Raw genomic sequence first — 54,499 nt, forward strand, 5'->3', positions numbered from 1 at the left:
GTTAAGCACTTGAACGCCGAAAGTAGTTGGGGGCTTCCCCCTGTGAGGATAGGACGTTGCCAGGCACTTGACCGATCTGCAGATTGCAGATCGGTCTTTTTGTGTTTTCTAAAAAGTCTTATCAGTTGCATTTCTTTTTTTAGATGATTACTATTAAATCAAACAATAGTCAAAGATGGTCAGAGAGGTGGTGCCAATGCAAAACATCACAGATATCATCGAAGCCTATTTAAAGCAAATTTTACACGACGAAAAGACGATTGAAATCAAACGTCAAGAAATTGCACAACGTTTTGACTGTGTTCCATCACAAATCAACTACGTCATTAATACTCGTTTTACGGTCGAAAAGGGTTATTTCGTTGAAAGTAAACGGGGTGGCGGCGGATACATTCGGATTCAAAAAATCGTTGTGCTCGATAGTCACGATCTATTAGACGAAGTCAGTTCATGGATCGGTGATCATTTGACGGAACAAGCTGCAGAAGATTATTTGATTCGTTTGATGAACGAACAATTACTGACGCGGCGGGAAGCTATTTTGATTCAATCGCTGTTGCAAAAAGAGAGTTTGCCAATGGCGGTCGAAGATCAACACCGGATGCGTGCCCACTTGATGCGGACGCTTCTTCAAACCATGAAGCGACTCTAGTCGTCGGACATTGGAGGAATGCACGATGCGTTGTCAACGATGTGGCGAACGAGAAGCAATCGTCCGTGTCAAACTTCCACAAGAATCGGAAACCGATGAAAAATTCTTATGCTCGGTTTGTGTGCGGGAGTTAGCACGTGAATATCAAGGGACGGCGTGTCCGTCTTGCGGTATGACCCGTCAACAATTGCTTCATCTTCGTAAAGTCGGTTGCCCGACTTGTTATTCATTTTTTAAAGACGAAGTCGACGGTATGGTTCGTCAGTTCCAACACGGTCATACGCAACATTATGGCTCACGACCTGATGAGGAATCCGTTGAAAAACGATTGAACCAGCAGCTCAGTCGACTCAAAGAACAGCTCAACCGCAAAATCTTAGCAGAAGATTATGAAGAAGCAGAAGTCATAAAACAACAGATTGAGAGTGTCGAGGAGGATTTGCGTCATGTTTGAAGAGTTGCTCCAACACCCTTTAAGCGAATCGATGAATCAATCTTCTCCTTTTGACGACATCGTCGTTTCGACACGGATCCGATTGGCGCGTAATACGACACGTTACCCGTTCTCAACGATGTTGTCAGAAGCACAAGCCAATGCACTCATTGAAGAGACAGAACGCCAACTAAACGGGATGAAAGGGTTCCGGTTTGGTCGCGTCGATCAAGCAGATGTCCTGACGCGAACCGCTTTAGTAGAAAAGCATCTAATCAGTCCAGCGTTAGCGAGTCATCCGCGGACAGGACTCTTCATTAGTGAGGATGAGCAGATCAGTGTCATGGTAAACGAAGAGGATCATTTCCGAATCCAGACGTTATTACCGGGACTTCAACTTGAAGAAGCGTTTCGGATCGCAAAACAAGTCGATCGCTTGATCAGTGAACGATTTAAAATTGCTTTTGATGACACGCTCGGTTATTTAACGACGTGTCCGAGTAACGTCGGAACAGGTCTTCGTGCTTCCGTGATGTTGCACTTACCGGGACTGGTCCTGACGAATCAGATTCAAGGCTATATCAAACACTTACGACAGCTCGGATTCGCGATTCGTGGGCGTTACGGCGAGGGAAGCGATGCCTCTGGTCGCATGTTCCAACTTTCGAACCAACGGACGCTTGGGGCAAGTGAGGATATGCTGATCACGGACTATCAATTTGCCGTCGAAGCATTAATTGAAGCAGAACAGGCAGCACGAAAAGGATTATTGGAGATGTATCAAGAAGAACTAGAGGACAGACTATATCGTTCCTACGGTATCCTGACATCAGCTCGACTGATTACAGCGCGGGAAGCAACGGAACGACTATCGGATGTTCGCTTAGCAGACAGTCTGGGACTAGAGGTCAATCTTCCTCCAAATCTTTTTCATCAACTGCTCGTTTCATTACAAACAGGTTTTCTACAAAAGCATTTCGGGAAACAATTAACATCTAGAGAACGGGACATCGAACGGGCGAAACGAATCCGGACGATGTTAACCGAACAGACAAACAGGGATCACACACAAGGAGGTTTTGCATAATGATGTTTGGACGATTCACAGAACGTGCACAACGTGTATTGGCACTTGCTCAAGAAGAGGCAGTACGGTTGGGGCACCACAATATCGGAACAGAACACATTTTACTCGGACTTGTACGTGAAGGAGACGGAATCGCTGCGAAAGCCTTAACAGCACTCGGTCTCAGTTCAGATAAAATTCAGATGGAAGTCGAAGCATTAATCGGTCGCGGACAAGATGGTGCAACGACGATTCACTATACACCACGTGCGAAAAAAGTCATCGAGTTATCAATGGATGAGGCACGTAAACTAGGTCACTCTTACGTTGGAACAGAACACCTCTTGCTCGGATTGATTAGAGAAGGAGAGGGCGTTGCTGCTCGTGTCTTGAATAACTTGGGTATCAGTCTTTCAAAAGCCCGTCAGCAAGTACTCCAGTTGCTCGGGAACAGCGAAACGACAGCAAACGCGTCGCAAGCAGGTTCAGGTGTCGCAACACCAACACTTGATGGTCTTGCTCGTGATTTGACACAACAAGCGCGCGAAACACGTCTTGATCCAGTTATCGGTCGTGCGAAAGAAATTCAACGTGTCATCGAAGTCTTAAGCCGCCGGACGAAAAATAACCCGGTCTTGATCGGGGAACCAGGGGTCGGTAAAACGGCTGTCGTCGAAGGTCTCGCTCAACAAATCATCAACAATGAAGTACCGGAGACGTTACGCAATAAACGTGTTATGGTACTCGACATGGGGACACTTGTCGCTGGTACGAAATACCGTGGTGAATTCGAAGATCGTTTGAAAAAGGTCATGGATGAGATTCGTCAAGCGGGGAACATCATTCTCTTCATTGATGAGTTGCATACATTGATCGGAGCGGGTGGAGCAGAAGGTGCGATCGATGCATCGAACATCCTTAAACCATCGCTCGCACGAGGCGAACTCCAGTGTATCGGAGCAACGACTCTTGATGAGTACCGGAAATACATCGAAAAAGATGCGGCACTCGAACGTCGTTTCCAACCGATCCAAGTCGCAGAGCCAACAACGGATGAAGCAACACAAATCCTATTTGGTCTTCGCGATCGTTATGAAGCACACCACCGTGTGACGATCACAGACGAAGCGATTCAAGAAGCCGTCACCTTGTCGGATCGATACATTTCGGATCGTTTCCTTCCGGATAAAGCGATCGATTTGATTGATGAAGCAGCATCGAAAGTTCGGTTGCGTTCATACACAGCACCACCGAACTTAAAAGAAGTCGAAGCAAAACTCGAAGGCATCCGCAAGGACAAGGACGAAGCGGTCCAAAGCCAAGAGTTCGAAAAAGCAGCAAGCCTCCGCGATACGGAACAAAAATTACGCGATGAGCTTGAGCGTTTGAAAGAGGAATGGCAGAATAAACAAGGCAACGAAAAACTTGAAGTCACAAAAGATGACATCGCACAAGTCGTTGCCAACTGGACAGGTGTACCGGTCACGAAGATCGCGGAAGAAGAGACGGATCGTCTCCTTCGCCTCGAAGAAATCCTTCACGATCGTGTCATCGGACAAAATGAAGCCGTTAAATCAATTTCAAAAGCCATCCGTCGGGCACGTGCTGGACTGAAAGATCCAAAACGTCCGATTGGTTCGTTCATCTTCCTCGGTCCTACTGGGGTTGGTAAAACAGAACTCGCCCGTGCGGTTGCCGAAGCGATGTTCGGAGATGAGGATGCGATCATCCGGATCGACATGTCAGAGTACATGGAGAAACATGCAACGAGCCGTCTCGTCGGTTCACCTCCAGGATATGTCGGTTACGAAGAAGGCGGTCAATTAACGGAAAAAGTTCGCCGGAAACCATACTCAGTCATCTTACTTGATGAAATCGAGAAGGCGCACCCGGAAGTCTTCAACATTCTCTTGCAAGTACTTGATGATGGACGCTTAACAGACTCGAAAGGTCGGACGGTTGATTTCCGTAACACGATCATCGTCATGACATCGAACGTCGGTGCAAGTGCCCTTAAACGTAATAAATATGTCGGATTCGCTGTTTCTGAAGATACGGATCGCGAATACAAAGACATGAAAGATAAAGTCATGGAAGAACTCAAACGGGCGTTCCGTCCAGAGTTCTTGAACCGAATTGATGAAACGATCGTCTTCCACTCACTCGAGAAACAACACATCGAAGAGATTGTGAAGTTGATGGCGAAAACCCTTGAAAAACGTTTGGCTGAACAGGAAATTCATTTCGAATTGACACCAGCTGCCCTCTCGAAGATTGCCGATATCGGATACGATCCAGAGTACGGTGCACGTCCAATCCGTCGTGCCCTTCAACGGGAAGCGGAAGACCGGTTGTCAGAAGCATTGCTCGCAGGCGATATCCAAAAAGGAGAACGTGTTGCGCTTGATGTCGAAGAGAACGAATTCATCGTTCGCCGGAATCACGTGAGTTCTGTCGCAACGGAATAAGCACTGAGCACAGGGCCAGCTTTCGCACTTTCTGAGCGAAGCTGGTTCTTTTTTTGAAACAGAAAGGATGAATCGATTGGCTAAGTTAAAAACAAAATTCGTTTGTCAAAGCTGTGGGACCGAATCACCGAAATGGATGGGACGTTGTTCTGGATGCGGAGAATGGAACACGATGGTCGAAGAAGTCGTCGAAGAGAAAAAAGGGCGGCGCGGTGCCGCTTTCGTTCATACGACAACAAAACAATTGAAGCCAGAGCGCCTCGCGAACATCGTCTCGCAAGAAGAGAGTCGCGTCTTTACCGGAAGTGGTGAATTCGACCGTGTCCTCGGAGGCGGTATCGTTCCAGGTTCGATGGTGCTTGTTGGAGGAGATCCGGGGATCGGGAAGTCGACGATCTTACTGCAGACGAGCGCACGTCTTGCACAACGTGGCGAAAAAGTGCTCTACATCTCAGGAGAAGAATCGCTCAAACAAACGAAATTACGCGCGGAACGGCTTGGCTTACCGACACAGGATTTGTTCGTCCTGAGTGAGACGGATATGAACATGATTGAACGTGTCGTCGATGAAGAACAGCCACGTTTTTTAATCATCGACTCGATTCAAACCGTCTACATCGATGAAATCCAGTCTGCACCCGGGAGCGTGACACAGGTACGTGAATGTACGGCGATGCTGATGAAAATTGCGAAGAGTCGCGGTATTGCGATCTTCATCGTCGGTCACGTCACGAAACAGGGTTCGATTGCTGGACCACGTTTACTGGAGCACATGGTGGATGCTGTCTTGTATTTCGAAGGCGAACGTCACCATACGTTCCGGATTCTGCGTGCCGTCAAAAACCGATTTGGTTCAACGAATGAGATCGGAATTTTTGAGATGCGGGAGTCTGGTCTTGAAGAGGTCTTGAATCCGTCAGAAATTTTCCTCGAGGAGCGGACGTCCGGTGTATCCGGTTCAACGATTGTTGCTTCGATGGAAGGGACACGGACGGTCCTCGTCGAACTGCAAGCACTGATTTCACCGACGTCATTCGGGAATCCTAGACGGATGGCGACCGGAATCGATCAGAACAAGGTTGCCTTATTGATGGCGGTCCTTGAGAAACGATCGGGTCTTCTCCTTCAGACACAAGATGCGTACCTTAAGGCAGCCGGGGGTGTGAAGCTGGATGAACCCGCGATTGACTTGGCGGTTTGTGTTGCGATTGCTTCCAGTTTCCGTGACAAGCCGACGCGTCCGACGGATGTCGTGATTGGTGAAGTCGGATTGACAGGTGAGGTTCGTCGTGTATCGCGGATTGAACAACGTGTAGCAGAAGCAGCCAAACTCGGTTTCACACGGGCAATCATTCCGAAAAACAACTTAGGGGGTTGGACGTATCCGGACGGGATTACGGTCGTCGGTGTCGAGAGTGTGGACGAAGCATTACGTGAAACCATTCCGTTTTAAGCTGGAATGACGCAAAAAATGGGGGAACTGTAATGGATATGTAAACAGTTTCCCCTCCTTCCGGCGTAGGTAGTTCAAATCAGTACATGTTACAATGAACTTAAAATAAGCAAAGGAGGTGAGAAGATTGAAAATCGTCATTCGGGTATTTTTTGCATTACTCGGACTTGCCCTCGGGATCTTGTTGCTTCCTCAGTTCTTCCAATTAATTGAGACGGCAACGAATACGACATTCCCTGCATGGTTGATGAGCGAATACGTAACTGGAACGATTGGTGCACTCATATTCTTATTAATTGGATTATTCATTACGGATTCGGTAATTCGACTTCTCCGATTTTTAGAAGAACGACTCGTCAAAGCCCCAGTAGCAGATCTCTTTTTTGGAACATTTGGTTTGTTGATTGGGTTGGTACTTGCCTTCCTCGTCAGTACATTGATTGATTTGGTAGGTATTCCTGTCCTCAGTAACGTCTTAACGATCTTCGTGACCGCGTTATTCGGATATCTTGGCTTTACGGTCGGGTATCGTAAACGTCATGAATTGACGAAAATCTTCTTACGTAGTAACCAAAGTGAGAAAAAGGCGACGCCAGAAGTCGTCGTCCCAGTTAAATCAAACAGCAAGGTACTCGATACGAGCGTCATCATCGACGGACGAATTACGGATATCACGAAGACCGGTTTCGTCGAAGGAAAACTGATCGTCCCGCAATTCGTCATCGGTGAGTTGCAGTACATCGCCGATTCTTCCGATACGTTGAAACGAAACCGTGGACGTCGTGGACTCGATGTCTTAAAAGAGTTACAAGAGATTCCTGGAGTCGAAGTCGAAATTTATGATGGCGATTTCGAGGATGTACCGGAAGTCGATATTAAGCTGATCAAACTCGCGGAACTCGTCAAAGGGATCGTCGTCACGAACGACTATAACTTGAATAAAGTCTGTGAAGTCCGACATGTTCCTGTTCTTAACATCAATGACCTGGCGAATGCCGTCAAACAAGTCGTCATTCCAGGAGAAGAGATGACCGTTCTTGTCATCAAGGAAGGAAAAGAACAAAAACAGGGCATTGCCTATCTCGAAGATGGGACGATGGTCGTCGTCGAAGGCGGAAAACATCTGATTTCGAAAACGATTGGCGTTGTCGTCACAAGTGTCTTGCAGACATCAGCTGGACGAATGATTTTTGCGAAACCACAAGAAAAATGAGACACTATGCCTAGAGAGACATCGAGAGGCATTCGGATAGACCCCGTAACGGATTCGATTTCATGATCGAGTCCGTTTTCGGTGTGATGGAATGGATCACGATGATCAGTGAGAGAGAAAAGAGGGAATGGGATGTCTACAGCCACATATCGCGTCGTCATCCCCGCTGCCGGTGCCGGTAAGCGGATGGGCGCAGATCGTAATAAATTGATGCTTGAACTAAGAGACCGTCCAATCATCGCTTGGACACTGGATGTCTTCGAGGCAGATCCGGCATGTACGGAAATTGTCCTTGCGATCAATCCACTAGAACAAGAATGGTTTACAAGTATTATCGCGTCTTATAAGACATCGATTAGACTTGTCGCGGGTGGTGCCGAACGTCAGGAAAGTGTTCTCCGTGGTCTTGAGGCGTTAGAAGGCGAAGGGATCGTTCTGATCCATGATGGTGCCCGACCGTTCATTTCACAAGCAGCGATTCATGCGGTCGTCCAAGCGGCAGTCCTAGACAAAGCGGCGATTCTTGCCGTGCCGATTAAAGACACGGTCAAACGGATTGAAGCGAATCACATCAGCGAGACCGTCCCGCGGGAACACCTGATGGCAGCCCAGACACCACAAGCGTTTGATCTTGCGACGATTCGTACGGTTCACGAAAAAGCGGCAACGAAATACCTAGGAACCGATGATGCAAGTTTGATAGAATGGGACGGAGGAAAAGTAACGATCGTCCACGGTCACTACGAAAATATCAAGATGACGACACCGGACGATTTGTGGTTCGGTGAAGCGATTCTAATGAAACGAGGGAAATGACGATGATTCGAATTGGACAAGGTTTTGATGTACATGCCTTTGCAGAAGATCGGAAATTGATTTTAGGCGGCATCGAGATTCCGCACACGAAAGGATTGCTCGGTCACTCGGATGCAGACGTCTTGTTACATACGATTGCCGACGCGGCACTTGGTGCAATCGCAGCAGGGGATATCGGAAAACATTTTCCGGATACGGATCCGGAATTCAAGGATGCCGATTCAGCAAAATTGCTGCAGCATGTCTACGCGCTCGTTAAACAACAAGGGTATGAGCTTGGCAACCTAGATGCGACAGTCATCGCACAGGCGCCAAAGCTTCGTCCGTACATCGACACGATGCGTGCGCGGATCGCGGAATTACTTGAAGCAGACATTGAACAGATCAATGTCAAGGCAACGACGACGGAATGGTTAGGTTTTACGGGACGAGAAGAGGGAATCGCTTGTCAAGCAGTGATTCTACTGAAACGAATCGAAGAATAAGGTATACTAGATAAGCGAATTTTAGTCGAAGGAGTGATTGGCAATGGCAGAAGTACGAGTACGTTACGCCCCAAGTCCAACAGGACACTTGCATATCGGGAATGCCCGGACTGCATTATTTAACTATCTGTTTGCGCGCCACTTAGGCGGTAAGATGGTATTACGAATCGAGGATACGGACCAAAAGCGGAACATCGCAGGCGGTGTCGAGAGTCAAATGAAGAACCTCGAGTGGCTCGGTGTCGATTGGGACGAAGGTCCGGGTCGCGGTGGCGATTACGGTCCTTATTCACAAATGGAGCGTCTCGATATCTACCAAAAGTACACGGACGAGTTACTTGAAAAAGGACTTGCTTACCGTTGCTACATGACATCGGAAGAGCTCGAAGCAGAACGCGAAGCACAAATCGCACGCGGAGAAGCACCACGTTATTCAGGAGCGCACCGTAACCTGACAGCAGAACAAGAAGAAGCGTTCCGCGCAGAAGGTCGCACGCCGTCGATTCGGATTCGTGTACCGGAAGATGTCACGTATACATGGAATGATATCGTTAAAGACGACGTCTCATTCGAATCAAAAGACTTCGGTGACTGGGTCATCGTCAAAAAAGATGGCATTCCGACGTACAACTTTGCCGTCGTCATCGACGATCATTTAATGGCGATCAGCCATGTTCTTCGTGGGGATGATCATATTTCGAACACACCGAAACAGATGATGATCTATGATGCGTTCGGTTGGGAATACCCGACGTTCGGTCACATGACATTGATCGTCAACGAATCACACAAGAAACTTTCGAAGCGTGATCACTCGATCATTCAGTATATCGAGCAGTATAAAGAGCTCGGTTATCTCCCGGAAGCATTGCTCAACTTCATCACGCTTCTCGGTTGGTCACCAGTCGGTGAACAAGAAATCTTCACGAAAGAAGAGTTCATCGAAATCTTTGACGCGGATCGTCTGTCGAAGAGTCCAGCTGTCTTCGACCAAAACAAATTGGCTTGGATCAACAGCCAGTACATGAAACATCAATCGTTCGAAGAAGTATTCGAAGCCAGTCTTCCGTTCTTACAAGAAGCAGGTCGCGTCGAAGCGTCACCTTCAGAAGAAGAGCTCGCTTGGGCACGTGATCTCGTTGCGTTATACCGCGAACAGATGACGCATGGCGCGGAAATCGTCAAGCTTTCAGAGATGTTCTTTGAGGACGAAGTGGTGTATGATGAAGAGGCAAACACTGTCTTGAGTGGCGAGACGGTTCCGACTGTACTTGCAGAATTCGCGAACCAGTTACGCGCTCTCGAAGAGTGGACACCAGAAGCAATTAAAGCATCGATCAAAGCGACGCAAAAAGCGACTGGTCAAAAAGGAAAGAATTTATTCATGCCAATTCGTGTCGCGACGACAGGACAGACGCATGGTCCAGAACTCCCGAACACGATTCAATTACTAGGAAAAGACCGTGTGCTTGCACGGCTTGAAGCAGAATAACGAAAGCGTAGACGAGGAAAGTAACGATGCGTCTTCTTCTCCAGAGACAAGCTCGAATGGTGCGAGGGCTTGAAGAAGCGAATCATGAAATGCCCCTCTGAGTGCTGCCCGAAATCCGTGAGAGTAGGCGCAGACGTATCTCCGGCGTTAACGGACGTCGAGAGGGACGAGTCAATCGTCCAAACAGAGTGGGACCGCGCTTCGTTAGCGTCTCTGTGCAGCAATGCATAGAGGCGCTTTTTCTTATGGAGAGGAGAACGTATATGACACGGATACGAGAAGATATCCGCAATGTGTTTGAGCAAGATCCAGCTGCCCGCAGCACGTTAGAAGTCATTTTGACATACCCGGGCTTACATGCGATTTGGATGCATCGCCTGGCCCATCGACTCTGGAACGCAAAGTTTCGCTTACTCGGTCGATTAATTTCGCAGTTCAGTCGCTTTTTGACAGGCATTGAGATTCATCCAGGAGCGACGATTGGACGCCGATTCTTTATTGACCACGGGATGGGTGTCGTCATTGGTGAGACGACGATCATTGGGGATGACGTCACGTTGTTTCAAGGCGTGACACTCGGCGGAACGGGGAAAGAAACAGGAAAGCGTCATCCTACGATTGAAGACGGCGTACTTGTCTCTGCCGGTGCCCGTGTCCTTGGTGATATCACGATTGGGGCATACTCAAAAATCGGTGCTAGTTCCGTCGTCTTAAAACACGTTCCTCCCAATGCGACTGTCGTCGGCATTCCGGGACGTGTCGTCATTCAAGACGGCATGAAGGTCGAAGCACCACTTGATCATCGTTTCCCGGATCCGGTCAGCGAATGCCAAGAGCGGATTGAAATGGAACTAGAAGTATTAAAACAAGAAATTGAACGGATTAAAGGAGGGCGACGTCATGATTCAACTGTACAACAGCATGACCGGAAAAAAGGAACCATTTAAACCATTAGAAGAAGGAAAGGTCAAGATGTATGTCTGTGGCCCGACGGTTTACAACTACATTCATATCGGGAACGCGCGTCCAGCCATCGTTTTCGATACGGTCCGTCGCTACTTCACATACCGCGGATACGAAGTTAAATATGTCTCGAACTTCACGGACGTCGATGATAAGATCATCCGGACAGCGAACGAACTCGGAGAAGACTATCATGCGTTGACGAAACGTTTCATCGAGGCGTATCACGCGGATACGGGCGCCTTGAATGTCCAAAAAGCGGATATCCATCCACTCGTCACGGAAACGATGGACGATATCATCGCCTTCATCGAAGTCCTCGTCGAAAAAGGCAATGCCTACGCATCAAGCGGGGATGTCTACTTCCGGACGCGTAGTTTCAAGGATTATGGTCAATTGAGCCAACAGTCGATCGATGAATTGCGCGCAGGCGCACGAATCGAAGTCGGAGAGAAAAAAGAAGATCCGCTTGATTTCGTGCTCTGGAAAGCAGCAAAACCAGGAGAGCCGGCATGGACAAGTCCATGGGGCGAAGGGCGACCAGGCTGGCACATCGAGTGCTCGGCGATGGCGAAGAAATATCTCGGGGAGACGATCGACATTCATGCTGGTGGACAAGACTTGAAATTCCCGCATCATGAGAATGAGATCGCCCAGTCTGAAGCATGCAACTCACAGAAATTCGCGAACTACTGGATGCATAACGGGTTCTTGAACATCGAAAACGAGAAGATGTCGAAGTCGCTCGGTAACTTCTTGACGGTCCATGAAGCGATCCAAGCGGTTGATCCGATGGTGTTACGTTTCTTCATGTTATCGGTTCAGTATCGTCACCCGATCAACTACAGTCGTGAACTGATCGATCAAGCAGCGAATGGTCTCGCACGGATTCGGGAATCGGTCGCAAACATCGAACACCGCCTTGACATGACGGCTGATCTCGGAACAGGTGACGAGAAGTGGTTGAATCGTCTAGCGGCGATCAAGGAACATTTCATCACATCGATGGATGATGATTTTAATACAGCGAACGCTGTGACGGATTTATTCGATCTCTCGAAAGAAGCCAACTTGTACCTCGGAGAAGCACATGTGTCGAAACAGGTGCTCGAACAGTTCCTCGCACTCTTCTCGGAATTATCAGATGTCCTCGGTGTCACGTTGACAGTCGACAAAGGCTTACTCGATGAAGAAGTCGAACAGTTGATCGAAGAGCGGAACACAGCCCGTCAAAATCGTGACTTCGCACGAGCGGACGCAATCCGCGATCAGCTGCGTGATCAAGGCATCTTGCTGGAAGACACAGCGCAAGGGATGCGGTGGAAGCGCGGATGAAGAACTACAAACAACTGAATGCACTCGCGTTAGCGTACATGGGCGATGTCGTCTATGAGATTCGTGTGCGGGAGCGATTGCTCGAACAAGGTTATGTGAAGCCGGGCGAGTTGCATAAAGCAGCTGTCCGGTACGTTCGGGCTCAAGCACAAGCGACGGTCGTGACGCACTGGTTGAACACGGATGCGTTGACGGAAGAAGAGGCAGCGGTCGTCCGGCGCGGAAAGAACGCGAAATCCGGTTCTGTCCCGAAGAGCACGGACGTCCACACGTATCGCTACGCGACAGCATTTGAAGCATTGCTCGGTTATATTTATCTTTCAGAAGGAGGGGATCGCCTTGAAGAACTCATCGGACAAGCGTTCGAACTACTCGAAGCCGAAAAAACAGACGAATCCTAAGGCTACCGGTGCGAAGCCGAAAACGAAGGCACAGCGCCCAGCACAAGAGAAACGAAAAGCCGCTCCAGTCAAGGAACAGCCCGTCGTGATCGAACCGCTTGAAGAAGGACAAGATTTCTTGTCAGGTCGTAATCCGGTCCTAGAGGCATTGCGGAGTGGACGAGAGATGAACAAGCTGTTCTTGCAGGAAGGACAACAAAAAGGACCGCTTGCCGTCATCCATGCGATGGCGCAGGAAGCGGGCATCCAAATCCAGCTCGTACCACGCTCACGGTTAACCGGTTTAGCTGGAACGGAAAATCACCAAGGTGTCGTCGCAGCGGTTGCTGCGTATGAGTACGCCGAGATGGAAGATATCTTCGAGCTTGCACGTCAAAAGGATGAAACACCGCTCTTGATCATGCTTGATGAACTCGAAGATCCACACAATCTCGGATCAATCTTGCGGACGGCAGATGCTGTCGGGGCACACGGGATCATTATTCCGAAGCGTCGCTCAGTCGGATTGACACAAGTCGTTGCGAAAGCATCAACAGGCGCGATTGAACATATCCCGGTCGTTCGCGTGACGAACCTCGCTCGGACGATGGAGGATTTAAAGAAACAAGGCATCTGGTTCGTGGGAACGGATGCACGTGAAAGTGACGACTACCGGACACTCGATGGGACGATGCCGCTCGGAATCGTCATTGGAAGTGAAGGAAAAGGAATGAGCCGGCTCGTCCGTGAGAAATGTGACTTCCTCGTCCACCTCCCGATGGCAGGACATGTCACGTCGCTCAACGCATCGGTGGCGGCTTCGCTATTATTATATGAAGTCTACCGGACTAGAAAGCCGTATGCGCGATGAAATATGATCGTCTCATCGTAGATGGCTACAATATCATTGGCGCATGGCCAGAATTTAGGACGTTGCGGGAGCAAGACTTTGAATTAGCACGGGAACGGTTGATTCATGCGATGGCGGAGTACCAAGCCGTCACAGGGATCAGCGTTACGATCGTCTTTGATGCCTATCTGCAACCGGGCCGTGAGTCTCGGATGCAAAAAAGTGGAATCGAGATCGTCTATACACGGGAGAACGAAACGGCAGATGAATGGATTGAAAAGACAGCTGCTGATTGGTTACAGGATATTCGGGTCAAGCTAACAGTAGCGACGAATGATTACACGGAGCAGTGGGTCATCTTCACGCTTGGCGCACTCCGTATATCGGCGCAGGAACTCCGGCGTGAATGGAAAGCGGCAGTTGCCGTCATCAAACAACAGACGACGTCCGCGAAGACAGCGGCTCAACCGCGCTCGAAGATTGATTTACCGGAAGACGTCCTCGCACGTCTCGAAGCGATTCGTCGCCGAAAGAATTCAGATACATGATATGAACCATTCGCATGAGCGATCCACCGTTCTCCTTTATTCGGAAGAACGGTGGTTTTTTATAGAAAAGATACATTTTGGATACAACAAAAGAGGTCATGCCAATTTTCATTGTCGTGCGACAGGTAATTATTGTATAATTAAAAACAATTGAACTATTCGTCAATGATGCTTGGAGGGATACAGGATGAGTTTGGTTTCGTTCGACCAGTTTGAGTGCATGACCGATGAAGCGCTTGTAGAACAAGCGAAAGAGTTCGATAACAGCGATGCGCTCGAATTTTTGATCGAGCGGTATCGAAATTTCGTACGCGCCAAAGCCCGTTCTTATTTTTTGATTGGGGCAGACCGAGAAGATATCATTCAAGAAGGAATGATTGGTCTCTATAAAGCGGTACGAGATTACCGAACGGATAAGCTCGCCTCGTTTAAAGGATTTGCCGAATTATGCATCACGCGACAGATGATCACTGCGATTAAGACAGCAACACGTCAGAAACATATCCCGTTAAACTCGTACATCTCGCTCGATAAACCGATCTATGACGATGAATCAGAGCGGACGTTACTGGATATCATCACGTCGACAGCACCTTCTGATCCACAAATCTTGATCGTCAACCGGGAAGAATACGCAGACATCGAATCAAAGATGGAGGAGATTCTGAGTGATCTCGAACGAAAAGTCCTCGCGCTCTATCTTGACGGACGGACGTATCAGGAAATCTCCGACGACCTCGATCGTCATGTCAAATCGATCGATAATGCCTTGCAACGCGTCAAGCGGAAGCTTGAACGTTACCTCGAAGCACGAAAGATGACGGTCTAACAGAGAGGTAGATTGACCGTAATCCCTTCCTATGCTACTGTATAACTAGCGCCTTACTAGCGAGACGCCGCTCATAGGCGTTTTTTTTTACGCTCTTTTTTGGGAAGGAAAGTAACACAACAGAAGAGAAGAGTGGCAAAGAAGGAGGGCTTTGAGATGGCGAAGAAAGTAGGCCTTGCTTGTGATAATTGCGGTGCCCGCGACTATACGACGATGAAAAAAGAGGACGTCACTGTCCGCTTGGAATTGAAGAAATTCTGCCGTCGTTGTAACGCGCATACGATTCATAAAGAAGCGAAATAAGGCTTCATCTGTCCCGATTTATTACATCCTGGAGGGAAAGTACGATGAAATTTTTGCGTGACGTATGGAATGAATTGAAAAAGACGAGCTGGCCAAAACGGAAAGAGCTGACGAAATACACATTGACGGTCATCGGTATGGTGATCTTCATGGGTGTCTTCATCTTCGGCGTCGATTCAGGGCTTAGCGCATTGATGAGCTGGTTGATTAAGTAAAAAGAAGAGGTGGCCTACCATGGAGAAACAATGGTTTGTCGTCCAAACGTATTCCGGATTCGAAAACAACGTCAAGGCGAACCTTGAACGTCGGATTGAATCCATGAACATGGACGAAAAAATCTTCCGTGTACTCGTTCCGATTGAAACAGTACAAGAAGAAGTAACGAACAAAAAGGGAGAAACGAAAATCAAGGAACGTGAAGTCAAGATCTTCCCGGGGTATGTCCTCGTCGAGATGGTCATGACGGATGATTCTTGGTATGTCGTCCGGAATACTCCGAACGTCACAGGCTTCCTCGGATCAGTCGGCGGCGGTTCAAAACCGACACCACTCCTTCCGGAAGAAGCAGAAAACATCCTTGGATCAATGGGTCTCGTCGATCTGAAGAGCCGTTACGACTTCTCACTCGGACAAATCGTCCGAATCAAAGAAGGAGCTTTCGAAAATCTCGAAGGTACGATCGAGGAGCTTGATACAGACGCTGAGAAAATGAAAGTCTCTGTTGATATGTTCGGTCGCGAAACGAAGGTCGAGCTTGATTTCGCACAGGTCGATAAAATCGATTAAGTTTCCTATTGCGAATGTTTTGTTTTAATGATACAATTTTTCGTGTTTGATGTTGTGCTTATTTCGATAAATAACTCGTCGAATAGAATGAGTGGGAGGACGCGCAACGTCCAATTAAACCACATTAAAGAATTAAGGAGGTGTGTCTCGTGGCGAAGAAGGTTATGAAACTCGTAAAACTTCAAATTCCTGCGGGCAAAGCAAACCCAGCTCCACCAGTTGGACCGGCACTCGGTCAAGCAGGTGTGAACATCATGGGCTTCTGTAAAGAGTTCAACGCTCGTACACAAGACCAAGCCGGCTTGATTATCCCTGTAGTCATCACGGTTTTTGAAGATCGTTCATTCACATTCATCACTAAAACTCCTCCAGCAGCAGTTCTCTTGAAGAAAGCAGCTGGAATCGAGAGTGGTTCAGGTGAACCGAACCGTAAGAAAGTAGCGACTGTCAAACGTGACAAAGTTCGTGAAATCGCTGAAACAAAAATGCCAGACCTTAACGCATCATCTGTTGAAACAGCAATGTTGATGGTTGAAGGTACTGCACGTTCTATGGGTATCGTAATCGAAGACTAATGTCTTTTTGATTACCATGAACAACGATGAGGGTCGCAGGCGGATAGTTTCTTGAAGCCTGCTACCCTTTCATTATGTGGGAGGATTTTCCGCACAACCACAAAGGAGGAACCTAAAATGGGTAAGAAGTACAAAGAAGCTGCTAAGCTTATCGATCGTACGGTTTCATACGAACTCGCAGAAGCTGTAGATTTGACTAAAAAATCTGCAACTGCGAAATTCGATGAGACTATCGAATTGGCTGTTCGTCTCGGAGTAGATCCGAAGAAAGCAGACCAACAAATCCGTGGAGCAGTCGTATTGCCACACGGTACTGGTAAAACACAAAAAGTTCTCGTCTTCGCGAAAGGTGAGAAATTAAAAGAAGCGGAAGCTGCTGGAGCAGATTACGCTGGTGATGCTGAGTACATCAACAAAATCCAACAAGGATGGTTCGACTTCGACGTTATCGTCGCGACACCAGACATGATGGGTGAAGTTGGTAAACTTGGTCGCGTTCTTGGACCAAAAGGCCTCATGCCAAACCCGAAAACAGGTACAGTTACATTTGACGTCACAAAAGCAATCAACGATATCAAAGCTGGTAAAGTTGAGTACCGTGTCGACAAATCAGGTAACATCCACGTTCCTGTCGGTAAAAAATCATTCGATAACGAGAAACTCGTTGAGAACATCAACACAGTTATCGAAACTCTCGTAAAAGTTAAGCCTGCTACTGCTAAAGGTGTATACCTTAAGAACATCGCGATCGCTTCTACAATGGGTCCTGGTGTAAAAGTATCTTCAGCTGACTTCGCGAAATAATTTCGTCTAAAACGAACTTGACAACGTTCTAAGAACGCTGTTACAGTATAAAACGTTGATATATTTCGACATACCGTAGACAGAAGGTGCTCACATGGGCATAAATCCTTCCGAGGTGTTCTTGCTCAGAGAGCCTGTTTGTTCAGGTATCCTTTTTGACGATTACGCCTCCTCTGCTCTGCAGACGGAGGCTTTTTATTTGAAATCGAGCAGCCCCTCGCACCGGTACATTTCATCTACCAGGAGGTGCAACAGAAATGGCAAACGAAAAAGTTATCGCTGTCAAAGCGGATCTCGTATCTGAGATCGCTGAGAAACTCCAAGCGAGCGCAGGAACAGTTGTCGTCGACTACCGTGGTCTCACAGTAGAAGAAGTCACTGAACTTCGTAAACAACTCCGCGAAGCGGGCGTTGAATTCAAAGTTTACAAAAACGGTCTCCTCCGCCGCGCGGCAGTTCAAAGCAACCTCGAAGGTCTTGATGAAGTCTTCACAGGTCCTAGTGCGATCGCCTTCAGCAATGAAGACGTTATCGCGCCAGCTAAGATCTTGAACGACTTCGCTAAAACGCACAAGGCTCTCGAACTTAAAGGTGGTATCATCGAAGGCAAAGTCACTTCAGTAGAAGATGTCAAAGCCCTTGCGGAACTTCCATCACGCGAAGGTCTCCTTTCGATGCTCCTCAGCGTGCTTCAAGCGCCAATCCGTGGACTCGCGGTGGCAACGAACGCAATCGCAGAGCAAAAAGAAGAACAATCTGCTTAATTTCTGCTTAGCGGGATAGGCAACCAACACAATTTTCACACCCCAACGTGGGCTAAATCAAAGGAGGAAAACCATAATGGCTTTCAACAAAGAGCAATTTATCGAAGACCTCAAGGGCATGACTGTTCTTGAACTTAACGAACTCGTAAAAACAATCGAAGAAGAATTCGGCGTATCAGCAGCAGCTCCAGTAGCAGTTGCAGGTGCTGGCGCAGGCGCAGCAGCTGAAGAGCAAACTGAATTCGACGTTATCCTTACTAACGCTGGATCTGGTAAAATCAACGTCATCAAAGCAGTTCGCGAATTGACTGGTCTCGGTCTTAAAGAAGCGAAAGCTCTCGTAGACGGAACTCCAGCACCAGTTAAAGAAGGCGTTTCGAAAGAAGACGCTGAAGCAATGAAAGCTAAGCTTGAAGAAGCTGGCGCTACTGTAGAAGTTAAGTAATTTTCTTCTTCCGTAGAAACAAGAGAAGCTCGCATTGCGAGCTTCTTTTGTTTTCATCTTTTACATGAGAGGGGAAGGAAACATGGCGGATCATTATTATACGAATGACCCTTCATCGAAACGAGATCCGAAGACGTGGGAATATGTTCTGCGCGGTCAGACGCTCCGCTTTACATCGGACCATGGTGTCTTTTCGAAGAACGGAATCGATTTTGGTTCCCGTCTGTTGATCGAGGCATTTACGGAACCGACTGTAACGGGAGACATCTTGGATGTCGGTTGCGGATACGGACCGATGGGCATCGCGCTTTCGAAGTCGACGGGTCGTCCGGCACACTTGATCGATGTCAATGAACGGGCGCTCGAACTAGCGGCAGACAATGCGCGCGCGAACGGTGTTTCCGTGACGATCGGTGTGAGTGACGGGTATGATGGGGTAGGCGAATCGACATTCGCAGCGATCGTGACGAATCCACCGATTCGGGCGGGAAAAACGGTCGTTCATCGTATTCTCCGGGAAGCGTATGATCACCTTGTCGTCGGCGGCGAGCTTTGGGTCGTCATTCAAAAGAAACAAGGTGGACCATCAGCGAAGAAATTGATGGAAGACGTATTCGGTATGTGTGAGACAGTTACCCGCGATAAAGGGTACTCAATATTTAAATCAATTCGGTCTTGACAAATCGAAGGATTTGTCGTTGACCGCATGTTGTGTCTATGATAGTATTATAAAATGCCATTGGAGTGATTTTTGGATAAGATGTTTGAAAGCAGCTGGCGTTCTCGACTACAGATGATTGAGTAGACAAGACGTCGCTTTTTTGCGCTTATCAATCAAAAAATGGCTTCAATGTTCGATATTACACCCGTCCTTCTCTATAAGAAGAAGTGGGTCTGAGAGGTGAATCAGTTGACTGGTCAACTTGTTCAGTACGGTCGTCACCGTCAGAGAAGAAGCTATGCACGTATCAGCGAAGTATTGGAACTTCCAAACTTAATCGAGATTCAAACGAATTCGTATGAGTGGTTCCTGCGGGAAGGTCTTCGTGAGATGTTTCATGACATTTCGCCGATTTCCGATTTCACAGGGAATCTCGTATTAGAATTCATCGACTACTCGCTCGGAGAGCCGAAGTATTCGATCGATGAATCGAAAGAGCGCGACGTGACCTATTCGGCACCACTACGCGTTAAAGTCCGTCTTCAAAATAAAGAGACGGGTGAATTGAAAGAACAAGAAGTCTTCATGGGTGACTTCCCGCTTATGACGGAGTCGGGAACATTCATCATCAATGGAGCGGAGCGCGTAATCGTTTCGCAGCTTGTTCGTTCGCCAAGTGTTTATTACAACAATAAGTTAGATAAGAACGGTAAGCGTGGATTCTCCGCGACAGTCATCCCAAACCGTGGTGCATGGCTCGAGCTCGAGACAGACGCGAAAGACATCGTTTATGTTCGCATTGATCGCACGCGTAAGATTCCAGTAACGGTTCTTTTACGTGCTCTTGGTTTCGGTACGGATCAGGAAATCATCGATCTTCTCGGTGATGATGAGTACCTCCGGAATTCACTTGAAAAAGATAATACGGAATCAACGGAAAAAGCCCTCATTGAGATTTATGAGCGTCTACGTCCGGGAGAGCCGCCGACAGTCGAAAACGCAAAAGCGTTGCTCGTATCGCGCTTCTTTGACCCGAAACGTTATGATTTGGCAAACGTTGGTCGTTATAAAATCAATAAAAAGCTTCATCTTAAGAACCGTCTCTTCGGTCAAAAACTTGCGGAAACGCTTGTTGATCCTGAGACAGGTGAAGTCATCGCGGAAGCAGGAACGGTCCTTGATCGTCGTATGCTCGATAAAGTCCTTCCATTCCTCGAAGGATCCGTTGGTTACATCGAAGCGACGCCAACAGGCGGCGTAACGCAGGGTGAGGCTTTCAACTTACAGTCAATCAAGGTGTTCGCACCGGACGATGCTGAAGGTGAACGCATCATCAATATCATCGGTAACGGTAACATCGATCGTGACATCAAGCACATCACGCCTGCTGACATGATTGCTTCTATCAACTACTTCTTCAACTTGTTGCATGAAGTCGGTACGACAGACGATATCGACCACCTTGGTAACCGTCGTCTCCGTTCAGTTGGTGAGCTGCTCCAGAACCAATTCCGGATCGGTCTCTCACGGATGGAACGTGTCGTTAAGGAACGGATGTCGATTCAGGACCAGAATGCGATCACGCCACAGGCATTGATCAACATTCGTCCGGTTATCGCATCGATTAAAGAGTTCTTCGGTAGCTCGCAGTTGTCTCAGTTCATGGACCAAACGAACCCGCTTGCGGAATTGACGCACAAACGTCGTCTTTCAGCACTCGGACCTGGTGGTTTGACACGTGAGCGCGCTGGTTTCGAAGTTCGTGACGTACACTACTCGCACTATTCCCGTATGTGTCCGATCGAAACGCCAGAGGGACCAAACATTGGTTTGATCAACTCGTTGTCTTCGTACGCGAAGGTCAATGAGTACGGCTTCATCGAAGCGCCATATCGTCGTGTCGATCCGGAAACGGGCGTCGTCACGGATGAAATCCACTACATGACTGCTGACGAAGAGGATCTCTACGTCGTCGCACAGGCAAACATGTTGTTGACGGAAGAGAAGACGTTCCAAGATTCACACGTCCTTTCACGTTTCCGTGGACAAAACTTGTCTGTCGAACCAGCACGTGTCGATTACATGGACGTTTCGCCGAAGCAGGTTGTATCTGCCGCAACGGCTTGTATCCCGTTCCTTGAGAACGATGACTCGAACCGTGCCCTCATGGGAGCGAACATGCAACGTCAGGCCGTCCCACTTCTGAACCCGGAATCTCCGATTGTCGGTACAGGAATGGAGTACGTGTCTGCGAAAGACTCAGGAGCCGCTGTCGTTGCGAAGCACGCAGGGATCGCTGAGCGTGTCACGGCGCGTGAAATCCTTGTCCGTCGTACGACGGAAGTCGATGGCAACATCGTTGAAGGTGAACTCGACCGTTACAAGATTCAAAAATTCATCCGTTCTAACCAAGGAACGTGTTATAACCAAAAACCAATCATCAAAGCAGGCGACCCAGTCGATAAAGGCGAGATCCTTGCAGATGGTCCATCGATGGACGGTGGGGAACTTGCGCTTGGTCGCAACGTACTCGTCGGTTTCATGACATGGGATGGTTACAACTATGAGGATGCTGTCATCATGAGTGAGCGTCTTGTTAAAGACGACGTCTACACATCGATCCACATCGAAGAATACGAATGTGAGTCGCGTGATACGAAACTCGGACCGGAAGAAATCACACGTGATATTCCGAACGTCGGTGATGATGCCTTGAAAAACCTCGACGATCGCGGAATCATCCGTGTCGGTGCGGAAGTCAAGGACGGCGATATCCTCGTCGGTAAAGTTACGCCGAAGGGTGTAACGGAATTGACAGCGGAAGAACGTCTTCTTCATGCAATCTTCGGTGAAAAAGCACGTGAAGTCCGTGATACATCTCTCCGTGTACCACACGGTGGTGATGGAATCATCCTCGACGTCAAAATCTTCGACCGCGATAATGGGGACGAGCTCTCACCTGGTGTCAACCAGTTGATCCGTGCTTACATCGTTCAGAAGCGTAAGATTCACGAGGGTGACAAAATGGCGGGTCGTCACGGTAACAAAGGTGTTATCTCGCGTATCCTTCCAGAAGAAGACATGCCGTACATGCCAGACGGTACGCCAATTGACATCATGTTGAACCCACTTGGGGTTCCATCACGGATGAACATCGGGCAGTTGCTCGAGCTTCACCTCGGGATGGCAGCACGTCAACTCGGCATCAAAGTCGCATCACCGGTATTCGATGGTGCGCGTGAGGAAGATGTTTGGGCAACGATTGAAGAAGCAGGTATGGATCGCGACGCGAAGACTGTCCTTTATGATGGTCGTTCGGGTGAAGCGTTCGATAACCGCATCTCTGTCGGTGTCATGTATATGATTAAACTTGCTCACATGGTCGATGATAAACTTCACGCACGTTCGACAGGACCATACTCACTCGTTACACAACAACCGCTCGGTGGTAAAGCCCAGTTCGGTGGTCAGCGTTTCGGTGAGATGGAAGTATGGGCACTTGAAGCATACGGCGCAGCCTACACGCTCCAAGAGATCCTTACAATCAAGTCGGATGACACGATCGGTCGTGTTAAAGCGTACGAAGCAATCGTTAAAGGTGAGAATGTACCACAACCGGGCGTACCGGAATCGTTCCGAGTCCTCATTAAAGAGCTTCAATCCCTCGGTATGGACGTCAAGATGATGTCTGCTGATGATGAAGAAATCGAAATGCGCGACGAAGACGAGGACAATATCCCGAACGCGACTCCAGCACTCGAAGAAGTTCAAGCGCCTGTCGCACCAGTTGTTACTGAAGAGGAATAAGCGAAAGGGAGGTCCACCCCTTGGTAGATGTTAATAGATTTGAATATATGCAAATCGGCCTCGCTTCCCCCGAAAAGATCCGTTCATGGTCTTTCGGGGAAGTGAAAAAGCCGGAGACGATCAACTATCGTACACTCAAACCGGAGAAAGACGGTTTGTTCTGTGAACGTATCTTTGGTCCAACAAAAGACTGGGAATGTTACTGTGGTAAATACAAACGGATCCGCTATAAAGGAATCATTTGTGACCGCTGTGGCGTTGAAGTCACGAAGTCGAAAGTCCGTCGTGAGCGCATGGGTCACATCGAGCTCGCAGCACCGGTTTCGCACATCTGGTACTTCAAAGGAATTCCTAGCCGTATGGGACTCGTCCTCGACATGTCACCGCGTGCGTTAGAAGAGATCATCTACTTCGCGTCGTACGTCGTCACAGATCCAGGCGAATCGACACTTGAGAAGAAACAACTCCTTTCAGAGAAAGAATACCGTGCATATCGTGAGAAGTTCGGTCGTTCGTTCACTGCTGAAATGGGTGCGGAAGCAGTTCGTAAATTGCTCCGTGACGTGGAACTCGATAAAGAAGTCGCTGCATTACGTGAAGAGCTTCGTATGATTCAAGGACAACGTCGTACGCGTGCGATCAAACGCCTTGAAGTCCTCGATGCGTTCCGTAACTCAGGCAACAATCCAGAATGGATGGTGCTTGAAGTACTTCCAGTCATCCCACCGGAACTTCGTCCGATGGTTCAACTCGATGGCGGACGTTTCGCAACGTCTGACTTGAACGACTTGTACCGCCGCGTCATCAACCGTAACAACCGTCTCAAGCGTCTTCTTGACCTTGGCGCTCCGAACATCATCGTTCAGAATGAAAAACGGATGCTTCAAGAAGCAGTCGATGCTTTGATCGATAACGGTCGTCGTGGTCGTCCAGTCACTGGACCAGGTAACCGTCCACTTAAATCACTTTCACACATGTTGAAAGGGAAACAAGGACGTTTCCGTCAAAACTTGCTCGGTAAACGTGTCGACTACTCTGGTCGTTCGGTTATCGTCGTTGGTCCAAACCTGAAGATGTATCAATGTGGTCTTCCAAAAGAAATGGCCCTTGAGCTCTTCAAACCGTTCGTCATGAAAGAACTCGTCTCTCGTGGCATCGCACCGAACATTAAGAGTGCGAAACGGAAAATCGAGCGCGTTCAACCTGAAATCTGGGATGTCCTCGAAGAAGTCATTCGTGAGCATCCGGTTCTCTTGAACCGTGCACCGACACTTCACCGTCTCGGTATCCAGGCATTCGAACCAACGCTCGTCGAAGGACGCGCGATTCGCCTTCACCCACTCGTATGTACGGCGTACAACGCCGATTTCGATGGTGACCAAATGGCGGTTCACGTACCACTTTCGGCAGAAGCACAAGCAGAAGCACGTCTTCTCATGCTCGCTGCACAAAACATCTTGAACCCGAAAGACGGTAAACCTGTCGTTACACCATCGCAGGATATGGTCCTCGGTAACTACTACCTCACGCTCGAGCGCGAAAACGCGATCGGCGAAGGTAAAATCTTCTCGACAGTGAACGAAGCGCTCATCGCTTACCAAAACGGTTATGCGCACTTCCATACACGTGTTGCGATTCCAGCCGGCGTTCTGAAAAACCCGACATTCACGGAAGAGCAAAACGAGAAATTATTGATTACAACAGTCGGTAAGTTGATCTTCAACGAGATCCTCCCAACGACGTTCCCTTACTTGAACGAACCAACGATGACGAACCTTCAAGAAGCGACGCCAGACAAGTACTTCCTTGAAAAAGGAACAGATGTCGCGGCAGAACTGAAGAACCGTCCGATCATCGACCCGTTCAAAAAAGGATTCCTTGGAAATGTCATCGCGGAAGTCTTCAAACGGTTTGAGACGACAGAAACAAGCCGCATGCTCGACCGCATGAAAAACCTCGGATTCAAACACTCGACTCGTGCCGGTATCACGGTAGGGATCGCGGACATCATCGTTCTTCCAGATAAACAAGAAATTCTTGTTGAAGCGCAGGACAATGTCGACCGCGTCATGAAATCGTACCGTCGTGGTCTCATCACAGAAGACGAGCGCTATGAGCGCGTCGTTAAATCGTGGAATGATGCGAAGGATGAAATTCAGTCTCGTCTGATGAAATCCCTCAACCGTCTCAACCCGATCTTCATGATGAGTGACTCCGGTGCCCGTGGTAACGCGTCGAACTTCACGCAGCTCGCTGGTATGCGTGGACTCATGGCCGCTCCAAGTGGACGGATCATCGAGCTCCCGATCAAATCATCGTTCCGTGAAGGTCTAACGGTACAGGAATACTTCATCTCGACACACGGTGCACGTAAAGGTCTTGCCGATACAGCCTTGAAAACGGCTGACTCAGGTTACCTGACTCGTCGTCTCGTTGACGTCGCTCAAGATGTCATCATCCGTGAAGATGATTGTGGAACGGATCGTGGTATCCGCGTCACAGCACTCCGTGAAGGAACGGAAGAAATCGAAAGCCTCTACGACCGCCTCGTCGGCCGTACTGCATTCGAAAACGTCGTTCACCCAGAAACAGGAGAAGTCCTCGTTTCGACGAACGAACTCATCGATGAAGACCTCGCGCGTGCCATCACGGACGCTGGTGTCGACAACGTTGAGATCCGTACTGCCTTCACATGTAACACAAGCCATGGTGTCTGTAAGAAATGTTACGGACGCAACTTGGCAACAGGCAACGACGTCGAAGTCGGCGAAGCTGTCGGTATCATCGCGGCACAATCAATCGGTGAGCCAGGAACGCAGCTTACGATGCGTACCTTCCACACAGGTGGGGTTGCCGGGGACGATATCACACAAGGTCTTCCGCGTATCCAAGAGTTGTTCGAAGCGCGTAACCCGAAAGGTCAAGCGGTCATCTCGGAAATCGATGGTCAAGTCATCGACTTCACGGAATCGCGTGACAAACGTGAATTGACGGTCCAAGGACTCAGCGAAACACGCACATACACGATCCCATTCGGTTCGCGTCTACGTGTTCAGCTCGGGGACGAGGTCAAAGCTGGTCAAGTCTTCACGGAAGGTTCGATCGATCCGAAAGAACTCTTGAACGTTAAAGGTGTATCCGGCGTTCAGAACTACTTGCTCCAAGAAGTTCAAAAAGTATACCGGATGCAAGGGGTTGAGATCGGTGACAAACACGTCGAGGTCATGGTTCGCCAAATGATCCGTCGCGTACGCGTCATCGAGTCTGGTGAGACTTCACTCTTACCAGGTTCGCTCGTCGATATCAGCACGTTCAAGGAAGCTTGTAAAGAAGCGCTCCGTAACGGGAAAGCTCTCGCTTCGGCGAAACCAGTTCTTCTCGGTATCACGAAAGCGTCACTTGAAACAGATTCATTCCTATCGGCTGCGTCGTTCCAAGAAACGACTCGTGTCCTTACGGATGCAGCGATTAAAGGGAAGAGCGACTACCTTCGCGGCTTGAAAGAGAACGTCATCATCGGTAAGTTGGTTCCAGCTGGTACTGGGATGGCACGTTACCGTCAAATCGATCTCGAAGTAGCTGGCGAAGCACCTGTAGAAGCCGATTCTCCGGTAGAATAAAACGCCTTGACACGCCGGTATGGCGGTGCTACTATGATATAGTGTTGCCAACCGGCTGTGTTATTTTGGAGGATATCTTCATGTCTTACAAAAAAGTAGTCGGCGCAGATTTGAAGTTTGTCGGTCAAAAGCAAACGCTCAAAGCATTGCGATCTGGCAAGGCGTCGGAAGTGATCATTGCGGATGACGCAGATGAACACGTAAAACAAGCATTGCTCGATGCGGCGAAACAAGCTAACGTTCCAGTCGTGAATGTTCCTTCTAAGCAAGAGCTTGGAAAAGCTTGTGGAATCGATGTCGCAGCAACCGCTGTTGCCATTAAGAAAGTTTGATAATGCGTTTTGTGTGGCGATGGAATGCCTGAGCCACGCAAAACGTTTCATTATGACTTTCGATGAACCACCCGGCTCGGTGGTTTTGAAATTTGTCATGAATTCAGGAAGGGAGGATCTCAAAGATGCCTACTATCAACCAATTAGTCCGTAAAGGACGTCAATCAAAAGTTGTGAAATCAGATTCGCCAGCGCTGAACAAAGGGTACAACAGCTTCATTAAAGCTCGTACTGACATCAGCTCACCACAAAAACGTGGTGTTTGTACTCGTGTAGGTACAATGACTCCGAAGAAACCGAACTCGGCTCTTCGTAAATACGCACGTGTACGTTTGACGAACACAATGGAAGTAACAGCTTACATCCCAGGTATTGGCCACAACCTTCAAGAGCACAGTGTTGTTCTTATCCGCGGCGGCCGCGTAAAAGACTTACCAGGGGTACGTTACCACATCGTTCGTGGTGCGCTTGATACAGCTGGTGTTGACGGCCGTATGCAAGGTCGTTCGAAATACGGTACTAAACGTCCTAAAGTTAAAAAATAATCTAGATATCTTAAGATATCACCTCACTATATGAAAGGAGGGACTCGGAATGCCACGTAAAGGTCAAGCAGAACGTCGTGATGTAATGGCTGATCCGATCTACAACTCTAAACTCGTTACCCGCCTTATCAACCGTCTTATGTTAGATGGTAAAAAAGGTACTGCTCAACAAATCTTATACAAAGCTTTCGAAACTATCGCTGAACGTTCAGGTCGCGATGCAATGGAAGTCTTTGAAGAAGCGATGAACAACATCATGCCAGTTCTTGAAGTTAAAGCACGCCGTGTAGGTGGAGCTAACTATCAAGTTCCTGTCGAAGTTCGCCCAGAGCGTCGTACGACACTTGCACTTCGTTACCTCGTGAACTATTCACGTCTCCGTAACGAAAAAACTATGGATGCGCGCCTTGCTAACGAAATCATGGACGCTGCAAACAACACTGGTGCTTCTGTTAAGAAGCGCGAAGATATGCACAAAATGGCGGAAGCGAACAAAGCGTTTGCTCACTACCGCTGGTAATTCCGAAAATCACCACCTCATGCATGCCATTTTTTATGGAATTATGAGGTGGCTTTCGGGTATAGTCATGACGTGTGGCAACACACGACCACTAAACTAAAATGCGAAAGGAGAATGTTTAAAGATGGCAAGAGAATTCTCCCTTAAGAACACTCGTAACATCGGGATCATGGCTCACATCGATGCTGGTAAAACAACAACGACTGAGCGTATCCTGTATTACACGGGTCGTATCCACAAGATTGGTGAAACGCACGAAGGTGCTTCACAAATGGACTGGATGGAGCAAGAGCAAGAGCGTGGGATCACGATTACATCAGCAGCAACAACTGCTCAATGGAAAGGTAACCGCGTAAACATCATCGATACACCTGGACACGTAGACTTCACAGTTGAGGTTGAACGTTCACTTCGCGTACTTGATGGTGCGGTAGCAGTACTTGACGCTCAGTCTGGTGTTGAGCCACAAACTGAGACAGTATGGCGCCAAGCTACAACTTATGGCGTACCACGTATCGTTTTCGTTAACAAAATGGATAAAATCGGTGCAGACTTCTTGTACTCGGTTGGAACGCTTCGCGAACGCCTCCAAGCGAACGCACACGCGATCCAAATTCCAATCGGTGCGGAAGATGAATTCAAAGGAATCATCGACCTCGTCGAACAGAAAACATACATGTACGGCAACGATCTCGGAACTGACATCGAAGTGACTGACGGTTTCCCAGCTGATCTCGCTGATCAAGCTGAAGAACTCCGTGGATCATTGATCGAAGCAGTTGCGGATTACGAAGAAGAATTGATGATGAAATACCTCGAGGGTGAAGAAATCACAATCGACGAGTTGAAAGCGGCTATCCGTAAAGCAACTCTGACAGTTGACTTCTATCCTGTACTCGTAGGTTCGGCATTCAAGAACAAAGGTGTTCAGCTTATGCTTGACGCAGTTCTCGATTACCTCCCATCACCAATCGACGTTAAAGCGATCTCAGGTATCGACATGGATACGGATGAAGAAATCGTGCGTGAGTCTTCGGACGAAGCACCATTCTCTGCACTCGCGTTCAAAGTCATGACTGACCCTTACGTCGGTAAATTGACATTCTTCCGTGTGTACTCTGGTACAGCTTCGGCAGGATCGTACGTTAAAAACTCAACAAAAGGCAAACGTGAGCGTCTTGGACGTATCCTTCAAATGCACGCAAACAGCCGTGAAGAGATCCCGATGGTATACGCGGGTGACATCGCTGCAGCTGTAGGTTTGAAAGATACGACTACTGGAGATACGCTTTGTGCAGAGAAAGACAACGTCGTTCTCGAATCAATGACATTCCCAGAACCAGTTATCTCGGTCGCTATCGAACCAAAAACGAAAGCTGACCAAGATAAAATGGGTCAAGCCCTCGCTAAGCTTGCTGAAGAGGATCCAACGTTCCGCACTGAAACAAACCCAGAGACTGGTCAAACGATCATCTCAGGTATGGGTGAGCTTCACCTCGACATCATCGTTGACCGTATGCGTCGCGAGTTCAAAGTCGAAGCAAACGTTGGTGCTCCACAAGTAGCTTACCGTGAAACGATCCGCCAAGCGGCGAAGATCGATTCGAAGTTCGCTCGTCAATCTGGTGGTCGTGGTCAGTATGGTCACGTCGTCGTAGAATTCGAGCCGAACGAAGAAGGCGCTGGCTTCGAGTTCAACAACAAAATCGTCGGTGGTGTTGTTCCACGTGAATACATCCCAGCGGTTGAGAACGGAATCGAAGAAGCACTTCAAAACGGTATCCTTGCTGGTTACCCGGTCGTTGACGTAAAAGCTTCACTCGTCTTCGGATCGTACCACGATGTCGACTCAAACGAGATGGCATTTAAAGTTGCGGCTTCAATGGCAGTCAAACAACTCAAAGATAAGAGCGGCGCTGTTATCCTTGAGCCAATGATGAAAGTTGAAATCGTCATCCCAGACGAATACATGGGAGACATCATGGGTGATGTTACATCACGCCGTGGTCGCGTAGAAGGTATGGAAGCACGCGGTAACGCTCAAGTTGTCCGTTCAATGATTCCACTTTCTGAAATGTTCGGATACGCTACTGGTCTTCGTTCACGCACACAAGGTCGCGGAACGTACTCGATGCACTTCGATCACTACGAAGAAGTACCGAAATCAGTTGCGGAAGAAATCATCAAAAAAGCGAACGGCTAATCCTTCACAGGTTGTCACGCTTTTATGATTAGTGTAAGCTAAGGAAGGTGTACGTTATCTTACGACTCACCTTCCTAGTTATAAAAAATTATTAGACACATAGAGGAGGAATTCAGAATGGGTAAGGAAAAATTCGACCGTTCTAAACCGCACGTTAACGTTGGTACAATCGGCCACGTCGACCACGGTAAAACAACTTTAACAGCAGCTATCTCAGCTGTACTTGCAAAAGCACAAGGTAAAGCTGCAACTAAGTTTGACCAAATCGATGGTGCTCCAGAAGAGCGCGAGCGCGGTATCACAATCGCAACAGCTCACATCGAGTACGAAACAGAAAAACGCCACTATGCACACGTTGACTGCCCAGGTCACGCTGACTATGTTAAAAACATGATCACTGGTGCTGCACAAATGGACGGCGCGATCCTCGTTGTTTCTGCAACAGATGGTCCAATGCCACAAACACGTGAGCACATCTTGCTTTCACGTCAAGTAGGTGTTCCTTTCATCGTAGTATTCATGAACAAAGTTGACATGGTTGACGACGAAGAGCTTCTTGAGCTCGTCGAAATGGAAATCCGTGAGCTTCTTTCTGAGTACGACTTCCCAGGTGATGACCTCCCAGTTATCCAAGGTTCTGCTCTTGGCGCGCTTAACGGCGAAGCTAAATGGGAAGAAAAAATCCTTGAACTCATGTCAGCTGTCGATGAGTACATCCCAGAACCAACTCGTGACACTGAAAAAGACTTCATGATGCCAGTTGAGGATGTCTTCTCAATCACTGGTCGTGGTACAGTTGCTACTGGCCGCGTTGAGCGTGGAGTTCTTAAAGTCAACGACGAGATCGAAATCGTTGGTCTTCACGAAGAAACTAAAAAATCAGTATGTACTGGTGTAGAGATGTTCCGTAAGCTTCTTGACTATGCTGAAGCTGGCGACAACATCGGTGCTCTTCTCCGTGGTGTATCACGTGACGACATCGAGCGTGGACAAGTTCTCGCGAAACCAAACACAATCACACCACACAAAAAGTTCAAAGCGCAAGTTTACGTTCTTTCTAAAGAAGAGGGTGGCCGTCACACGCCATTCTTCGCGAACTACCGCCCGCAGTTCTACTTCCGTACAACTGACGTAACTGGTATGGTTCAACTTCCAGAAGGTACTGAAATGGTTATGCCTGGGGACAACATCGAAATGACTGTTGAACTCATCGCACCAATCGCTCTTGAAAAAGAAACTCGTTTCTCAATCCGTGAAGGTGGCCGTACAGTAGGCGCTGGATCAGTTACAGAAATCGTTGAGTAATTTTTAAGACAAAGGTCTTCCGTCTCCCGTGGCGGAAGACCTTTTTTCATTTCTTTGAAAACAGTCTTGCAACATGGTCTGACATCTTATATACTGAGGAAAGTGTTTGTGCGAGTGGTGAGAGACTTGAATACATATTCTATTTTATTAGTGCTTGCATTCTTGCTGGTGATTCAGTATGATAGAATATGTTGGTCACAAACACAACGCGATGAAGCGGGAGGTTATGACACACCAGGCGGCATTGCCATGGCTAGTGTGGAAATTTCCGCGGAGAATGTCTATTTACAAAATAGGCGAAAAGGAGGGAAATAACATGGCAAATGAAAAAATTCGGATCCGTTTGAAAGCATACGATCACCGCGTGCTTGATCAATCGGCTGAGAAGATTGTCGACACAGCAAAACGTTCAGGTGCTACTGTATCTGGTCCGATCCCACTCCCAACGGAGAAAGCGGTCTACACAGTACTTCGTGCCGTTCACAAGTACAAAGATGCTCGTGAGCAGTTCGAAATGCGTACACACAAACGTTTGATCGACATCGTTAACCCAACACCGAAAACTGTTGATGCGCTTATGCGTCTCGAACTTCCATCGGGCGTTGACATCGAAATCAAACTTTAATTTTTCTTCTATAGATAGTTGATACTAGCCAGAAGATCAAAATCATTCAATATTAGGAGGTGTATCTCATGGCTAAAGGAATCTTAGGAACTAAACTCGGTATGACACAAATCTTCAACGAGTCAGGCGAAGTCGTCCCTGTTACTGTCGTTTCAGTCGAAGGTAACGTTGTTCTTCAATTGAAAACAACGGAAGTTGACGGTTACGAAGCAGTCCAACTCGGCTTTGGTGATATCAAAGAAGGTCGTCAAAACAAACCGCAAAAAGGTCACGCTGCGAAAGCAAACGCGACACCTAAGCGCTTCATTAAAGAAATCCGTACATCAGTAGCAGATTTCGAAATCGGTCAAGAGATTAAAGCAGATACTTTCGCTGCAGGCGAAATGGTTGATGTAACAGGTACGTCGAAAGGTAAAGGTTTCGCTGGTGCAATCAAGCGTCACAACCAATCACGTGGTCCAATGGCTCACGGTTCGCGTTACCACCGTCGCCCAGGTTCAATGGGTCCTGTTGCTCCTAACCGTGTATTCAAAGGGAAATTGCTCCCTGGACGCATGGGTGGAGAGCAAATCACTGTTCAAAACCTTGAAATCGTAAAAGTTGATGCAGAACGCGGCTTACTCCTCGTCAAGGGTGCTATCCCAGGCGCACGTAAGAGCCAAGTTGTCATCAAAACTGCGGTTAAAGGCAACTAATCCGTTTGCAAGGAAAGGAGGAATAACGAATGCCTAAAGTAGCTTTGCTTAACCAAACAGGTACACAAGTTGGAGACATCGAGCTCGCAGATGCCGTTTTCGGAATCGAGCCAAATGAAGCAGTCGTATACGATGCAATCGTCATGCAACAAGCTTCACGTCGCCAAGGTACACATGATACAAAAGGTCGCTCGGAAGTTCGCGGTGGCGGCCGTAAACCATGGAAACAAAAGGGTACTGGTCGTGCACGCCAAGGTTCGATCCGTTCGCCACAATGGGTTGGCGGTGGAACAGTCTTCGGTCCAACACCACGTTCGTACGCTTACAAACTTCCTAAAAAGGTTCGTCGTCTCGCACTTCGTTCAGCACTTTCTTCGAAAGTCGCTAACAACGAGTTCATCGTTCTTGAAGGATTGACAATCGATGCTCCTAAAACTAAGGACATGATCGCAGTATTCGCTGCTCTTTCAATTGAACGTAAAGTTCTCGTCGTTACTGCTGATTACAACGAGTCAGTCGTTCTTTCAACACGCAACATCCCAGGTGTCACAGTCGTTGACGCTGCAGGTGTAAACGTCCTTGATCTTGTCGCTCATGACAAAGTCATCATTACGAAGGACGCTGTTGCGAGAGTAGAGGAGGTGCTTGCATAATGGCACACACACACGACATTATCAAACGTCCTGTCATTACTGAACGTTCAGTAAACCAAATGGCTGAGAAAAAGTACACATTCGAAGTAGACGTGAAGGCATCTAAGACTCAAATCAAAGATGCAGTTGAAGCGATCTTCGGAGTGAAAGTTGACAAAGTCAACACATTGATCTCAAAACCAAAAGCAAAACGCGTAGGTCGTCACGCTGGTTACACAGCACGCCGCAAAAAAGCGGTCGTCACGCTTACTGCAGATAGCAAAGAACTCGATTACCTCGGTTAATCGGAACTCTGTAGAAAAGGAGGGAACTCTCGATGGGAATTAAAAAGTTTAAACCGACTACTAACGGTCGTCGTAATATGACTGCACTTGACTTTGCTGAGATTACGGCTTCACGTCCTGAAAAATCGTTAACTGAAAAGCTTTCGAAAAAGGGCGGACGTAACAACCAAGGTCGCTTGACAGTACGTCACCAAGGTGGCGGACACAAACGTAAATATCGTATCATCGACTTCAAACGGAACAAGGATGGCATCGCTGGTCGTGTCGCTACAATTGAGTACGATCCAAACCGCTCTGCTAACATCGCATTGATCCACTACATCGATGGTGAAAAACGCTACATCCTCGCACCGAAAGGCTTGAAAGTAGACATGCAAGTCATGGCTGGACCAGAAGCTGACATTAAAGTCGGTAATGCTCTTCCACTTTCAAACATCCCAGTCGGTACGTTGATCCACAACATCGAACTTAAGCCAGGTAAAGGTGGTCAGCTCGTTCGCGCAGCTGGTACTTCTGCTCAGCTTCTCGGTAAAGATGGTAAATACGCGATCGTTCGTCTTCAATCAGGCGAAACTCGTATGATCCTTGCTACTTGCCGTGCAACAGTCGGTGCTGTCGGTAATGAAGAGCACGAGCTCGTCAATATCGGTAAAGCTGGTCGTTCACGCTGGCTCGGAAAACGTCCTACAGTTCGTGGTTCTGTCATGAACCCAGTCGATCACCCACACGGTGGTGGTGAAGGACGTGCTCCAATCGGTCGTTCGGGCCCACTTACTCCTTGGGGTAAACCGGCACTCGGATACAAAACTCGTAAGAAAAACAAAGCGAGCGATAAATATATCGTCCGTCGTTCTAAAAAATAATTACATGATTTCTGGACGGTTCGTAGGAACCGTTCCTGAATCATGCCAAAGGGAGGTACAACTATGGGTCGCAGCTTGAAAAAAGGTCCATTCGCAGATCACCATCTGCTCGCTAAGGTTGATAAAGCCAACGAAGCTGGTGACAAACATGTCATCAAAACTTGGTCACGCCGCTCGACAATCTTCCCAGAGTTCATCGGTCACACGATCGCTGTCTACGATGGTCGTAAACACGTACCGGTTTACGTGACAGAAGATATGGTCGGTCACAAACTTGGTGAATTCGCTCCAACACGTTCTTACAAAGGACATGCTGGAAACGATAAGAAAACGAAACGTTAATCTGAGGGGAGGTACTCATTATGCAATCAAAAGCATCGGCTAATATGGTTCGCATTGCTCCTCGTAAGGCACGTCTCGTAGTAGACTTAATCCGCGGGAAGCAAATCGGCGAAGCACTTTCGATTCTTGCTTACACGAACAAGGCAGCAACGCCAATCGTTGAGAAAGTATTGAAATCGGCAATCGCGAACGCTGAGCACAACTTCGACATGAACATCGAAAACCTCGTAGTCACTGAGGCTTACGTAAACGAAGGTCCAACGCTCAAACGTTTCCGCCCACGTGCAATGGGTCGCGCAAGCCGAATCAACAAACGTACGAGCCACGTTCACATCGTGGTATCTGAAAAATAAGGAGGGATTACCGTGGGTCAGAAGATTAACCCAACTGGTCTTCGCGTAGGTATCATCAAAGACTGGGAATCACGTTGGTTCGCAGATAAAGACTATGCTGATCTCCTTCATGAAGACTACGTAGTTCGTGAATATATCGAAAAACGTCTTAAAGACGCTAGTGTCTCTAAAGTAGAAATCGAGCGCGCAGCTAACCGCTTGAACATCTCACTTCACACTGCTAAGCCTGGTATGGTTATCGGTAAAGGCGGTTCTGAAATCGAAACACTTCGTAAAGACATCACTAACCTTGCAAAAGGCAAACGCGTTCACGTTAACGTCGTTGAAGTGAAAAACCCGGATGCAGTTGCTAAGCTCGTCGCTGAGAACATCGCTCGCCAACTTGAAGGTCGCGTATCGTTCCGTCGTGCTATGAAGCAATCAATCCAACGCTCAATGCGTTCTGGTATCAAAGGAATCAAGACTGAAGTTTCTGGTCGTCTTGGTGGCGCTGATATCGCTCGTTCTGAGAAGTATTCGGAAGGAACAGTTCCACTTCATACACTCCGTGCAGACATCGATTACGGTACTGCAGAAGCTGATACAACTTACGGCAAAATTGGCGTAAAAGTATGGCTCCACCACGGTGAAGTGCTTCCTACGAAAAAAGCAGCAGCAAACGAAGAATAATCCACATCCGTCTAGGGAAGGAGGCAACACAACATGTTGTTACCAAAACGTGTAAAATATCGTCGTGTTCACCGCGGCAACATGCGTGGTAAAGCGAAACGTGGTACTACAGTACACTTCGGCGAGTTCGGTATCCAAGCTCAAGAAGCTAGCTGGATCACTAGCCGTCAAATCGAATCAGCGCGTATCGCGATGACTCGTTATATGAAACGTGGTGGTAAAGTGTGGATCAAGATCTTCCCACACAAGCCATACACTAAAAAACCTCTTGAAGTCCGAATGGGTTCAGGTAAAGGTGCTCCGGAGGGCTGGGTAGCAGTCGTCAAACCGGGTAAAGTAATGTTCGAAATCGCAGGAGTATCGGAAGAGATCGCACGCGAAGCTCTCCGTCTTGCATCACACAAACTTCCAGTAAAATGTAAGTTCGTAAAACGTGAAGAAAATGGTGGTGATACGAATGAAAGCAACTGATCTCCGTCAGCAAACAACTGAAGAGCTTAACGGTAAAGTCGGTTCGTGGAAAGAAGAGTTGTTCAACCTTCGTTTCCAACTCGCGACTGGTCAGCTTGAGAACCCTGCTCGTATCCGTGAAGTGCGCAAGTCGATTGCACGCGCGAAAACCGTTCTTCGTGAACGCGAACTCGGCATCAACAACGCATAATTCACTCGGATTCTGAGAGGAGGAACACTCAATGGAACGCACTAACAACCGCAAAGTGTTAACTGGACGCGTCGTTTCTGACAAAATGGACAAAACGATCGTAGTTACAGTTGAAACAAAAGTAAAGCACAAGCTTTACGGCAAACGCGTAAACTACTCTAAAAAGTACAAAGCGCATGATGAAAACAACACAGCTAAAATCGGTGATGTTGTACGCATTCAAGAAACACGTCCATTATCTAAGGACAAACGTTTCCGTCTCGTAGAAGTCATTGAAGAAGCAGTAATCATCTAAACTCTAATTAGTTCGGGTGAATAAACATCCGGAGGGAGGTACAATCGTATGATTCAACAAGAATCTCGCTTAAAAGTAGCAGACAACTCAGGAGCTCGTGAAGTCTTGACGATCAAAGTCCTCGGTGGTTCTGGTCGTAAAACTGCTAACATCGGTGACGTTATTGTTTGTACAGTAAAACAAGCAACACCAGGTGGCGTTGTCAAAAAAGGTGAAGTTGTACGCGCAGTAGTCGTTCGTACTAAACGTGGCGTTCGTCGTAAAGACGGTTCGTACATCCGTTTTGACGAAAACGCAGCAGTCATCATCAAAGATGACAAAAGCCCACGTGGCACACGTATCTTCGGACCAGTCGCACGCGAACTTCGTGAAAAAGACTTCATGAAGATCGTCTCGTTGGCACCGGAAGTACTTTAATTCCAAAGAATTCCTACAAGGAGGTGCTCTAACGATGCATGTCAAAAAAGGTGATAAAGTTCAGGTTATGACTGGTAAAGACAAAGGCAAACAAGGCGTTGTCCTTACAGCTATGCCTAAAAAAGATCGCGTAATCGTCGAAGGCGTTAACATGATCAAAAAACACTCAAAACCTTCTCAACTCAACCCGCAAGGCGGAATTGTCGAGAAAGAAGCACCGATTCACGTATCGAACGTTATGCTCATCGACCCTAAGACAGGTAACCCAACACGCGTTGGTTTCACTGTGGTTGACGGCAAGAAAGTACGTATCGCTAAAAAATCGGGCGAAGCTTTAGATAAATAAGAAGATTTAAAGAAAGGAGGTCCACTTTCTGATGAACCGTTTAAAAGCTAAATACCAAGACGAAATCGTCAAAGTAATGATGGAGAAATTCAATTACAGTTCTGTAATGCAAGCGCCGAAAGTCGATAAAATCGTAATCAACATGGGTGTTGGTGACGCTGTTACGAACTCTAAGGCACTTGACATGGCAGTTGAAGAGCTTCAGCTCCTCACTGGTCAGAAACCACTCATCACGAAAGCTAAGAAATCAATCGCTGGTTTCAAACTTCGTGAAGGTATGCCAATCGGTGCGAAGGTTACACTTCGTGGCGAGCGCATGTACGAATTCCTCGACAAGTTGATCAACGTGTCACTTCCACGTGTACGTGACTTCCGTGGCGTATCGAAAAAATCTTTCGATGGCCGTGGTAACTACACGCTAGGCGTGAAGGAACAATTGATCTTCCCAGAGATCGACTACGATCGCGTATCGAAAGTCCGTGGTATGGACATCGTTATCGTAACTACTGCTAACACGGATGAAGAGTCACGTGAGCTTCTCACTGCACTCGGCATGCCATTCCAAAAATAAGGGAGGTCGACAACATGGCTAAGAAATCAATGATCGCACGTGAAGTAAAACGTCAAGCACTCGTTGAGCGCTACGCTGAAAAACGCGCAGAATTGAAAGCACAAGGCGACTACATCGGCTTGAGCAAACTCCCACGTAACTCTTCAGCGGTTCGTTTACACAACCGTTGTAGTATCACTGGCCGTCCACACGGTTACATTGGTAAATTCGGTATCAGCCGTATTAAGTTCCGTGATCTTGCTCATAAAGGTCAAATCCCTGGTGTTAAAAAAGCAAGCTGGTAATTCATTAAAGTTGTGAAAGGAGGTACATCGCATGGTTATGACAGATCCGATTGCAGATATGCTTACACGCATTCGTAATGCAAACATGGTTCGCCATGAGAAGTTGGAAATGCCAGCTTCTACAATCAAACGTGAAGTCGCTGAAATCCTCAAACGTGAAGGTTTCATCCGCGATGTTGAATATCTCGAGGACAGCAAACAAGGTACGCTCCGCGTATTCCTTAAATACGGCGCAAGCAACGAGCGCGTCATCACTGGACTCAAACGCATCTCGAAACCAGGTCTTCGCGTTTACGCGAAAGCTGATGAAATCCCGAAAGTACTCGGTGGTCTCGGAATCGCTATCGTTTCAACATCTAAAGGTGTAATGACTGATAAAGAAGCTCGCCAACAAAAAGTCGGCGGCGAAGTGATCGCATACATCTGGTAATACACGCATAAAAAGAACGGAGGTGTCTTAAATGTCACGTATTGGTAAAAAGCCAGTCGTCATCCCAGCAGGCGTTACAGTAACAGTTGAAAACAACACGGTTACGGTAAAAGGTCCTAAAGGGGAACTCTCACGCGAGTTCAGCCCAGCTATGGCGATCAACGTAGAAGGTAATGAATTGACTGTCACTCGTCCGAACGACGAGAAAGCAAGCCGTACGATCCACGGAACGACTCGTGCGCTTATCGCGAACATGGTCGAAGGTGTTAGCAACGGTTTCGCTAAGACACTTGATATCCAAGGTGTTGGTTACCGTGCACAAAAGCAAGGTAACAAAATCGTACTCAACCTCGGTTACTCACACCCAATCGAGTACACTCCGGAACAAGGCATCGAAGTCGAAGTTCCTACGAATACGCAACTCATCGTTCGCGGAATCAGCAAAGAACGTGTTGGTCACGTCGCTGCATTGATCCGTTCGTACCGTCAACCTGAGCCGTACAAAGGTAAAGGTATTCGTTACAGTGATGAAGTCGTTCGTCGTAAAGAAGGTAAAACAGGTAAGTAATTCGCGAATGCGAATTGACCGGAAAGGAGTGGCATAAATGATCTCAAAGGCAGATAAAAACGCTACGCGTAAAAAACGTCATGGTCGTGTCCGTCGTACAATCATCGGGACTGCAACACGTCCACGTATGAACGTATTCCGTTCGAACAAGAACATTTACGTACAAGTCATTGACGATGCAACACATGCAACACTCGCATCTGCATCATCACTCGACCTTGAAAAAGGCAACACGACTGACGCTGCGGCAGCAGTTGGTAAGCTCGCAGCTGAGCGCGCTCTTGAAAAAGGTATCGAAACAGTCGTTTTCGACCGTGGAGGATATCTCTATCATGGACGTATCAAAGCTGTAGCTGAAGCAGCTCGTGAAGCTGGTCTCAAATTCTAATAGAAAAGGAGGGAACCTCTACATGCGCCAGTTAGAAATTAACATGGATCAACTCGAAGAACGCGTTGTTACCGTAAACCGCGTCGCGAAAGTAGTAAAAGGTGGCCGTCGCTTCCGTTTTGCTGCCCTCGTCGTCGTTGGTGACAAGAATGGTCACGTAGGTTTCGGTACGGGTAAAGCTCAGGAAGTGCCTGAAGCGATCCGTAAAGCAATCGAAGATGCTAAGAAAAACATGGTTAACGTTCCAATCGTTAACACAACAATTCCACACGAAGTCAACGGTGTATTCGGTGCAGGTCACGTCTTCTTGAAGCCTGCTTCTGAAGGTACTGGAGTCATCGCTGGTGGTCCAGTTCGTGCGGTTCTCGAATTAGCGGGAATCAACGACATTCTTTCAAAATCACTTGGATCAAGCACTCCAATCAACATGGTTCGTGCGACTGTCGAAGGTCTCACATCACTCAAACGTGCTGAAGAAGTTGCGAAACTCCGCGGTAAAACCGTCGAAGAACTTCGCGGTTAAGAAAGGGAGGGAAAACAGATGGCGAAACTCGCAGTTACCCTCACACGCAGCATGATCGGTCGTCCGGAGAACCAACGCGTTACTACTCGTACGCTTGGTCTCCGTAAGATGCACCAGACTGTTGTCGTACCTGACAACGCTGCTATGCGTGGGATGATTAACCACGTGTCACACTTAGTGACAGTAAAAGAAATTCAAGAGTAATAGTTCGATATAATTTTATGAGGAGGTGCCCCACTATGAAACTCCATGAATTGAAACCAGCTGCTGGTTCACGTTCAGAACGCAACCGTGTAGGTCGCGGTATGTCTTCTGGTAACGGTAAGACTTCTGGCCGTGGTCACAAAGGTCAAAAAGCTCGTTCAGGCGGTGGTGTTCGTCCAGGTTTCGAAGGTGGACAAAACCCACTTTACCGTCGTTTACCAAAACGCGGCTTCAACAACCCAACTCGTAAAGAGTTCGCGGTCATTAACCTTGACACACTCAACCGTTTTGAAGAAGGAACTGAAGTCACTCCAGAACTTCTTGTCGAGACTCGTGCAGTCAAAGGCATGAAAGACGGCGTGAAAATTCTTTCTAACGGTAAGATCGAAAAGAAACTAACAGTCAAAGCTCATAAGTTCTCCGACGCTGCGAAGCAAGCAATCGAAGCTGCCGGCGGTACGGTTGAGGTGATCTAATGTTTCAAGCGATCTCCAATATGTGGCGCGTAGCTGACATTCGTCGGCGCATTCTCTTTACCTTGGCATTGGTTATCGTGTTCCGGATTGGAGCACATATCCCGGTGCCGATGGTAAACACGGAAGTGTTCAAGATTGACCAGAATGGTATTCTTGGTTTCTTGAACTCGTTCGGCGGGAATGCTTTGCAGAATTTCTCACTCTTTGCGATGGGAATCATGCCGTATATCACGGCCTCGATCGTTGTCCAACTCTTACAGATGGACGTTGTTCCAAAGTTTGCCGAATGGGCAAAACAAGGAGAGGCGGGCCGTAAGAAGTTAGCAACGGTAACGCGCTATGGAACGATCGTACTCGGCTTAGTCCAAGCGTTTGGAATCGCGCTTGGATTTAACCGTATCTACCCAGGTCTTGTCGACGAACAGTTCGGCACCTGGACATACGTTATGATTGCACTCGTATTGACAGCGGGAACAGCATTCTTGATGTTCATTGGTGAACTCATCACGGAGAAGGGCATTGGTAACGGGATATCAATGATCATCTTCGCTGGGATCGTCGCGGGCTTCCCGAATGCATTCCGCCAGATTTACGAAACGAAGCTCCAAAATGCAGGGGATGCTTTGTTTGTAAACGTGCTTTATATCGTACTCTTGCTTTTAATCATCATCGCGGTCATCGTCGGAGTCATCTATGTTCAGCAAGCTGCACGTAAGATTCCGATTCAGTACGCTAAGCGTACGGTGAACCGGACACCAGTTGGCGGTCAATCGGCACACTTACCGATCAAATTGAACGCTGCCGGTGTTATTCCAGTCATCTTCGCGGTGTCGTTCATGGTGACGCCACCAACGATTGCGAGTTTCTTTGCAAGTCCGGAAACGGCAACGAAGATCCGTGACATCTTCGACTACACGAGTCCAATCGGTATGTCGATCTATGTGGCACTGATCATCGCGTTCTCGTACTTCTACACATTCGTTCAGGTTAACCCGGAACAAATGGCAGAGAACCTTCAAAAACAAGGCGGATACATTCCTGGTATTCGTCCTGGTAAGCAAACGGAGCAGTACATCACGAAGATTCTATACCGTCTGACATTCTTCGGTTCACTATTCCTCGCTGTCATCGCGGTGACGCCGACATTCTTCATTAAGTTTGCTGGCTTACCGAACTCGGTGCAGATTGGTGGAACGAGCTTGTTGATCGTCATCGGCGTAGGACTAGAGACGATGAAACAGATTGAAAGCCAATTGGTTAAACGACACTACAAAGGCTTTATCCGATAAGGCGGGAGGAAGGGGACCATCCCTTTCCTTTCTGTTGTGTCTATAGAGCTATAGAAGTGGAGGCTACCGACATGAATCTAGTATTGATGGGTTTGCCGGGTGCTGGTAAAGGAACGCAGGCTGCGAAAATCATCGAAGACTATGCGATCCCCCACATCTCGACAGGCGACATGTTCCGCGCGGCGATCAAAGATTCAACGCCACTCGGACAAGAAGCGAAATCATACATGGATAAAGGGGAACTCGTTCCGGACGAAGTCACAATCGGCATCGTACGTGAGCGTCTCGCCAAAGAAGACTGTGCAAATGGTTTTCTCCTTGACGGTTTCCCACGCACAGTGAAACAAGCAGATGCTCTTGAAGCATTACTTGAAGATCTGGGCAAACAAATTGATCACGTCATCCACATCGGTGTAGACCCGGAGAAACTTGTCCCTCGTTTGACAGGTCGCCGGATTTGCCCAACTTGCGGAGCAACGTATCATGTTCTCTACAACCCACCAAAAGTGGAGGGGATCTGTGATATCGACGGATCAGCACTTGTACAACGTGAAGATGACCAAGAGGAGACAGTACGTCGTCGCTTGGAAGTCAACGTCGCTCAAGCGCAACCTTTGATTGACTTTTACGCAGAAAAAGGGTATCTTCGTAATTTGGACGGTGATCGTCCAATCAACGATGTATATTCCGATGTTCAGGCACTCCTTGGTGATCAGTAATGATCATCACGAAAGCGCCGCGTGAAATCGACATCATGCGTAAAGCAGGACAAATCGTCGCCCGGACGCATAAGGAGCTTCAAGCTCACATTCGCCCAGGTATCACGACGGGGCAACTCGACGCGATCGCTGAACGCTATATTCGAAGTCAAGGGGCAACACCATCGTTTAAAGGGTATAATGGTTTCACGGGTAGCATCTGTGCTTCCGTGAACGAAGAGCTTGTCCATGGTATTCCGGGAGATCGTGTACTTCAGGACGGTGACATCATCTCGATTGACATCGGAGCAGAGTACAATGGGTATCACGGAGATTCAGCCTGGACATATCCGGTAGGTACAATCTCTGAAGAGACGAAGCGGTTACTTGACGTAACTGAAGAATCTCTGTATAAAGGATTGGAGCGCGCCAAAGCTGGCGTGCACCTGACAGATATTTCGCATGCGATTCAGTCACATGTTGAAGCTGCGAATTTTTCTGTAGTCCGCGAATATGTGGGCCACGGCGTGGGACAAAATTTGCATGAAGATCCGCAAATTCCACATTATGGACCACCGGGGAAAGGGCCGCGCCTGAAAACCGGCATGACACTGGCAATTGAGCCAATGGTCAATGTCGGGAAACGCTATGTTCGCACACTATCCGACAATTGGACGGTAGTGACGGTGGACGGTAGCATGTGCGCCCACTTTGAGCACACCATCGCCATCACAGACGACGGCTACGAGATCTTAACGGTCGATGCAGAGTGAGCTGTGCGCGTTATTGGTGTCACCTTTCTATAAGCCAGTATCCACTCGTGTTTGTGACCGATGATCTCTCAATGGCTCTTGTAGAAAGCCCCTAGCGCTACAAATCGTCTGGGCTCCCAATCAACTTTATAGAGAAAGGGGTATAATTGATGGCGAAACAAGATGTAATCGAAGTGGAAGGTACGGTTATCGAGCCGCTTCCAAACGCGATGTTTAAGGTGGAGTTAGAAAACGGCCACACGGTCCTCGCGCACGTCTCAGGAAAAATTCGGATGCACTTCATTCGGATCTTGCCAGGAGATAAAGTAACGGTTGAGTTGTCACCATACGACTTGACTCGCGGACGGATCACATACCGTTTCAAATAAAAACTCCGATTTTTTCAGGAGGAGGTATTCACAATGAAAGTAAGACCTTCGGTTAAACCGATCTGTGAAAAATGTAAAGTTATCCGCCGTAAAGGCAAAGTAATGGTTATTTGCGAAAACCCTAAGCATAAACAAAAACAAGGGTAATTAAACAAGGAGGTGCACACATGGCACGTATTGCTGGTGTAGATATTCCACGTGAGAAACGCATCGTCATCTCACTCACTTACATCTATGGTGTTGGTAAAACGACTGCTCAAAAAGTCTTGAAAGAAACTGGTATCTCTGAAGATACTCGTACTCGCGACTTGACTGAGGAACAATTGAACCAACTTCGTGATGGTTTAGACAAAATCAAAGTTGAGGGTGACCTTCGTCGTGAAATCTCACTCAACATCAAACGTTTGATCGAAATCGGTTGCTACCGTGGTGTTCGTCACCGTCGTGGTCTTCCAGTTCGTGGTCAAAACACTAAAAACAACTCGCGTACTCGTAAAGGCCCACGCCGTACAGTAGCGAACAAGAAGAAGTAAGGGAGGGTAAACTAAGATGGCAAAACGCAAACAGAACGTTCGTAGTAAACGTAAAGTCAAAAAGAATATTGAATCTGGTATCGTGCATATCCGTTCAACATTCAACAACACGATCGTTACGATCACTGATATGCAAGGGAATGCAATCTCTTGGGCAACTGCAGGTAACATGGGCTTCAAAGGCTCACGTAAATCGACTCCTTTCGCTGCACAAATGGCATCTGAAACAGCTGCTAAAACAGCAATGGATAACGGTATGCGTACTGTAGAAGTTAACGTTAAAGGTCCTGGTGCAGGTCGTGAAGCAGCTATCCGTGCTCTTCAAGCGATCGGTCTCGAAGTTACTGCAATCCGTGACGTTACTCCAGTACCACACAACGGTTGCCGCCCTCCAAAACGTCGTCGCGTGTAACCCGTCTTGTACTGCAGAGCGGGGATTCGAGTAGACTTTTGTTGATCGTTTGACCAAGCAAGGCAGTAGAAACGTACACAAGACGGTTGGCGATTGAACGCGATGGCCAACATGACGATATTCAAGGAGGGGTTCAGATGATCGAAATCGAAAAACCGAAGATTGAAACGATCGAGTTAAGCGAGAACGCTACGTTTGGTAAATTCGTAGTTGAGCCGCTTGAGCGTGGATTCGGTACAACGCTTGGTAACTCATTGCGTCGTATCCTATTGTCTTCACTTCCGGGTGCTGCAGTCACTGCAGTCCAAATCGATGGCGTTCTTCATGAGTTCTCGACGATTGATGGCGTTGTAGAAGACGTTACCCAAATCATCTTGAACCTTAAGAAACTCGCCCTCAAAGTGTACTCGGAAGAAGAGAAAACGCTTGAGATCGATATTCAAGGCGCTGGTGTTGTCACTGCTGCGAACATTACGCATGACAGCGACGTCGAAATCCTCAACCCAGAACTTCACATCGCAACGCTTGCAGAAGGTGCATCACTTCATATGCGTCTGACAGCACGCCGTGGTCGTGGGTATGTTCAGGCTGAAGATAACAAACGGGACGATATGCCAATCGGTGTAATCCCAATCGACTCGATTTACACGCCAATTCAACGTGTAAATTATCAAGTTGAAAAAACACGTGTCGGTCAAGATGCGAGCTTCGATAAGTTGACGCTTGATGTTTGGACGGACGGTTCAATCCGCCCTGAAGAAGCAGTGTCACTCGGTGCGAAAATCATGACAGAACACTTAAACATCTTTGTTGGTCTTACGGACGAAGCGCTCCATGCTGAAATCATGGTCGAAAAGGAAGAAGATCAAAAAGAAAAAGTACTCGAAATGACGATCGAAGAACTCGATCTCTCAGTTCGTTCGTACAACTGTTTGAAACGCGCTGGTATCAACACGGTTCAAGAACTCGCGAACAAGAGCGAAGACGAGATGATGAAAGTCCGTAACCTCGGACGTAAATCACTCGAGGAAGTTCAAGCGAAACTCGACGAACTCGGACTAGGCTTGCGCAAAGAAGACTAATACTATTAATTGCACGAAGGAGGGAATCCATCCATGGCATACTCGAAATTAGGCCGTACAAGCTCACAACGTAAGGCACTTTTGCGTGACCTTGCGACTGATCTCATCATCAATGAGCGTATCCAAACTACAGAACAAAAAGCGAAGGAACTTCGTCCAGTCGTAGAGAAACTCATCACTTTAGGTAAACGCGGTGATCTCCACGCTCGTCGTCAAGTTGCATCGTTCGTTCGCCGTGAAGCTGCTGGTCAAAACGCAGAGGGCAAAGCACAAGACGCGATCCAAAAATTATTCGCTGATGTGGCTCCACGTTTTGCTGAGCGTCAAGGTGGTTACACACGCATCATGAAAATGGGACCACGTCGTGGTGACGGCGCAGAAATGGTCATCATCGAACTCGTTTAATCCTCATTAAATGATTCGCCATAAAAGGGCAGTGCGTATCCCGCTTCTGCCCTTTTGCTACAAAATGAAAGTATTGATTTGATGAAGGAGGAGAGATCATGGACAAGCTGATTGAACTGGAACAGGTCACCTATCGGTATCCGGAACAGGAGCAAGCAGCCCTACAAGAAGTCTCTCTGACGATTCGTTCAGGTGAATGGGTCGCCATCGTTGGTCACAACGGCTCTGGAAAATCAACGCTGACGAAATTGTTTAATGGACTGTTGTTACCGGAGACAGGGACCGTTACGGTTGCTGAACGCTTTTCAAGTGCGAATCCGGAACAACTGTGGGAGATGCGTCGAGCAATCGGCATCGTCTTCCAAAATCCAGACAATCAATTCGTTGGCACGACCGTGCGCGACGACGTGGCATTTGCTCTAGAAAACTGGGGTGTGCCACGCGAGGAAATGGTTCGTCGTATCGACGACAGTCTAGCGCGCGTTGGCCTTACGGATTTTGTTGATCGGGAACCCCATCAACTATCCGGCGGACAGAAGCAGCGTGTCGCAATCGCTTCGGCGCTTGCGATGCGCCCTGATGTTCTCGTGCTCGATGAAGCCACATCGATGCTTGATCCATTAGCACGACAAGAGGTCATGTCGACCGTTCAGGAACTCCATGCGACCCACCCAATGGCGGTCATCGCGATTACACACGAATTAGACGAAGTATTACGGGCTAGTCGTGTCATCGTCATGGATGCCGGGAAAATCGTATTAGAAGGATCCCCTCAGGAAGTCTTTCGTCATGCATCGTTCTTAGAAGACATCGGACTCGATGTTCCATTCGTTGTTCGGGTACAAGAACGCTTACGGGCGCAAGGTCTCTCACTCGAGGAGACGATACTAGATGAAAGAGAATTGGTGAACCGTTTATGCCAATCTTAATCCAGGAATTAAATTATACGTATCAACTCAATAGTCCGTTCGAACGAGTCGCGCTACGTGATGTGAATCTTGAGATTCCGTCAGGGGCGCTTGTTGCGTTTGTAGGGCACACCGGATCCGGGAAATCGACGCTCGTGCAACACATCAATGGGTTGCTCAAGCCGACAGCGGGGAAGGTACAAGTCGATGACATCATCGTCGAACCGAAGAAAAAACAAGATCTCAAGCCATTAAGACGTCGCGTCGGGCTTGTTTTTCAATATCCGGAATATCAATTGTTCGAAGAGACGGTCTTAAAAGATGTCATGTTCGGTCCTATGAACTTCGGTCATGACGCCGCGACGGCTGAGCAATTAGCGAAAGAGGCATTACGGACTGTCGGACTCGATGAAGTCTTTTGGAGTCGTTCGCCGTTTGACCTGTCTGGTGGGCAAATGAGGCGTGTTGCAATTGCCGGCGTACTCGCTAGTCAACCAGACGTGTTGATCGTCGATGAGCCGACGGCAGGACTCGATCCGCAAGGACGCAAGCATATGCTGAGTCTATTTGCCCGGCTCCATGCAGAGACCGGTATGACGTTGCTCCTGATCACGCACGACATGGATCAGGTGCTTGAGTATGCCGAGCGCGTCATCGTCATGGAAAACGCTCAGGTGGCGTTTGACGGGCTACCGCTTGACCTGTTTAAAGAAGAGACATTGCTCGAGCAATTCCACCTCGATCTTCCGCACGTCTTATCGCTTGCTTGGCAAGTTGCTGATCGGCGTGGATTGCAACGACCGGACATCCGGACGGAGACCGAGTTGATCGAGTGGTTGATGACGAAAGGGGGGAGCGAATGATCGTCGGACAACATATTCCCGGTCAGTCGTACTTGCACCGGTCGTCGGCACTCGCGAAGATCATCTTTGCTTTCTGCTTCATTCCGCTCGTCTTTCTCGCGAACAACGCAGCAACGAATATTTTTTTACTTGTCTTTACGTTCTTAGCACTCATGAGTAGTCGCTTACCGCTTCGTTATGTTCTAAAAGGACTGCGACCGATTTTATTCCTGATCGTCTTTACGTTCGTCATCCAGCTATTCTTCACGCGCGAAGGGGCTGTACTCTTTGAGTTCGGCTGGCTTCGGATCTATGAAGAAGGACTGCGACTCGCGATCATCGTCTCATTGCGTTTCTTCTATCTTGTCTCGATCACGACACTCGTCACGCTGACGACCTCACCGATCGAATTGACAGATGCGATTGAGTTGTTGTTAAAGCCGTTCAAGGTCGTCCGTGTTCCAACGCATGAGATCGCGCTCATGTTATCGATCTCGCTTCGGTTCTTACCAACCTTAGCGGAGGAGACGGAGAAAATCATGAAGGCACAGCAAGCACGTGGTGTTGATTTATCGGCAGGACCAATCAAGGAACGTTTACGGGCGATCATTCCGTTATTGATTCCGTTGTTCATCTCCGCCTTTAAGCGGGCAGAGGATCTTGCGACAGCAATGGAAGCGCGGGGATACCGTGGAGGAGAGGGGCGGACACGCCTACGGGAATCCAAGTGGACGATGCGGGATACAGGTCTGATGATCCTACTCGTCCTCCTAACGATCAGTTTAGTAGGATTGCGAGGGATCGGTTAATGCGTCGTTTAAAATGTACGATTCAATATGACGGAACCGGCTACGCCGGGTATCAGGTGCAACCAAACGGATTGACGATTCAAGAAGTGATTGAAACGACGCTTGCGCGGATGCACAAACATCCCGTCAAGATCATCGGGTCGGGACGGACGGATGCGAGGGTGCATGCCTACGGGCAAGTCATTCATTTTGATACGGAACTAGCGATTCCCCCGGAGAACGTCGTCAAGGCACTGAATACGCTCTTACCAGCGGATATTCGTGTCCGGAGCTGCGAGGAGGTCGAACCGACCTTTGAAGCGCGTTACGACGTCGTAGGGAAGGAATACCGCTATTTCGTCCGCCGCGAAGAAAATGCGTTTCGTCGGAATCTATCGGTTCATATTCCGTATCCGCTCGATCTCGAGCGCATCCGTCAAGGGATGGCCCATCTCGTCGGGACGCACGACTTCAGTTCGTTCTGTGTTGCGAAGACGGAAACGGATAACCGGGTTCGGACGATTTACGAGGCAGAGTTGATGACGATCGGTGACGAACTCGTCTTTCGGTTCCAGGGCAGTGGGTTTCTCTATAATCAAATCCGGATCATGGTCGGGACATTACTTGACGTCGGACGCGGTCGTTTTGCACCAGAGGACATTAAAAAAATGTTGCTGGCAAAGGACCGGAACGTCGCAGGCGTGACGGCGCCTCCTCATGGACTCTATCTATGGGAAGTTTTCTATCCGGAGTGAAAAAAGGCAATTGACATTGGCTATTAAAAAACATACAATGTTTATTGGCATTTCATTTATTATGAAACCACAATCTTAGCCCCGTACACCTAAGATTATGATAGATTCACCTAGTGAATAAATGAAAAATCAAAAACAGAACTTTTAATTCCTTAGGAGGTATTTTACATGCGCACAACTTTCATGGCGAAAGCTACTGATGTAGAACGCAAATGGCTCCTTATCGACGCTGAAGGTAAAACACTCGGTCGCCTTGCGAGCGAAGTTTCATCACTTCTCCGTGGTAAGCACAAGCCTACGTTCACACCACACGTTGACTGTGGGGATAACGTTATCCTCATCAACGTTGAGAAAATCGTTTTAACTGGTAACAAACTCGACAAAAAAGTCTACTACCGTCACTCTGGTCATCCAGGCGGCTTAAAGCAGACTGTTGCACGCGATATGCTTGCTAACAAACCTGAGCGCATGCTTGAACTCGCGATCAAAGGGATGCTTCCAAAAGGTAGCCTCGGTCGTCAAATGTTCAACAAACTCCACGTCTACGCTGGAGCTGCACACAAGCACGAAGCACAACAACCAGAAGTTTACGAACTTCGCGGTTAATACGAATTTAGGAGGAACTACACGATGGCAGATGTACGTTACTACGGCACTGGTCGCCGGAAACACGCGGCAGCGCGCGTTTTCCTCGTTGCTGGAGACGGTAAAGTCACAGTTAACGGTCGCGATATCAGCGAATACTTCGGTTATGAGACATTGATCATGACTGCAAAAGAACCACTCGTAATCACAGAAACAGAAGGCAAGTACGATGTAATCGTAACGGTCAAAGGCGGCGGCTTCACTGGTCAAGCAGGCGCTATCCGTCACGGTATCTCACGTGCTCTTCTTCAAGCGGATCCAGAATTCCGCGGCGCACTCAAAGCGAAAGGCTTCTTGACTCGTGATGCTCGTATGAAAGAGCGTAAAAAATACGGTCTTAAAGCAGCTCGTCGTGCACCACAATTCTCGAAACGTTAATTCTTTTCGAATCCCTCTCACCCTTGTGGTGGGAGGTTTTTTTGTGCATTGAAAAATCGCTCTCCTGACGAAGTGTCAGAACAGCGATTCAAGTCAAGACGACGGAGTGGAGCGTAATCGGTGCAATATCGTCAGAAGAAGATAGAGGATGACGATCGTCAGCGGGATGCTCCAAATAAAGAGAGATTGTATGAATTGGGTAGGTGTATGTGTCGTCGCTTGACCGACATGTCCCATAAAAGAGGTTTCTTCACTCAAGACGGTTGCATTGTCCGGTAACTCCGTCTTGGTAGCTACGGTCGGTTGCAGCGTCAGATACAGGATGAAGCCAAGGTGTAAGAGACAGGTGACGCCAAGCGTCCAAATAAAGCGTTTTTTCATAGGATGCTCCTTTTGATATGAGTTAAAATCATTCTGCATTCCATAAGTATAGCGGATTTTGTTTTCGGGAACAGGAGACAAAGGGAGTGAGCATAGATGGCATTATCGATCAACTGGTTACTCGAGCGAGCGAATCGGAAGTTGAATGCTTCGGGACTGTCGCGAGAAGTCGCCAAACGGACGCAAGAGGTCATCCGGGAGATGCATGCGCAAGGGATTTATGTCGGCGTCGCACAAGGGTACCGATCCATCGCAGAACAGAATCGGTTGTACGCACAGGGACGGACACTACCGGGACCAATCGTAACGAATGCACGCGGGGGACAATCGAATCATAACCGCGGCATTGCCGTCGACCTCTTTCAATATTCCAAAGACGGTACACAAGCGCTGTTTCGAAACGACCAAAGCTTTCAAAAGATTGTTGCTGCGATGAAACGACGTGGCTTTTCTTGGGGTGGGGACTGGACGAGCTTTAAGGACTATCCACACTTTGAATTACTAGGAGTGTCTGAAGAAACGCCGAATCGCTCTCGTGATATCGTTCCGTATCCAGGTCGTCCGTTGTATCAAGGTGCAGCCAATATGAATCCGCGGGATATCGAACGGATCCAACGTGCAGTCAAAGCAACCGTGACTCGGCGCTTTGATGCAGAGACGGCTCAGAAGGTGCGTGCCTATCAAACACGTCAAGGACTTGATGTCGATGGTGTCGTGGGTCCTCGTACATGGAACCGAATGTTCTAAAACGAGTGAATGATCGAGAGAAATGATGAAAACCGACACTGGACATGGAAAAGTCATCCTTTCCGGTGTCGAAATGTGCAAGCGCTCTCTTATTTTTGTTATACTAATAAGGATTAAATCGAACGTTTTCAGGGGGAAGGCACTATGTTGAATGAACAAGAAATTCGCGAGGTAGTCGGAACGCTCGTCGATCCGACGATTGACCGCCCGCTTGCAGATACGAACGGCATTCGTGACGTCCGGATTAAAGGTGATTATGTCAGTCTGAAAATTGCTTTAGCTCAATCTGGTTCTGGGGAGCAACTCGTGCTCCAACAGCAAATCGTCAAGGAACTAAAAGAAAAAGGATTCAAGACGGTGGGACTTCGTTTTGAAGCACTTGGTGATCACGGGATTCAAGCAGCTACGACACCGTCGATCCTCAAACCAGAATCTGGTACGACGTTCATCGCGATCGCTTCTGGTAAAGGGGGCGTCGGGAAATCAACGGTTTCCGTTAACTTAGCAGTCGCCCTCGCGCGAGCAGGCAAGAAAGTCGGGTTGATTGATGCCGATATCTACGGCTTTAGTGTTCCAGACATGATGGGAATCGAAACACGTCCGACTGTCGTCAACGACCGAATCGTTCCACCAGAACGCTTTGGCGTTAAGGTGATCTCAATGGGCTTCTTCGTCGAAGATAATGCACCAGTCATCTGGCGGGGACCAATGCTTGGGAAGATGCTCAACAACTTCTTCGCAGACGTCGAATGGGGCGATCTCGATTACTTGTTGCTTGATCTTCCGCCGGGGACAGGGGATGTCGCGCTCGACATTCATTCTATGCTCCCAAGTTGTCAGGAAGTCATCGTCACGACACCTCACGCAACAGCCGCTTTCGTTGCAGCACGAGCAGGAGCAATGGCGATCAAGACGAACCATCGTCTCCTCGGAATCGTCGAGAACATGGCGTACTTTGAAAGCAAAGTGACAGGCGAAAAAGAATATGTCTTCGGTAGTGGTGGCGGAGAGAGGTTGTCAGAAGCGTTAAAAACCGATATTCTAGCTAAGATTCCACTTGGACAACCATATGCGAACGATGCGGACTTCGCCCCATCGATCTATCGCGATGAACATCCATTTGAGACGTACTATAATGAACTCGCCACGCGTGTCATCGAAAAAGTAGAGGGATAAGAATGAAGATTAAAGGATTTTTGAAGCTGTTTTGGATGACGCTCCTAATCGGAACGCTCGCCGGCTTCGTGTTTAACTTGGTAGCGGAACCTGGATATATCCGAAATCAATCGATTAGCGGATATGTGACGGCTCTCTCCTACAGTAGTACGTGGACAGCCATCAGTTTGATGGGATTCTTCTCGTACTTGATCTTACATCGCGTCGGACTCGATTTATTCCGCGGCGCAAAGCTTTGGAATCGTGTCCAGGTCGTCTTGATCGCATTTGCACTATTTGATGGTGTCTACCTACGCGGATTAGCATATGGCTTTGATAAGACGAGCCTTTATATTGGTGAAATGGTCGTCTTGCTGTTAATAGCGTTCTTAGTCGCGCGGACGAAAGCACGGGAAACGAACTTTACAGCGTTCATTCCGACATTGTTCCTCATGACAGTCATCACGTTGATCGAATGGGTACCTGCTTTGCAGGCAACACAAGATAAGCGGATGTTATGGGCGGCGCTTGCGACACTTTTAATCTGTAATGCGTATCAGATTCTAATGCTGCATCGCTTGCAAGAAAAGCCCGCTTCTCAAGGACAATCTCAAAAACAGGCGTAACGAAAAAGACCCGCGAACGGGTAGTGTTTTACCGGTTCAAGCGGGTCTATCTTTTTTCTAAAGTTTTTTTAGAAAAACAGTTGACGAAAAAAACAAGAGTTGATATATTAATACATGTCGCTGAGGCACACGCCAAACGCGAGCTTCACAGACGAAAAAAACTTCAAAAAAGTAATTGACATTACATATTACTTTACTGTAAGATTTAAAAGTCGTCAAATGACATATTGGACTTTGAAAACTGAACGATGAGGCAAAAATCGTATTCTACGGAATACAAAAAACGAATGAAGCGCAAGCTTCGTCAATCGTGACTTCGGTCACAACAACGAGCAAGTCAAACACTTCATGGAGAGTTTGATCCTGGCTCAGGACGAACGCTGGCGGCGTGCCTAATACATGCAAGTCGAGCGC

General features: G+C 48.0%; 70 protein-coding genes, 1 rRNA gene and 2 other annotated features. Of the genes, 70 read left to right on the forward strand and 1 reads right to left on the reverse strand.

Going from position 1 to position 54,499, the window contains the following annotated elements:
• The first annotated feature begins 196 nt into the window (after positions 1-196).
• From KNQ12_RS16090 to rpsI, 66 genes are all read left to right on the forward strand, one after another.
• Positions 197-652: a CtsR family transcriptional regulator gene (locus KNQ12_RS16090; RefSeq protein WP_023466578.1), complete on the forward strand. Its 456-nt coding sequence runs from the start codon at positions 197-199 to the stop codon at positions 650-652.
• 25 nt (positions 653-677) lie between these two features.
• Positions 678-1,106 (forward strand): hypothetical protein, encoded by a 429-nt coding sequence (locus KNQ12_RS16095; RefSeq protein WP_023466580.1) that lies wholly within the window; start codon positions 678-680, stop codon positions 1,104-1,106.
• The gene (locus KNQ12_RS16100) at positions 1,099-2,172 is read left to right on the forward strand and encodes an ATP--guanido phosphotransferase (protein ID WP_023466586.1); all 1,074 of its coding nucleotides are present in this window, start codon (positions 1,099-1,101) and stop codon (positions 2,170-2,172) included. The genes KNQ12_RS16095 and KNQ12_RS16100 overlap by 8 nt, the downstream gene beginning before the upstream one ends.
• On the forward strand, positions 2,172-4,619 hold the full coding sequence (clpC, locus tag KNQ12_RS16105; RefSeq protein WP_214749824.1) for an ATP-dependent Clp protease ATP-binding subunit: 2,448 nt from the start codon (positions 2,172-2,174) through the stop codon (positions 4,617-4,619). The genes KNQ12_RS16100 and clpC overlap by 1 nt, the downstream gene beginning before the upstream one ends.
• 76 nt (positions 4,620-4,695) lie before the next feature.
• The gene (gene radA / locus KNQ12_RS16110) at positions 4,696-6,072 is read left to right on the forward strand and encodes a DNA repair protein RadA (RefSeq protein WP_029343076.1); all 1,377 of its coding nucleotides are present in this window, start codon (positions 4,696-4,698) and stop codon (positions 6,070-6,072) included.
• Positions 6,073-6,199: 127 nt separating this feature from the next.
• Positions 6,200-7,285: a PIN/TRAM domain-containing protein gene (locus KNQ12_RS16115; protein WP_023466590.1), complete on the forward strand. Its 1,086-nt coding sequence runs from the start codon at positions 6,200-6,202 to the stop codon at positions 7,283-7,285.
• A gap of 132 nt (positions 7,286-7,417) precedes the next feature.
• Positions 7,418-8,101 (forward strand): 2-C-methyl-D-erythritol 4-phosphate cytidylyltransferase, encoded by a 684-nt coding sequence (gene ispD, locus KNQ12_RS16120; protein ID WP_023466592.1) that lies wholly within the window; start codon positions 7,418-7,420, stop codon positions 8,099-8,101.
• A 2-nt stretch (positions 8,102-8,103) separates the two neighbouring features.
• Complete coding sequence (ispF, locus tag KNQ12_RS16125) at positions 8,104-8,586, forward strand: 2-C-methyl-D-erythritol 2,4-cyclodiphosphate synthase (protein WP_029343079.1); 483 nt, start codon at positions 8,104-8,106, stop codon at positions 8,584-8,586.
• Between the two features lie 43 nt (positions 8,587-8,629).
• Positions 8,630-10,078 (forward strand): glutamate--tRNA ligase, encoded by a 1,449-nt coding sequence (gene gltX / locus KNQ12_RS16130; protein ID WP_214749827.1) that lies wholly within the window; start codon positions 8,630-8,632, stop codon positions 10,076-10,078.
• Positions 10,078-10,296, forward strand: a binding site (T-box leader). It overlaps the preceding gene by 1 nt.
• A 9-nt stretch (positions 10,297-10,305) precedes the next feature.
• Positions 10,306-11,025 carry a serine O-acetyltransferase EpsC gene (gene epsC / locus KNQ12_RS16135; protein WP_255343794.1) on the forward strand — a complete coding sequence of 240 codons (720 nt, stop codon included), beginning with the start codon at positions 10,306-10,308 and terminating at the stop codon, positions 11,023-11,025.
• The gene (gene cysS, locus KNQ12_RS16140; RefSeq protein ID WP_055966755.1) at positions 10,979-12,376 is read left to right on the forward strand and encodes a cysteine--tRNA ligase; all 1,398 of its coding nucleotides are present in this window, start codon (positions 10,979-10,981) and stop codon (positions 12,374-12,376) included. Before epsC ends, cysS begins: the two co-directional genes overlap by 47 nt.
• A complete protein-coding gene (locus tag KNQ12_RS16145; protein ID WP_023466600.1) occupies positions 12,373-12,777 on the forward strand; it encodes a Mini-ribonuclease 3 in 405 nt (134 codons plus the stop codon). The genes cysS and KNQ12_RS16145 overlap by 4 nt, the downstream gene beginning before the upstream one ends.
• A gap of 85 nt (positions 12,778-12,862) precedes the next feature.
• Entirely contained in the window at positions 12,863-13,627 is a 765-nt protein-coding gene (gene rlmB / locus KNQ12_RS16150; RefSeq protein ID WP_035399377.1) for a 23S rRNA (guanosine(2251)-2'-O)-methyltransferase RlmB, read from the forward strand.
• Entirely contained in the window at positions 13,624-14,154 is a 531-nt protein-coding gene (locus KNQ12_RS16155) for an NYN domain-containing protein (protein WP_035399363.1), read from the forward strand. Before rlmB ends, KNQ12_RS16155 begins: the two co-directional genes overlap by 4 nt.
• Positions 14,155-14,341: 187 nt before the next feature.
• Positions 14,342-14,983 (forward strand): RNA polymerase sporulation sigma factor SigH, encoded by a 642-nt coding sequence (gene sigH, locus KNQ12_RS16160; protein WP_023469884.1) that lies wholly within the window; start codon positions 14,342-14,344, stop codon positions 14,981-14,983.
• 156 nt (positions 14,984-15,139) lie between these two features.
• Positions 15,140-15,286: a 50S ribosomal protein L33 gene (rpmG, locus tag KNQ12_RS16165; RefSeq protein ID WP_023466603.1), complete on the forward strand. Its 147-nt coding sequence runs from the start codon at positions 15,140-15,142 to the stop codon at positions 15,284-15,286.
• 44 nt (positions 15,287-15,330) lie between these two features.
• On the forward strand, positions 15,331-15,501 hold the full coding sequence (gene secE / locus KNQ12_RS16170; protein WP_023466605.1) for a preprotein translocase subunit SecE: 171 nt from the start codon (positions 15,331-15,333) through the stop codon (positions 15,499-15,501).
• 19 nt (positions 15,502-15,520) lie between these two features.
• Positions 15,521-16,072, forward strand: coding sequence for a transcription termination/antitermination protein NusG (nusG, locus tag KNQ12_RS16175; RefSeq protein ID WP_023466607.1), 552 nt, complete (start codon positions 15,521-15,523; stop codon positions 16,070-16,072).
• 149 nt (positions 16,073-16,221) lie between these two features.
• A complete protein-coding gene (gene rplK, locus KNQ12_RS16180; protein ID WP_023466609.1) occupies positions 16,222-16,647 on the forward strand; it encodes a 50S ribosomal protein L11 in 426 nt (141 codons plus the stop codon).
• Between the two features lie 117 nt (positions 16,648-16,764).
• Positions 16,765-17,451: a 50S ribosomal protein L1 gene (gene rplA / locus KNQ12_RS16185; protein ID WP_023466610.1), complete on the forward strand. Its 687-nt coding sequence runs from the start codon at positions 16,765-16,767 to the stop codon at positions 17,449-17,451.
• A gap of 55 nt (positions 17,452-17,506) precedes the next feature.
• Positions 17,507-17,658, forward strand: a sequence feature (ribosomal protein L10 leader region).
• Between the two features lie 50 nt (positions 17,659-17,708).
• A complete protein-coding gene (gene rplJ, locus KNQ12_RS16190; protein WP_023466611.1) occupies positions 17,709-18,215 on the forward strand; it encodes a 50S ribosomal protein L10 in 507 nt (168 codons plus the stop codon).
• A gap of 76 nt (positions 18,216-18,291) precedes the next feature.
• Entirely contained in the window at positions 18,292-18,660 is a 369-nt protein-coding gene (gene rplL, locus KNQ12_RS16195) for a 50S ribosomal protein L7/L12 (protein ID WP_023466613.1), read from the forward strand.
• Between the two features lie 82 nt (positions 18,661-18,742).
• Complete coding sequence (locus KNQ12_RS16200) at positions 18,743-19,339, forward strand: class I SAM-dependent methyltransferase (protein WP_214749830.1); 597 nt, start codon at positions 18,743-18,745, stop codon at positions 19,337-19,339.
• A gap of 231 nt (positions 19,340-19,570) precedes the next feature.
• A complete protein-coding gene (rpoB, locus tag KNQ12_RS16205; RefSeq protein ID WP_047390625.1) occupies positions 19,571-23,128 on the forward strand; it encodes a DNA-directed RNA polymerase subunit beta in 3,558 nt (1,185 codons plus the stop codon).
• Between the two features lie 20 nt (positions 23,129-23,148).
• Entirely contained in the window at positions 23,149-26,748 is a 3,600-nt protein-coding gene (gene rpoC, locus KNQ12_RS16210; protein WP_035399361.1) for a DNA-directed RNA polymerase subunit beta', read from the forward strand.
• Positions 26,749-26,828: 80 nt separating this feature from the next.
• On the forward strand, positions 26,829-27,080 hold the full coding sequence (locus KNQ12_RS16215) for a ribosomal L7Ae/L30e/S12e/Gadd45 family protein (RefSeq protein WP_023466620.1): 252 nt from the start codon (positions 26,829-26,831) through the stop codon (positions 27,078-27,080).
• 125 nt (positions 27,081-27,205) lie between these two features.
• Positions 27,206-27,625 carry a 30S ribosomal protein S12 gene (rpsL, locus tag KNQ12_RS16220; RefSeq protein ID WP_023466621.1) on the forward strand — a complete coding sequence of 140 codons (420 nt, stop codon included), beginning with the start codon at positions 27,206-27,208 and terminating at the stop codon, positions 27,623-27,625.
• 49 nt (positions 27,626-27,674) lie between these two features.
• Positions 27,675-28,145 (forward strand): 30S ribosomal protein S7, encoded by a 471-nt coding sequence (gene rpsG, locus KNQ12_RS16225; RefSeq protein ID WP_023466623.1) that lies wholly within the window; start codon positions 27,675-27,677, stop codon positions 28,143-28,145.
• A 124-nt stretch (positions 28,146-28,269) separates the two neighbouring features.
• Entirely contained in the window at positions 28,270-30,348 is a 2,079-nt protein-coding gene (gene fusA / locus KNQ12_RS16230) for an elongation factor G (RefSeq protein WP_035413156.1), read from the forward strand.
• Between the two features lie 117 nt (positions 30,349-30,465).
• On the forward strand, positions 30,466-31,653 hold the full coding sequence (tuf, locus tag KNQ12_RS16235) for an elongation factor Tu (protein ID WP_058266098.1): 1,188 nt from the start codon (positions 30,466-30,468) through the stop codon (positions 31,651-31,653).
• 316 nt (positions 31,654-31,969) lie between these two features.
• Entirely contained in the window at positions 31,970-32,278 is a 309-nt protein-coding gene (gene rpsJ, locus KNQ12_RS16240) for a 30S ribosomal protein S10 (RefSeq protein ID WP_029343090.1), read from the forward strand.
• A gap of 68 nt (positions 32,279-32,346) precedes the next feature.
• Positions 32,347-32,973 carry a 50S ribosomal protein L3 gene (gene rplC / locus KNQ12_RS16245; RefSeq protein WP_023466629.1) on the forward strand — a complete coding sequence of 209 codons (627 nt, stop codon included), beginning with the start codon at positions 32,347-32,349 and terminating at the stop codon, positions 32,971-32,973.
• Between the two features lie 29 nt (positions 32,974-33,002).
• Positions 33,003-33,626, forward strand: coding sequence for a 50S ribosomal protein L4 (gene rplD / locus KNQ12_RS16250; RefSeq protein ID WP_023466630.1), 624 nt, complete (start codon positions 33,003-33,005; stop codon positions 33,624-33,626).
• Positions 33,626-33,910, forward strand: coding sequence for a 50S ribosomal protein L23 (gene rplW, locus KNQ12_RS16255; RefSeq protein ID WP_023466631.1), 285 nt, complete (start codon positions 33,626-33,628; stop codon positions 33,908-33,910). The genes rplD and rplW overlap by 1 nt, the downstream gene beginning before the upstream one ends.
• Positions 33,911-33,942: 32 nt before the next feature.
• Positions 33,943-34,773, forward strand: a complete 831-nt coding sequence (rplB, locus tag KNQ12_RS16260; RefSeq protein WP_023466632.1) for a 50S ribosomal protein L2 — start codon at positions 33,943-33,945, stop codon at positions 34,771-34,773.
• 63 nt (positions 34,774-34,836) lie between these two features.
• A complete protein-coding gene (gene rpsS / locus KNQ12_RS16265) occupies positions 34,837-35,115 on the forward strand; it encodes a 30S ribosomal protein S19 (protein WP_012369013.1) in 279 nt (92 codons plus the stop codon).
• 20 nt (positions 35,116-35,135) lie between these two features.
• Entirely contained in the window at positions 35,136-35,468 is a 333-nt protein-coding gene (rplV, locus tag KNQ12_RS16270; protein WP_012369014.1) for a 50S ribosomal protein L22, read from the forward strand.
• Between the two features lie 12 nt (positions 35,469-35,480).
• Entirely contained in the window at positions 35,481-36,137 is a 657-nt protein-coding gene (rpsC, locus tag KNQ12_RS16275) for a 30S ribosomal protein S3 (RefSeq protein WP_023466633.1), read from the forward strand.
• A gap of 33 nt (positions 36,138-36,170) precedes the next feature.
• Positions 36,171-36,608, forward strand: a complete 438-nt coding sequence (gene rplP / locus KNQ12_RS16280) for a 50S ribosomal protein L16 (protein WP_012369016.1) — start codon at positions 36,171-36,173, stop codon at positions 36,606-36,608.
• On the forward strand, positions 36,595-36,798 hold the full coding sequence (rpmC, locus tag KNQ12_RS16285) for a 50S ribosomal protein L29 (protein WP_012369017.1): 204 nt from the start codon (positions 36,595-36,597) through the stop codon (positions 36,796-36,798). The genes rplP and rpmC overlap by 14 nt, the downstream gene beginning before the upstream one ends.
• Positions 36,799-36,829: 31 nt before the next feature.
• Entirely contained in the window at positions 36,830-37,093 is a 264-nt protein-coding gene (gene rpsQ, locus KNQ12_RS16290) for a 30S ribosomal protein S17 (protein WP_023466634.1), read from the forward strand.
• Between the two features lie 48 nt (positions 37,094-37,141).
• Entirely contained in the window at positions 37,142-37,510 is a 369-nt protein-coding gene (rplN, locus tag KNQ12_RS16295; RefSeq protein ID WP_012369019.1) for a 50S ribosomal protein L14, read from the forward strand.
• Positions 37,511-37,544: 34 nt separating this feature from the next.
• Complete coding sequence (gene rplX / locus KNQ12_RS16300) at positions 37,545-37,856, forward strand: 50S ribosomal protein L24 (protein WP_012369020.1); 312 nt, start codon at positions 37,545-37,547, stop codon at positions 37,854-37,856.
• 31 nt (positions 37,857-37,887) lie between these two features.
• Complete coding sequence (rplE, locus tag KNQ12_RS16305) at positions 37,888-38,427, forward strand: 50S ribosomal protein L5 (protein WP_023466635.1); 540 nt, start codon at positions 37,888-37,890, stop codon at positions 38,425-38,427.
• A 14-nt stretch (positions 38,428-38,441) separates the two neighbouring features.
• Positions 38,442-38,711, forward strand: coding sequence for a 30S ribosomal protein S14 (rpsN, locus tag KNQ12_RS16310; RefSeq protein ID WP_023466636.1), 270 nt, complete (start codon positions 38,442-38,444; stop codon positions 38,709-38,711).
• A 31-nt stretch (positions 38,712-38,742) separates the two neighbouring features.
• Positions 38,743-39,141 carry a 30S ribosomal protein S8 gene (rpsH, locus tag KNQ12_RS16315; protein ID WP_012369023.1) on the forward strand — a complete coding sequence of 133 codons (399 nt, stop codon included), beginning with the start codon at positions 38,743-38,745 and terminating at the stop codon, positions 39,139-39,141.
• Positions 39,142-39,172: 31 nt separating this feature from the next.
• A complete protein-coding gene (rplF, locus tag KNQ12_RS16320; protein ID WP_023466637.1) occupies positions 39,173-39,709 on the forward strand; it encodes a 50S ribosomal protein L6 in 537 nt (178 codons plus the stop codon).
• 37 nt (positions 39,710-39,746) lie between these two features.
• Positions 39,747-40,097, forward strand: a complete 351-nt coding sequence (gene rplR / locus KNQ12_RS16325; protein WP_023466638.1) for a 50S ribosomal protein L18 — start codon at positions 39,747-39,749, stop codon at positions 40,095-40,097.
• Between the two features lie 22 nt (positions 40,098-40,119).
• Positions 40,120-40,620, forward strand: coding sequence for a 30S ribosomal protein S5 (gene rpsE, locus KNQ12_RS16330; RefSeq protein WP_023466639.1), 501 nt, complete (start codon positions 40,120-40,122; stop codon positions 40,618-40,620).
• Positions 40,621-40,638: 18 nt separating this feature from the next.
• The gene (rpmD, locus tag KNQ12_RS16335; protein WP_023466640.1) at positions 40,639-40,824 is read left to right on the forward strand and encodes a 50S ribosomal protein L30; all 186 of its coding nucleotides are present in this window, start codon (positions 40,639-40,641) and stop codon (positions 40,822-40,824) included.
• A gap of 35 nt (positions 40,825-40,859) precedes the next feature.
• The gene (rplO, locus tag KNQ12_RS16340) at positions 40,860-41,300 is read left to right on the forward strand and encodes a 50S ribosomal protein L15 (RefSeq protein WP_035399353.1); all 441 of its coding nucleotides are present in this window, start codon (positions 40,860-40,862) and stop codon (positions 41,298-41,300) included.
• Positions 41,300-42,589 (forward strand): preprotein translocase subunit SecY, encoded by a 1,290-nt coding sequence (gene secY / locus KNQ12_RS16345; RefSeq protein WP_023466642.1) that lies wholly within the window; start codon positions 41,300-41,302, stop codon positions 42,587-42,589. The genes rplO and secY overlap by 1 nt, the downstream gene beginning before the upstream one ends.
• Positions 42,590-42,660: 71 nt before the next feature.
• Positions 42,661-43,308 (forward strand): adenylate kinase, encoded by a 648-nt coding sequence (locus KNQ12_RS16350; RefSeq protein ID WP_023466643.1) that lies wholly within the window; start codon positions 42,661-42,663, stop codon positions 43,306-43,308.
• Positions 43,308-44,060: a type I methionyl aminopeptidase gene (gene map / locus KNQ12_RS16355; protein ID WP_023466644.1), complete on the forward strand. Its 753-nt coding sequence runs from the start codon at positions 43,308-43,310 to the stop codon at positions 44,058-44,060. Before KNQ12_RS16350 ends, map begins: the two co-directional genes overlap by 1 nt.
• A gap of 149 nt (positions 44,061-44,209) precedes the next feature.
• Positions 44,210-44,428 carry a translation initiation factor IF-1 gene (gene infA / locus KNQ12_RS16360; protein ID WP_012369032.1) on the forward strand — a complete coding sequence of 73 codons (219 nt, stop codon included), beginning with the start codon at positions 44,210-44,212 and terminating at the stop codon, positions 44,426-44,428.
• Between the two features lie 33 nt (positions 44,429-44,461).
• Positions 44,462-44,575: a 50S ribosomal protein L36 gene (rpmJ, locus tag KNQ12_RS16365; RefSeq protein WP_003156543.1), complete on the forward strand. Its 114-nt coding sequence runs from the start codon at positions 44,462-44,464 to the stop codon at positions 44,573-44,575.
• Between the two features lie 20 nt (positions 44,576-44,595).
• Complete coding sequence (gene rpsM, locus KNQ12_RS16370; RefSeq protein ID WP_023466646.1) at positions 44,596-44,961, forward strand: 30S ribosomal protein S13; 366 nt, start codon at positions 44,596-44,598, stop codon at positions 44,959-44,961.
• 16 nt (positions 44,962-44,977) lie between these two features.
• Positions 44,978-45,373 (forward strand): 30S ribosomal protein S11, encoded by a 396-nt coding sequence (gene rpsK, locus KNQ12_RS16375; RefSeq protein ID WP_023466647.1) that lies wholly within the window; start codon positions 44,978-44,980, stop codon positions 45,371-45,373.
• Between the two features lie 137 nt (positions 45,374-45,510).
• Complete coding sequence (locus KNQ12_RS16380; RefSeq protein WP_023466648.1) at positions 45,511-46,455, forward strand: DNA-directed RNA polymerase subunit alpha; 945 nt, start codon at positions 45,511-45,513, stop codon at positions 46,453-46,455.
• A 33-nt stretch (positions 46,456-46,488) separates the two neighbouring features.
• Complete coding sequence (rplQ, locus tag KNQ12_RS16385) at positions 46,489-46,860, forward strand: 50S ribosomal protein L17 (protein ID WP_023466649.1); 372 nt, start codon at positions 46,489-46,491, stop codon at positions 46,858-46,860.
• A 98-nt stretch (positions 46,861-46,958) separates the two neighbouring features.
• On the forward strand, positions 46,959-47,789 hold the full coding sequence (locus KNQ12_RS16390) for an energy-coupling factor ABC transporter ATP-binding protein (RefSeq protein WP_023466650.1): 831 nt from the start codon (positions 46,959-46,961) through the stop codon (positions 47,787-47,789).
• Positions 47,777-48,631 carry an energy-coupling factor transporter ATPase gene (locus tag KNQ12_RS16395; protein WP_214749833.1) on the forward strand — a complete coding sequence of 285 codons (855 nt, stop codon included), beginning with the start codon at positions 47,777-47,779 and terminating at the stop codon, positions 48,629-48,631. The genes KNQ12_RS16390 and KNQ12_RS16395 overlap by 13 nt, the downstream gene beginning before the upstream one ends.
• Positions 48,628-49,419, forward strand: a complete 792-nt coding sequence (locus tag KNQ12_RS16400) for an energy-coupling factor transporter transmembrane component T family protein (protein ID WP_035399348.1) — start codon at positions 48,628-48,630, stop codon at positions 49,417-49,419. Before KNQ12_RS16395 ends, KNQ12_RS16400 begins: the two co-directional genes overlap by 4 nt.
• Positions 49,419-50,153: a tRNA pseudouridine(38-40) synthase TruA gene (gene truA / locus KNQ12_RS16405; RefSeq protein WP_023466653.1), complete on the forward strand. Its 735-nt coding sequence runs from the start codon at positions 49,419-49,421 to the stop codon at positions 50,151-50,153. Before KNQ12_RS16400 ends, truA begins: the two co-directional genes overlap by 1 nt.
• 168 nt (positions 50,154-50,321) lie before the next feature.
• Positions 50,322-50,759 (forward strand): 50S ribosomal protein L13, encoded by a 438-nt coding sequence (gene rplM, locus KNQ12_RS16410; protein WP_023466654.1) that lies wholly within the window; start codon positions 50,322-50,324, stop codon positions 50,757-50,759.
• A 24-nt stretch (positions 50,760-50,783) separates the two neighbouring features.
• Positions 50,784-51,176, forward strand: coding sequence for a 30S ribosomal protein S9 (rpsI, locus tag KNQ12_RS16415; RefSeq protein ID WP_023466655.1), 393 nt, complete (start codon positions 50,784-50,786; stop codon positions 51,174-51,176).
• 93 nt (positions 51,177-51,269) lie between these two features.
• Here rpsI and KNQ12_RS16420 read toward each other — a convergent pair whose 3' ends face one another.
• On the reverse strand, positions 51,270-51,557 hold the full coding sequence (locus tag KNQ12_RS16420; protein WP_055966771.1) for a hypothetical protein: 288 nt from the start codon (positions 51,555-51,557) through the stop codon (positions 51,270-51,272).
• Between the two features lie 96 nt (positions 51,558-51,653).
• Between KNQ12_RS16420 and KNQ12_RS16425 the strand changes: the two genes are divergently transcribed.
• From KNQ12_RS16425 to KNQ12_RS16440, 4 genes are all read left to right on the forward strand, one after another.
• A complete protein-coding gene (locus tag KNQ12_RS16425) occupies positions 51,654-52,304 on the forward strand; it encodes a M15 family metallopeptidase (RefSeq protein ID WP_055966774.1) in 651 nt (216 codons plus the stop codon).
• Between the two features lie 144 nt (positions 52,305-52,448).
• The gene (locus tag KNQ12_RS16430; RefSeq protein WP_023466657.1) at positions 52,449-53,480 is read left to right on the forward strand and encodes an Mrp/NBP35 family ATP-binding protein; all 1,032 of its coding nucleotides are present in this window, start codon (positions 52,449-52,451) and stop codon (positions 53,478-53,480) included.
• A gap of 2 nt (positions 53,481-53,482) precedes the next feature.
• The gene (locus KNQ12_RS16435; protein WP_058266102.1) at positions 53,483-54,085 is read left to right on the forward strand and encodes a KinB-signaling pathway activation protein; all 603 of its coding nucleotides are present in this window, start codon (positions 53,483-53,485) and stop codon (positions 54,083-54,085) included.
• 345 nt (positions 54,086-54,430) lie between these two features.
• Positions 54,431-54,499: ribosomal RNA gene (locus tag KNQ12_RS16440) — 16S ribosomal RNA — on the forward strand; the annotation flags it as partial.

The organism is Exiguobacterium sp. s11 (genome assembly GCF_018619015.1).
Classification (GTDB): Bacteria; Bacillota; Bacilli; order Exiguobacteriales; family Exiguobacteriaceae; genus Exiguobacterium_A; species Exiguobacterium_A indicum.

Bases quoted from the DNA above. Each gene is read 5' to 3' on its own strand.
- KNQ12_RS16090 (WP_023466578.1), top strand. From the start codon at position 197: ATGCAAAACATCACAGATATCATCGAAGCCTATTTAAAGCAAATTTTA.
- KNQ12_RS16095 (WP_023466580.1), top strand. From the start codon at position 678: ATGCGTTGTCAACGATGTGGCGAACGAGAAGCAATCGTCCGTGTCAAA.
- KNQ12_RS16100 (WP_023466586.1), top strand. From the start codon at position 1,099: ATGTTTGAAGAGTTGCTCCAACACCCTTTAAGCGAATCGATGAATCAA.
- clpC (WP_214749824.1), top strand. From the start codon at position 2,172: ATGATGTTTGGACGATTCACAGAACGTGCACAACGTGTATTGGCACTT.
- ispD (WP_023466592.1), top strand. From the start codon at position 7,418: ATGTCTACAGCCACATATCGCGTCGTCATCCCCGCTGCCGGTGCCGGT.
- ispF (WP_029343079.1), top strand. From the start codon at position 8,104: ATGATTCGAATTGGACAAGGTTTTGATGTACATGCCTTTGCAGAAGAT.
- gltX (WP_214749827.1), top strand. From the start codon at position 8,630: ATGGCAGAAGTACGAGTACGTTACGCCCCAAGTCCAACAGGACACTTG.
- cysS (WP_055966755.1), top strand. From the start codon at position 10,979: ATGATTCAACTGTACAACAGCATGACCGGAAAAAAGGAACCATTTAAA.
- KNQ12_RS16145 (WP_023466600.1), top strand. From the start codon at position 12,373: ATGAAGAACTACAAACAACTGAATGCACTCGCGTTAGCGTACATGGGC.
- KNQ12_RS16155 (WP_035399363.1), top strand. From the start codon at position 13,624: ATGAAATATGATCGTCTCATCGTAGATGGCTACAATATCATTGGCGCA.
- sigH (WP_023469884.1), top strand. From the start codon at position 14,342: ATGAGTTTGGTTTCGTTCGACCAGTTTGAGTGCATGACCGATGAAGCG.
- rpmG (WP_023466603.1), top strand. From the start codon at position 15,140: ATGGCGAAGAAAGTAGGCCTTGCTTGTGATAATTGCGGTGCCCGCGAC.
- secE (WP_023466605.1), top strand. From the start codon at position 15,331: ATGAAATTTTTGCGTGACGTATGGAATGAATTGAAAAAGACGAGCTGG.
- nusG (WP_023466607.1), top strand. From the start codon at position 15,521: ATGGAGAAACAATGGTTTGTCGTCCAAACGTATTCCGGATTCGAAAAC.
- rplA (WP_023466610.1), top strand. From the start codon at position 16,765: ATGGGTAAGAAGTACAAAGAAGCTGCTAAGCTTATCGATCGTACGGTT.
- rplJ (WP_023466611.1), top strand. From the start codon at position 17,709: ATGGCAAACGAAAAAGTTATCGCTGTCAAAGCGGATCTCGTATCTGAG.
- rplL (WP_023466613.1), top strand. From the start codon at position 18,292: ATGGCTTTCAACAAAGAGCAATTTATCGAAGACCTCAAGGGCATGACT.
- KNQ12_RS16200 (WP_214749830.1), top strand. From the start codon at position 18,743: ATGGCGGATCATTATTATACGAATGACCCTTCATCGAAACGAGATCCG.
- KNQ12_RS16215 (WP_023466620.1), top strand. From the start codon at position 26,829: ATGTCTTACAAAAAAGTAGTCGGCGCAGATTTGAAGTTTGTCGGTCAA.
- rpsL (WP_023466621.1), top strand. From the start codon at position 27,206: ATGCCTACTATCAACCAATTAGTCCGTAAAGGACGTCAATCAAAAGTT.
- rpsG (WP_023466623.1), top strand. From the start codon at position 27,675: ATGCCACGTAAAGGTCAAGCAGAACGTCGTGATGTAATGGCTGATCCG.
- fusA (WP_035413156.1), top strand. From the start codon at position 28,270: ATGGCAAGAGAATTCTCCCTTAAGAACACTCGTAACATCGGGATCATG.
- tuf (WP_058266098.1), top strand. From the start codon at position 30,466: ATGGGTAAGGAAAAATTCGACCGTTCTAAACCGCACGTTAACGTTGGT.
- rpsJ (WP_029343090.1), top strand. From the start codon at position 31,970: ATGGCAAATGAAAAAATTCGGATCCGTTTGAAAGCATACGATCACCGC.
- rplC (WP_023466629.1), top strand. From the start codon at position 32,347: ATGGCTAAAGGAATCTTAGGAACTAAACTCGGTATGACACAAATCTTC.
- rplD (WP_023466630.1), top strand. From the start codon at position 33,003: ATGCCTAAAGTAGCTTTGCTTAACCAAACAGGTACACAAGTTGGAGAC.
- rplW (WP_023466631.1), top strand. From the start codon at position 33,626: ATGGCACACACACACGACATTATCAAACGTCCTGTCATTACTGAACGT.
- rplB (WP_023466632.1), top strand. From the start codon at position 33,943: ATGGGAATTAAAAAGTTTAAACCGACTACTAACGGTCGTCGTAATATG.
- rpsS (WP_012369013.1), top strand. From the start codon at position 34,837: ATGGGTCGCAGCTTGAAAAAAGGTCCATTCGCAGATCACCATCTGCTC.
- rplV (WP_012369014.1), top strand. From the start codon at position 35,136: ATGCAATCAAAAGCATCGGCTAATATGGTTCGCATTGCTCCTCGTAAG.
- rplP (WP_012369016.1), top strand. From the start codon at position 36,171: ATGTTGTTACCAAAACGTGTAAAATATCGTCGTGTTCACCGCGGCAAC.
- rpmC (WP_012369017.1), top strand. From the start codon at position 36,595: ATGAAAGCAACTGATCTCCGTCAGCAAACAACTGAAGAGCTTAACGGT.
- rpsQ (WP_023466634.1), top strand. From the start codon at position 36,830: ATGGAACGCACTAACAACCGCAAAGTGTTAACTGGACGCGTCGTTTCT.
- rplN (WP_012369019.1), top strand. From the start codon at position 37,142: ATGATTCAACAAGAATCTCGCTTAAAAGTAGCAGACAACTCAGGAGCT.
- rplX (WP_012369020.1), top strand. From the start codon at position 37,545: ATGCATGTCAAAAAAGGTGATAAAGTTCAGGTTATGACTGGTAAAGAC.
- rplE (WP_023466635.1), top strand. From the start codon at position 37,888: ATGAACCGTTTAAAAGCTAAATACCAAGACGAAATCGTCAAAGTAATG.
- rpsN (WP_023466636.1), top strand. From the start codon at position 38,442: ATGGCTAAGAAATCAATGATCGCACGTGAAGTAAAACGTCAAGCACTC.
- rpsH (WP_012369023.1), top strand. From the start codon at position 38,743: ATGGTTATGACAGATCCGATTGCAGATATGCTTACACGCATTCGTAAT.
- rplF (WP_023466637.1), top strand. From the start codon at position 39,173: ATGTCACGTATTGGTAAAAAGCCAGTCGTCATCCCAGCAGGCGTTACA.
- rplR (WP_023466638.1), top strand. From the start codon at position 39,747: ATGATCTCAAAGGCAGATAAAAACGCTACGCGTAAAAAACGTCATGGT.
- rpsE (WP_023466639.1), top strand. From the start codon at position 40,120: ATGCGCCAGTTAGAAATTAACATGGATCAACTCGAAGAACGCGTTGTT.
- rpmD (WP_023466640.1), top strand. From the start codon at position 40,639: ATGGCGAAACTCGCAGTTACCCTCACACGCAGCATGATCGGTCGTCCG.
- rplO (WP_035399353.1), top strand. From the start codon at position 40,860: ATGAAACTCCATGAATTGAAACCAGCTGCTGGTTCACGTTCAGAACGC.
- secY (WP_023466642.1), top strand. From the start codon at position 41,300: ATGTTTCAAGCGATCTCCAATATGTGGCGCGTAGCTGACATTCGTCGG.
- KNQ12_RS16350 (WP_023466643.1), top strand. From the start codon at position 42,661: ATGAATCTAGTATTGATGGGTTTGCCGGGTGCTGGTAAAGGAACGCAG.
- map (WP_023466644.1), top strand. From the start codon at position 43,308: ATGATCATCACGAAAGCGCCGCGTGAAATCGACATCATGCGTAAAGCA.
- infA (WP_012369032.1), top strand. From the start codon at position 44,210: ATGGCGAAACAAGATGTAATCGAAGTGGAAGGTACGGTTATCGAGCCG.
- rpmJ (WP_003156543.1), top strand. From the start codon at position 44,462: ATGAAAGTAAGACCTTCGGTTAAACCGATCTGTGAAAAATGTAAAGTT.
- rpsM (WP_023466646.1), top strand. From the start codon at position 44,596: ATGGCACGTATTGCTGGTGTAGATATTCCACGTGAGAAACGCATCGTC.
- rpsK (WP_023466647.1), top strand. From the start codon at position 44,978: ATGGCAAAACGCAAACAGAACGTTCGTAGTAAACGTAAAGTCAAAAAG.
- KNQ12_RS16380 (WP_023466648.1), top strand. From the start codon at position 45,511: ATGATCGAAATCGAAAAACCGAAGATTGAAACGATCGAGTTAAGCGAG.
- rplQ (WP_023466649.1), top strand. From the start codon at position 46,489: ATGGCATACTCGAAATTAGGCCGTACAAGCTCACAACGTAAGGCACTT.
- KNQ12_RS16390 (WP_023466650.1), top strand. From the start codon at position 46,959: ATGGACAAGCTGATTGAACTGGAACAGGTCACCTATCGGTATCCGGAA.
- KNQ12_RS16395 (WP_214749833.1), top strand. From the start codon at position 47,777: ATGCCAATCTTAATCCAGGAATTAAATTATACGTATCAACTCAATAGT.
- KNQ12_RS16400 (WP_035399348.1), top strand. From the start codon at position 48,628: ATGATCGTCGGACAACATATTCCCGGTCAGTCGTACTTGCACCGGTCG.
- truA (WP_023466653.1), top strand. From the start codon at position 49,419: ATGCGTCGTTTAAAATGTACGATTCAATATGACGGAACCGGCTACGCC.
- rplM (WP_023466654.1), top strand. From the start codon at position 50,322: ATGCGCACAACTTTCATGGCGAAAGCTACTGATGTAGAACGCAAATGG.
- rpsI (WP_023466655.1), top strand. From the start codon at position 50,784: ATGGCAGATGTACGTTACTACGGCACTGGTCGCCGGAAACACGCGGCA.
- KNQ12_RS16420 (WP_055966771.1), bottom strand. From the start codon at position 51,557: ATGAAAAAACGCTTTATTTGGACGCTTGGCGTCACCTGTCTCTTACAC.
- KNQ12_RS16425 (WP_055966774.1), top strand. From the start codon at position 51,654: ATGGCATTATCGATCAACTGGTTACTCGAGCGAGCGAATCGGAAGTTG.
- KNQ12_RS16430 (WP_023466657.1), top strand. From the start codon at position 52,449: ATGTTGAATGAACAAGAAATTCGCGAGGTAGTCGGAACGCTCGTCGAT.
- KNQ12_RS16435 (WP_058266102.1), top strand. From the start codon at position 53,483: ATGAAGATTAAAGGATTTTTGAAGCTGTTTTGGATGACGCTCCTAATC.